The following is a 56768-nucleotide window of genomic DNA, read 5'->3' as shown; positions in this document are numbered from 1 at the left end:
GGTCTTCGGCGGCGGCGTCTGTTTCAGCCGCGAGATCGAGGAGACCGCGGTCCAGGTGTAGTCGAGATCGCCGGCCTCGTAGCCGAGTTCGCCTGTCTTCTCGTCCTCGATCGGATGGATGTGGATCTCGGCAAAGCCGCCCGGCTCGTACTTCCAGTCAGGGTTGCGCACCAGCACCGTGCGCTGCTTGGGCAGCCATTCCTTCAGTATGTAGGGGCCCGACTGCGCAACCGGCTTGACGCCCAACTTGCCGCCGAGTTCGGTGATGGCTTTCTTGGACAGGATGGTCCCGGACGGCGTCGGCAAGGTGGATGTCCACAGCGGCGCGAATGCCTGCTTGAGATGGATGATGCCAGAGAGCTTGTCCTTGACCTCGACTTCCTTGAGCGTCGCCCAGTCGCCTGAATAGGGGCTCTTGTTGGCCGGGTCGGCGATGCGCTCGATCGAGAATTTGACGTCTTCCGCGGTCATCTGGCCATAGCCGTCGGTGAAGCCGATATTGTCGCGCAGTTTGAAGGCGACCGTCAGCGGGTCGAGCTGCGTGATCGTCTCGGCCGCCATCGGCCGCCAGCCCCAGCTCTCGCCAGGCGTGGTGACGACGAGCCCGGCGAAAATGACGCTGGTGATATCGCCTTCGGGCGCGGCCAGCCGGAAGCAGGGGTCGAGCGTCTGGATGTCGGAGTATGAGCGCACCTTCAGGATCGGGCCATCGGCCGACCAGGAGATTTTCGGATTGACCATCGAGGCAAGACCAAAGGCTCCGGCTCCAGCCAGCAGGCTGCGTCGCGAAACCCTGGTGTCGGTAAAAATGGACATGCTCTACCCCTCTGCTGTTTTAATTGTCGTGCTTGATCTGCTGGCTTTTTTGAACCGCGCCGAATTTATCGGTCGGCTAAAACTGCTAGGGATAGACATGTATGTCTAGCGAAAATTTTGCTGGCATGTTCGAATCTTGGATATGGCCGGTCTTGCGCAAAATCCCGATATCCGATCCGCCCCTGCCGGCACTCCGGCGGGGGTCGAAATGCGATCGACCCGCCCTCCGGGCGAGCTGGCCCGCCGGTCGGCGGAAGCTGGATCAAAAGCTGAAGCGCGGCCCGCGTTCTCGACTACTTCCAGATCTCGGTCGCCAGCCGCATGAAATTGCCGCCCATGACGTCGCGCACTGCCTGCTCCGATTGGCCACGACGCAGCAGGACTTCGGCCAGTTCGCGCATCTGGCCAGGGGCCGAGTAGGTCGTAGCGCCTTCCGGATATTCGCTCTTGGGCCAGAATTGCGGGTTGTCGGAGATGATGCGGTCGATGCCCTTGACGTCGACCGGGAAAGCGTAGTCCAGCCCGATGCCGACATGGCGCGGGCCGATCAGATCGACGAGATATTCGATGTGGTCGGCCAGCCTCTCCGAATCCGTCCGGCCTTCGCCGAGGAAACGATTGAGCCCGACAATCGCGACAATGCCGCCGGTGCGCGCGCAGGCCTTGATCTGATCGTCGGTGATGTTGCGGCCGTGGCCGCAAAGCGCCTTGGGGTTGGAGTGCGAGAAGATGACCGGCCGGTTGGAATACTCCATGACCTCCATTGAAGTGCGGTAGCCGGTATGCGTGACGTCGACAAACATGCCGAGACGGTTCATCTCGTCGATGACCTCGCGGCCGAACGCTGTCAGGCTGGTCTCGACATCGTGGCAACCGCCGCCGGCCAGATTGTTCCTGTTGTACGCAAACAGGATCTGGCGCACGCCGAGCTGGTGATAGAACTCCACCATCTCGATGCGGCCGTCGAGCGCGTTCATGCCCTCTATGTCGAAGGTGATCGCGAGTTTGCCCTCGGCCTTGGCCTTGCGGATTTCCGTGACCGAGGAGACCAGAGTGTAGTGCTTGGAATTGGAAAGGATCCAGTGGCGGAAATTCGCCAGCGTCCTGACAGTCTGCTCCCAGGGCAACAGATCGAAGCCGACGTCGATCGACAGATAGTCGATGCCGGCATCGCGCCAGATCTGCAGATTGTTCAGGTCCGCCGCCGGATCCGGCATGAAGCCGGAATGCGCGTCCCAAATGATTTCACTGTCAAAAATTGCCCGGGCGGCATTCGAAACGGTCACTTTTTCCTCGCTCTCTCGGCAGTACCAAAATCTCGGAATGCCGGATCAATCAGCGTTCCGGTCGCATGATCCAGATGCAGTGCCCATCAACTATCAGGCCACAGACACATGTGTCTAGACAGCTCCGATTGAGCCTGTATGGTCGCCGTCGTTGCCATCAGGACAGGGCGGCGCGGCTCCGCGCGGTGGTGTCCGCAACGCATGATTATGAGGGTATCCGATGCAACGGGATTTTCGCTCCTCGGTGGAATTCGAAGCCGTCCACGGCTTCTACAGCGATCTTCTGGGCGCCCCCGGCCACGTCTTCGGCGGCCGCTCGCTGTGCGGCCATCATGGCGCGGGACAACTCCATTTCATCGGCCACAGTTTCGAGGGAACGATCGAGGATGGACCCGCGAGCAGGCTCTACCAGGTCGCACGCGGTGGCGGTCCGCTCAAACGGCTGAGCGAAAAGGAAGCGCGGCAGATCCGTTTGTCGCCTGACGGGTCGCGGCTCGCATTCGCCTGCCAGGGTGACGGTCCCGCGACGGACCTGATCGAGATATGGTCCGACAGTGCCGTTGTCGTGAGTGCCGCCCTGCAAGGGCGCATCGAACAGCTTGACTGGTCGCCGGATGGCAAGAAACTTCTTCTGGTGGTTGCCGGAACCGCGGCCGACCTTGCCGGTATCCACGGCGGCTATGCCCAGAAACAACAGGCGGAAGCCGTCGCCTGGCTGCCCGAGGTTCGGCTGGGCGAGGGCGAGGACCTTTGGCGCCGCATATGGATCTGGGATCTCGAAGGTGCCGCCCGCCCGCTCACCGCCTCGCCGCTGAATGTCTGGGAAGCGAGCTGGTTCGGCAATAACAGCATTGCCGCCCTGGTCAGCGACGATCACAGCGAGGGCAGCTGGTATAGGGCGCACCTGGCGCTGGTCGACGCCGGCTCGGGCTCCGCGCGGACGATCCATACGCCAAAGGACCAGATCGGCTGCGTCAGGGGCGGTCCGGGCGGAGACAAGGTCGCCTTCGTCCAGGCATTCTGCAGCGATCGCGGGCTGGTCGCGGGCCTGCTTTCCATCCTTGATCTGAAAACCGGCGCGGTTGTAATTGCCGACACGCCGGGCATCGATGTGACATCGGTCGAATGGCGTTCGGCAACGGTCATCCATTTTGCTGGTGCTGGCGGCCCAGAAACCGTGAGCGGCGATTTCTCGCTCGACCGTGCGATCGCGACGCATCATTGGGCGTCGCGCGAACTCACCCATGGCGAGTGGGTGCCCGCGTCTTACCCGATCGGGGACAGGGGCTCGCTGTTCATCGCCGAATCCTGGTCGCGCGCGCCGTTCCTGGCCGAAGAGATGGATGGCTCCATTGTTGAACTGGCCTCGCTGGCCGCGCCCGGTGCTGCCAAGACGATGGCCGCCTGCGGCGCGGTCGAACCTTTCGAGTGGAGTGCGCCGGACGGGCTGACGATCCAGGGCTGGTTGGTGCGGCCGTCTGGCGCGACGACCCCGACGCCGCTCCTGGTGGACGTTCATGGCGGGCCGGTTTCGGCGCACCGCAACCGCTGGCTTGGCCGTTCCCGCGCCGGCGCCATTCTTGTCAGCCGTGGCTGGACGATCCTGTTCCCGAACCCGCGTGGCAGCACCGGGCGCGGCGACGACTTTGCCCGTGCCGTCAAGGGCGACATGGGCGGCGCCGACGCGCGGGACATCATCAGCGGGGTCGACGCGCTGGTAGCGCGCGGGCTGGTCGATGCCACGCGCGTCGCCGTAACCGGCACCAGCTATGGCGGCTTCATGTCAGCCTGGCTGCCCTCGCAGAGCGACCGCTTCGCCGCGGCGGTGCCGATCTCTCCGGTTGGCGACTGGTATAGCCAGCACCGCACGTCGCAAATCCCTGAATTTGACGAGATCATGCTGACGACGTCGCCGTGGCAATCCGGCGGCGAGTATTTTTCGCGCAGCCCCGCCTTCCACAAGCAGAAGAAAATCGTGCCGTCGCTGATCATGGCCGGCGCCATCGACAAGAGCACGCCGCCGGGACAGGCCGAGGAATGCCATTTCGCGGCCCTGAGATCCGGAGCGCCGAGCGCTCTCGTCATCTATCCGAAGGCTGGGCACAGCCTGCGCGGTTACCCCGAATATATCGACAGCGCCGCGCGCATCCTGTGGTGGCTGGAAAGACATATCGGCCCTGCCTGCGGGACCGCGCCATCAGTGAAGGGAGAACAGAAGAGATGAGCACAAACGGCAACCACACCGGAGGCAGCAACCGACATATCGCCGTGATCGGCGGTGGCATCATCGGCTGCAGCGCGGCCGTGCATCTGCTGCGGTCCGGCGTGCGCCAGGTGACCATCATCGATGCGGGTCAGCCGGGCGCGGCGACTACCGGCGCCGGTGCGGGTTTCGTCTCCCACTGGTCCGCGGGCATGATCCCGCTCGGCGAGGAGGGTTTTCAGCTTCAGCAGTACGGGCTCGATTTCTATCGCCGGCTGCACGAGGTCGGCGTCGAGATCGGCTACCGGCCGAACGGCACCTTGATCATGGCGCTGACCGAGGATGGACGCGAGCGCTTCGTGCGTCCGGTGCTGGACTCTCCCTACGCGCCGCCGGAAATGCAGGATCTGAACGCCGTGCAGATCGGCCAGAAGATGCAGGGCCTGGTCGATCCGGCGCGCGTCCATTCGGCGGCTTACAACCCGCACGGCATCCAGATGGATACTACCCTGGCGATGAAGGTGCTCACCGGCCAGATCGGCGAGCTTGGCGGCGTCTTCCGCAACGGGACGCGCGTCACCGCCATCCAGGATGCGGGCGACCGGGTAACGATCGAAACCGATCAGGGCAGCATTGAGGCCGATGGCGCGATCGTTGCCGCCGGCGCCTGGAACAACCAGGTGATCGCGGGACTTGGCTGGCAGCTGCCGCTGCTGCGGGTCGTCGCGACGCGCATCGTCACAGACAACAGGGGGTTGCCGTCGACCATCCCGACAGTCCAGTGTCGCGAGTTGCGGCTGTGGCTGCGCGAAACATTCGGCGCCGTCATGTGGGGCACCGGCCGGCACTATCAACCTCTCTACAAAACGGCCGACAGCGACATCGAACCCGGTCAGCCGCACAATCTGGAACTGATGCAGGCGACGTCCGAACAAGAGCTTGCGGAATTGCAGACGATCTTCCCGCCGCTGCGCGGTTCGAAGATCGCGAGTTGGGCGCAAGGCGTGCCGTGCTACACACCCGACAACAGCCTCGTGGTCGGCAAGGTCCCCGGCAGCGACAATGTCGTGATCGCCGGCGGCGACAATGAGAGCGGCGTCACCCATGGCCCGGGCCTTGGCCGGCTCGCCTGCGAACTCGCCCTCGGCCAGACCCCGTTCGTGTCGCCCGGACGCTTCCGTGTCGACCGTTACGCCTCCGATGCCTTCAAGTCGGAAGCCGAGGTCGAGGCCGCCATGCCGGCCTGGGGCGCGCGCCACGACGCCTCAAGGTTTGGCCGCGAAGCCTGATCCCTCAGGTGGTGCCGACGCTGCCAAGCAGCGCCTGCGCCACCGACCTGACCAGCGGACCGGCATTCTTCCGCATCACGATGTGGAAGGAGCCGGCGTGGCGACGCGAGGCCTTGGTCAAACGGATGAGTTGGCCGCGGCGAAGCTGCTCGTCGGCGAAGCCGGCCCAGGCCAGTGCCGCGCCGCGCCCGGCGATGGTCTCGTGTATCATCGACATATAGCTCGTGAACCTGGGCCCTTCGAGCTTGCGGTCGGTTCCGATCCACGATTGCCAGCTGTCGATCGCCCTGGGCGGCGTCGCCTGATGCAGCAGCGGCACGTCAAGGAAAGTCTCCGGCTCTTCCGTCGCAAGCGCCGGATGCCGGGCCAGGAAAGCGGGCGCGCAGACAGGATACCATTCTCCGTCGAACAGCTTTTCCGCAACAAGATCAGGCCATTGTTCGGGTTCGCCGAAGCGGATCGACAGTGCCACTTCAGGCTGGTCGAAATCCCTGTAGTCGTTGGATGTCTGCAGCAGCACGCGGCCATCGGCGACAAGCGAAGTGATCAGGCCGAAGCGGGGCATCAGCCACGCTTGCGCCAGATCATGGCTGCAGCCGACCACGAATGTGTCGCTGTCGTGCTCGGTCAACTCCTCCACCGCTTGCCTGATGGTCGTTAGCCCTTCGCGGATCGCTTCGGCCAGCGCCATGCCGGCTCCGGTAATGGCGACGCGGTTGCCCTGACGCGTGAACAGTTCGACCGAAAGTTGCCTCTCGAGATTGGCGACGTGGCGGCTGACCGCGGATTGCGCGATGTTGAGTTCCTGCGCGGCGGGTGTCAGGCCGCCATGCCGCGCGGCCGCCTCGAAGGCGACCATGGCGTTCAGAAGCGGAAGTGACGTCTTGAGGGTTTTCACGATTCGGCCCGGTCCTGTCTTCATGCCTTTTCGATATGAAGGTCTACCATTTCTGTATTTGCGGCAAGCTTTTCGGCATCGCAAACTCTATCGAAACATCATCCTAACGCCAGCGTGCAGAAAGGTGTTCGCCGTGCAGGCCAACACACCGAACAGCCAGCCCATAGATCAAAACGAGATTGTCCGCCTGATTGACCGGCAGCGTCAGGACTGGTCCCTGGAACAGGCTTTCTATACAGATCCGGATATCTTCGCGCTGGAGCGGGATCTGTGGTTCCCGCGCCAATGGGTGCTTGTCGCCCACGCCAGCGAAGTGCCCGAGAAAGGGCGCTACATCGTGCGTCAGCTCTTCGACGAGGAGATCATCGTCGTGCGCTTCGGTGACGGCGAGGAGGACATCGCGGCCTATTACAACGTCTGCACCCATCGTGGCTCGCGGCTCTGCACCAAGGATGGCCGCGGCAAGCTTCTGGTCTGTCCCTATCACGCCTGGTCGTTCAGGCTGACCGGCGAACTGCAGTCGCGGCAGGATCTTCCGCCAAGCGTGGACCCGGAGGCGCTCGGGCTGCATCGCGTGCCCTCGAAAAGTTTCGGCGGCCTGGTGTTCTGTGGCCTGGACGCCAATTCCTTGCCCGACATCGAGCCTGTCGCGGCGGGGCTGACGGATGGGTTGCGCGAAAACGGCCTCGACCGGGCGCGCATTGTCGCCCGCAAGAACTACCTGACCAAGGCGAACTGGAAGCTGGTGCTCGAGAACTTCCTCGAATGCTACCATTGCCGGCCGGCGCATCCCGAATATTACCGCGTCAACGGCCATGTCAAAGTCACCGCGACCCGCGACGCCGACAAGGCGGTCGAGTGGCAGAATGAAATCGAGGCTTGGCACAGCGCCATCGGCGATGCCGAATTCCACAAGGGCGCATGGCAGCCGGGCGACCTCGACACCATGCCGTTCGCCATGCACCGCAAGCCGATCGGCTCGGGCCGCAACACCTTGTCCAATACGGGCGAGGGGGTCTCGTGCCTGATGGGCGGCCGCAGTGCCTATGATGGCGGCGAAAGCGGCTTCCGCCTCGGACGGCTGTCCTTCGCCAGTGCTGCCAACGACTATGTCACCCTGTTCCAGATGATACCGCGCAGCGCCATGGAGACGGACGTCATCCTGACCTGGCTCGTCGACAAGGACGCCGATCGGGACGTCGATGCCGACGCCATCAGCTGGATGTGGGACGTGACCACGGTGCAGGACAAGAAGATCACCGAGGACAATGCCGACGGCATCCTGTCGCGCGCCTACCGGCCGGGCCCCTATACGCCGCTGGAAAGCCAGACCTCCTTCTTCGTGCAGACCTATCTGTCGGAACTGCGCTCGCTGATCACCGGCACGCGCGGCGCACCGGCCAGCCAATGGTCCGCGCCGGCGCAGCTCTTTGCATCGCCCAAGGCGGCCTGCTCAACGCGCCTTTGACCCGCAAGACGCGGATTCGGTCTCTTCTGCAAAATGAGTGAACGCTTCAGGTCTTTGAGGCGTCGCGTTCCGGTGCCATATGAAGGTGGCTAACGGAATGTGCGCATTGCAGGAGAGACGGTTCATGACAAAGGGTTCGGATCTGTTCGTGGCGGCCCTCGAAAACGAAGGGGTCGAGCGGATTTTCGGCATTCCGGGCGAGGAGAACCTGGATATCGTCGAATCCATCCGCCGCTCGTCGATCCAGTTGATCCTGACCCGCCACGAGCAGGCGGCGGCCTTCATGGCCGCTACCTACGGCAGACTCACGGGCAAGCCGGGCGTGTGCATCACCACGCTTGGCCCGGGCGCGCTCAATCTGACGACCGGCGCGGCCTATGCGCTGCTCGGCGCGATGCCGATGATCATGATTACCGGCCAGAAGGGCATCCTGTCATCGCGGCAGGCGCGCTTCCAGATCGTCGATATCGTCGCTGCGATGAAGCCGCTGACCAAGCTGTCGCGCCAGATCGTCTCGCCCAAGATGATCCCCTCGCTGGTGCGTGAGGCCTTCCGAGTCGCGCAGGAGGAGCGTCCAGGTCCGGTGCATCTGGAATTGCCGGAAGACATAGCGGCGGCCCAGTGCGATCCGGTCGCGCTGGTGCCGACGCATCCGGTCGACCTGCCCATTGCCGGCGCGGACGCGCTGCATCGGGCTGCCCGGATGATCATGGAGGCGAAGCGTCCGCTGTTGATGTTCGGCGCGGCGGCGTCGCGCCCGCGCGTGACCCCGGATATCGCTCAGTTCGTGCTGCGCACACAGATACCCTATTTCACCACACAGATGGGCAAGGGGACCGTGCCTGGCGGCACCGAACTCTATATGGGGACGGCGGCGCTCTCGGAGCGCGACTACGTGCACGAGGCCATAGAACAGGCCGATCTGATCATCACCATCGGCCACGATACGGTCGAGAAACCGCCCTTCATCATGGGCACCAACGGCCCGAAGGTGATCCATGTCGGCTATCACTCAGCCGATGTCGAGCAGGTCTATTTCCCGCAGGCCGAGATCGTCGGCGACCTTGGCCCCTCTCTGGCGCTGCTGGCCGACCGCGTCGAAGGCAAGATCCCCAATGCACAGGCCTTGCTGCCGCTGCGTGAAGGCATTTTGAGCCGCATCGCCGCGCGCGCCACCGAGGACCGCTTCACGCCGCAACGCATCGTGCATGACGTGCGCGCCGTGATGCCGGCGGACGGGATCCTCGCTCTCGACAACGGCATGTACAAGATCTGGTTCGCGCGCAATTACCGCACGCGCATGGCAAACACGCTGCTGCTCGACAATGCGCTGGCCACCATGGGCGCCGGCTTGCCGTCGGCGATGATGGCGGCACTGCTCTATCCCCAACGCCGCGTCATGGCCATTTGCGGCGACGGTGGCTTCATGATGAACAGCCAGGAACTGGAGACCGCCGTCCGGCTCAAGCTAAACCTTGTCGTCCTGCTGCTCGAAGACCATGCCTATGGCATGATCCGCTGGAAGCAGGCGGTCGACGAGTTCCCGGATTTCGGCATGACCTTCGGCAACCCTGATTTCGTCAAATACGCCGAGGCCTATGGCGCCAGGGGAACCAGGGTCGGCGAGATCGCCCAATTGCGGCCGGCGCTGGAGCAGGCCTTTGCCGGCGGTGGCGTGCATCTCGTCGTCGTGCCCATCGACTATTCCGAAAATACCAGGGTGCTTGTCGACGAACTGCGCGAGCGGCTGCCGGCGCCACAGAAGCCCTGACGGCGGCGGCAACGCCGCCGTCAGGATTGGTTGGGTGCGAGGGCCTACACCTTGCAGTAGGGCGTGACCGGCGCGATGGTGCCGAAATCCTTGACGATCTCGTAGCTGATGCCGTCGGCCGCCGCCTTGCCGACATAGGAATGGCAGAGCGTGTGGTTGTTGGAGGCATCGACGCGGATCTTGCCTTGCGGCGCGTCGAACTCGATCGTCGGCAGCGCCTTGAGCACATCGTCGTCCTTCAGCGATCCGGCCTTCTCGGCGGCCAGCGCATAGAGATGCAGGCCGTTATAGCCGGCCTCGCCGATGCCGTTGACCATCTTTTCCTGGCCGAATTTTTCGCGGAAGCTCGATATGAACTTCTTGTTGACCGGATTGTCGAGCGCCATCCAGTACGGCTGCGGCGCGTAGGTGCCGGCGGCGACGCCGGGCGGCAGCGCGTCCTTGTTGAAGACCTCATCGAGCGGCGCGATCAGCGGCTGCTTGATGTCGAAGCTGCGATACTGCTTGAGCTGGGTGACAGCGTCGTTGCCGACCACCATCGACCAGACGACATCGGGCTTCAGCGACTTGATCTTCTGGAAGGCCGGGCCGAAATCCGTGGTGCCGAACGGATAGTAGTCGGCGCCGATGATCTTGCCGCCGGCCTTCTCGTAGGCAGCCGTGATCGCCTCGGTCATCTTCTGCGGCCAGGCATAGTCCGAGGCCATGATGTAGATGGTCTTGCCGAGGTTCTCGGCTACCCACGGCATCATCGGGTCGACCTGCTGCATCGGGATCGGGCCGGTCGCGACGAAGTAGCGGTTGCACTCGCCGCCCTCGAAATTGGTCGGGTAGAAGAACAGCTTCTTGGCCTTCGACGTCACCGACAGCGTCGCACTGCGCTCGGGCGAGATGATCGTGCCCATGATGACGTCGACCTTGTCCTCATTGAGGAGCTTGCGTGCCTTGTCGATGGCGCCCTTGGTGGTGGTCTGGTTGTCCTCGATGAACAGTTCGACCTGGCGGCCGCCGATGCCGTTGGCGGCGTTGAGTTCGGCGGCGGCGAGCTTGTAGCAATTGAGCAGCGTCTCGCCGAGGATTGCCTGCAGGCCGGTGATCGGGATCGACAGCCCGACCTTGACGGTGTCGGCGGCGCGCAGGATCGATGGCGCGCCGACCATGGCGAAGGCGGCGGCAGCGCCGCCGGATTTCAGGATCGTTCTTCTGCTTATCATTCTTGTGTTCCCTTCCAGTCCAGGCGCGCCCCATGCACGCCTTGCAAAGCCAACAGGTCCCAGGCGCGCTTCAGCCGCGCCTCATAGGGCCAACAAATCCTTCAGCAGGCTCTCGTCGGCGAACGCCTCCGGCGTGCCTTCATGCACGATCCTGCCCTTCTCCATCACCAGGCAGCGGTCCGCCGCCTTGAGAACGAGATCGAGATTCTGCTCGACCAGAACGATCGCGATGCCGCGCTCGCGGGCGATCCGCGGCACCAGTTCGGCGATCGACTGCACGATGTTCGGCTGGATGCCTTCCGAGGGTTCGTCGAGCAGCAGCACCGACGGCAGGCCGCAGAGCGCGCGGCCGATCGCCAGCATCTGCTGCTGGCCGCCCGAGAGCGTGCCCGCGATCTGTGCCTCGCGCTCGCGCAAGATCGGAAAATAGCCGAAGATGTCGGCCGGGATGCCGCCGTCGCCGCGATCACGGGCGGCACGCGTGCCGACTTCCAGGTTCTGCCGCACGGTGAGTTGGTTGAAGATGCCTCGGCCTTGCGGCACATGCGCGATGCCCGCCCGCGCACGGCGAAAGGCCGCTGCATTGGTGAGATCCTGGTCGCCGAGAACCACGGCGCCGCCGCTGGCCCTCAAAGCGCCGGCGATGACGCGCAGCAGCGTCGTCTTGCCGGCCCCGTTGCGGCCGAGCAGGCCGACGACCTCGCCCGGCGCCACGCCGAGGTCGATGCCGTTCAGCACCGGGAGCAGGCCGTAGCCGGCCGAAACGGCAAATGTCCGCAACATGGTCAGCGCCTCCCCAGATAGACGTCGCGGACCATTTCGTCGGCCTCGATGTCGTGGAAGGGACCGCTGCGCAGCCGGCGCCCCTGGTGCAGCACCAGCGTTTCGCAGTTCAGCGCCCGCACGAATCGGATGTCGTGCTCGACGGCGACAATCGAGAACTCGCCCTTGAGCCGCAGCAGCATCTGCGCGGTCGCCATCGTTTCCTGTGGTGTCATTCCAGCCGTCGGCTCGTCGAGCAGCAGCAGCCGTGGTTCGATCGCCAGCGCCATGCCGATCTCCAGCCATTGCTTCTGGCCATGCGCCAGTTCGCCGGCCAGGGTGGCGGCTCGGTTGGTGAGTGCCACCAGTTCCAGCAATTCGCCGACCGGTCGGACCGGCGAGGGCGCACCCCAACGTGCCACCTTCAGATTGTCTTCGACCGAGAGGCTCGGAAAAACCGACGGGATCTGGAATTTTCGCGCGATCCCGAGCCGGGCGATGCGATGCAGCGGCAGGCCGGCAATGTCGTGGCCGAGGAAGCGCACGCTGCCGCTGGTCGGCCGAAGCGTGCCGGTCAGCACGTTGAGGAAAGTGCTCTTGCCGGCGCCGTTCGGCCCAATGATGCAGCAGAGTTCCTTGTCGCGCACCGTCAGGTTCAAGTCTTCCAGCGCTTGCAGTCCGCCGAAGCGGATGCCGACATTCTCGGCCTGGAGCAGCACGTCGCTCATTGCGCCTGCCTCCTGCCTTTGAACAGGCTCTTCAGCCGCGCGTAGATCGACAGGATGCCGTCCGGCAGCACGAAGACGATGATGACGAAGACGCAGCCGAGCAGCAACGGCCACAGGCTCGGATTGAAGCTGCTGATTGTCTGCTGCGCACGCTGGATGGCGATGGCGCCCAGCACCGGGCCGAGCAGCGTGCCGCGCCCGCCCACCGCCACCCAGACGATGACCTCGGTCGACAGCAGCAGTCCCGAAAGATCGGGCGCCACCAGCCCGGCCATGCAGACATAAAGCGCGCCGGCAAGCCCGGCGATTGCCGCGGACAAGACGAAGGTGACCAGCAGCCGCAAGGGTGCGTTGTGTCCGAGCGCCGCCGCCCGGACTTCATTGTCCTGGATGGCGGTCAGCACCGTGCCCCAGCGGCCCCTGCTGATCGACCACAGCGCCAGCACGACCACCGCGACGATGGACGCAACGAAGATGTAGGAAGGCAGGTCCTGGCTGAGATCGACATGTAGTTCGCCAATGTCGAATTCGATCGGCGGGATGCCGATCAGGCCGCTGTCGCCGCCGGTGACAGAACTCCAGGAGACCGCGGCCTGCTGGCAGATCACGCCCATGGCCAGCGTGACGATGGTGAAGTAGCTGCCGCGGATACCGCCGAAGAACAGGAAGTAGCCGATGATGGCGGCGACGAAGGCAGCCCCGGCCACCGCGCCCAGGATGCCGAGCAGGCTGCCGAAGGGGATCGCGTCGTTGAGCGTGATCAGCGCCATGATGTAGCCGCCGATGCCGAAAAAGGCGGCGTGACCGAAACACAATATGCCGGTACGGCCCCAGAAGAAATCGAGGCTCGCGGCAAACAGGCCGAAGATCAGCGCGTCGCGGATGACGGTCAGCTGGTAGCCATCGGCAAACATCGGATAGATGACGGCGAGTGCTGCGCAGACAGCGAAGACCAGCAGCCAGTTGCGGTCGCGGGCGATCATCGCGACGCTCCGTTGAACAGGCCGTTGGGTCGCAGCCGTACGGCGACAATGGCTGCGAGCAGCACGATCGCTTGCGCCAGCGACGGCGAGATCTGGTAGTTGAGCACGCTGGTCAGCCCGCCGACGAAGACGCTACCGGCGACGAGGCCGCCGATCGAACCGACACCGCCGACAATGACGACGAAGAAGGCATTGGCGAGATAGTTGACGCCCATCTGCGGCAGCACGATCGCCAGCGGCGCGACCAGCCCGCCGGCGAGCCCGGCAATGGCCGCGCCGAAGGTGAAGGCGATGGCGTAGGTGCGCCGCGTGTTGATGCCGACGCCCTCGGCCATTTCGCGGTTCTGGATGACGGTGCGGATGTCGAGGCCGAAGGATGTCCGGCTGATCAGCAGCACGACGCCGAGCAAGGTCAGCATGGCGATGGCGATCAGGATCAGCCGGTAGGCGGGATAGACGGTGAAGAAGAGGTCGAACGTGCCCTCGATTGGCGGCGTCACGGGCTTGGCGCCGAGACCGAAGGTCAGTTCCAGCCCTTGCTGCAGGATCAGGCTGACGCCCCAGGTGGCAAGCACGGTCGAGACCGGCCGCGAGTAGAGGTGGCGGATGATGGCGAATTCCAGGATGCAGCCGACCACCGCGCCGGCGATGGGGGCAGCGGCCAGCCCCAGCCAGAAGGAGCCGCCGATGCTCTGGACGAAATAGACCGCGAAGGCGCCGACCGTGACGAACTCGCCATGCGCCAGATTGGTCACGTTCATCAGGCCGAAGCTGATCGCCAGCCCGAGCCCGACCAGCATCAGTATACTGATCAGCGTCAGCGCGTTGAGGAGCGTGGTGATCAGAAAATCCATCGTGTCAGGCAGCACTTGCGAGGCGTTGGCGCAGGCCGGCGAGCAGGCCTTCGGCGGCATCGATCACTTGAGCCTGATGCGGCTGCAAGTCCTGCCCCGCCCATTCGTCGATATGATCCGACAGGGGATCCACCACTTCGGTGCGATGATTTGCCAGCGTCTCGATGACGGCATGGCCGCAGAACGGTACATAGCCTTCGGAATAGCCGCCTTCATGGGTCATGATCAGGCGTCCTTGCGACGTCTCGGCGGCCAGCGCCACCATGCGCGCGGCAAGGCGCCGGAAACATTCGCTGTTGAGCATCATGCGGCCGAGCGGATCGAAACCCGACGCATCGAAACCGGAAGCCACGATGACGAGGTCCGGCTTGAAGGCGCGCAGCGCCGGGGCGACGATGCGGTCGAAGGTCGCTTCATAGGCGCCGGTGCCACTGCCGGCCGGCAGCGGGATGTTGATGTTGTAGCCTTCGCCTTCGCCTTTGCCATTGTCGGCCAGCGCGCCGCGCCCGGTCGGGTAGAGATTGTCCTGGTGGAGCGAAATCGTCAGCACCGATGGATCGGAATAAAACACCGTCTCGGTGCCGTTGCCGTGATGCACGTCCCAATCGACTATCGCGGCGCGACCGAGCAGGCCTTCATGCTGCAGCCGGCGCACGGAGACGCCGATGTTGGAGAACAGGCAGTTGCCCATCGCCTGGTCGGGCTCGGCATGGTGACCCGGCGGGCGCGCCAGCGCATAGGCGTTGTCGACACGGCCGGTGAGCACGGCGCGCATTGCCGCATAGGTGGTGCCGGCGGACAAGAGGGCGATGTCGAAACTGTTGAAGCCGATCGGCGCCTGCGGGCCAGCGAAGCCCGAGCCGCGCTCGCTCAGTGTCCTGATATCGTCGACGTGGCGCTGCGTGTGCACGCGCAGCAGGTCCTCGACCGTCACCGGCTCGGGAATGATCGGCACCAGATGGCGCCCCAGGCCGCTGACCTGGATCAGGTTGTTGAGCCGGCGCTTCGACCCTGGCGATTCCAGATGCCGTCCGGGTTCCACGAAACGGCCGGGAGGCATCATGTCGGCGCTGGGGCCGGTGTCATGCCACATCAGCTGTTCGTGAAAAACGTAACCTGTCGCCATGCGCAGCGTCCTCTGCAATCCGGGATGACGCTAGCAGGCTAACTATACCATGGCCCGACCCGAAAGAGGGGGTTGCGCCAGATGTCTATGCCCCTCCTTTCGAAGGGGGGCGAAGATCGGCGGCCGCCTGCGCGGCGCGCACGGCCTGGACGCGGTTCGATACGGAGAGCTTGCCGAAAATGTTCTTCAAATGCCATTTCACCGTCGTTTCGCTCACCGACAGCGCGACCGCGATATCGCGGTTGGACATGCCTTCCGACAGGCAGCGCAGCAGTTCGGACTCGCGCTGGGTCAGCTGTTCCTTTTCGGGCACGGGCGCGGCCGGCTTGCGCGTTGGCACAGGCATGGTCTGCGCGGCATGGATGATGCGCGTTGCATAGGCCGACAGGGACGGCTCGGTCTTTGCTTGCGCGGCGCGCAGCCGCATCAACCCTTCCACGACAGGCCTGCCCTCGTCGACGAAGGAGCGGATGAAACCGGAAGGCTGGGCAAGGCGCAACGCTTCGAGGAGATGGCGATCAGCTTCGCGCTGGTCGTGGCCGGCGCTCCTGGCGCGCAGGATCAGCGCCAGTATGTGGCGACGCATGCGTCCGCTGCTTTTCGTTCGCTCCAGCAACGTGTCAAAAATCGCCGCCGCCGCAGCATAGGATTTCTCCGCCGTCAGCAGCCTGCCTTCGGCGAAGAACTCGAATTCGTTGGCGACAGTGGGGGCGGTTTCAGCGCTTTCGCGGCGATGCTCGCTCAGCAAAGCGCGTGCCTCGGCGACGCGGCTCTGGTCGATGAGCAGCCTGATGCGGTCATGTACCAGCACCGAAGCGAGCCGGCGATAAACTGAGCCACGTACACGCTGGTAGACGCGCTCCAGCATGTCGAGTGCCGCGTCGCCACGACCGGTAAGCTGCAGCACGCGGGCATAGGTCGGCACGCTGGCCAGCGGATAGACGATGACGGCGGCGCCCTCGATCAGCGGCCCGAGATTTTCGACCAATGTCAGCGCCTCGCCGGATGCGTTGGTCTCATAGGCGAGTTCGGCAAGCAGCGTTCCGGCGAGCGCCTCGGCATATGAGTTCGCGCCGATGCGCGTCCTGGCCTCGATGATCGTGTTGCGCAGCAGCCTTTCGGCGGCGGGCAGGCGGCCGGCCGAGCGCTCGATGACGGCCATGTAGCAGTTGGCGATGGTGACGCCGAGCAGGCTGCCGCTTCGCTCATGCGCCTTGCGCGCGGCGTCCGCCGCCGCCCGAGCCCCTTCGAGATCGCCCAGCGCATAAAGGTTGTAGCCGATGACGTTGGCCGTCGCGCCCTCCATGAACCAGGCGTCCGGCGCGATGATGCGCAGGGCGGACAGCGCGGTATCGCGCGCGGCCTCGAACTGCTCCAGCGTGCTGTGCACGGCGGCATCGAGGACCGCGATCTCGGCCTCGATGGTGGTGCCGGTCAGTGTACCGGGATCCTTGCCGTCGGCCGGCCCGGTTTCGACGAGCTTGCGCGCATTGGCGAGTGTCTGCTGGGCGATCTCGGGCTGGCTTGAGTGCACCGCCAGCCACAGCACGATGAGTTGCAGCCGGATGCGGTGGTCGACCAGTTTCCTCGGCAGCAGTGCCAGCAACTGCCGCACATACAGCAGCTGGCACTGGGCGATAAGTTCGAGCGCATTATTTTCGACGAACACCGCCGCGCGCGCCTGGTCGCCGGCAGCGAGCGCGTGTCCGATGGCCTCGGTGAGCATCTTGCGTTCGCCGAACCATTCGGCGGCGGCCAGGTGCAGCGGCGCGATCATCTCCGGTTCGCGCCGTTCCATTTCGCGGCTGAGGAAGTCGTGAAACAGGTGATGATAGCGGAACCAGCGCCGCTCCTCGTCGAGCGGCACCAGGAACAGGTTGCGGGTCTCGATTTCGGTGATGTCGGCCTCGGCGTCCACCGCCCGCAAGACGGCCCGGCAGGCCTCGGCGCTGAAACGTTCGAAGATTGAACTGTGGAGCAGGAATTTCGCCAGGGCCGGCGGCAGCTCCAGGAACACTTCCCCCATCAGGAAGTCGGCTACGTTGCGGTTGGCGCCGGTGAAATTGCCGATGACGGTTTCTGGCGCATGCGCCGCACTCAGTGAAAGCGAGGCGAGTTGCAGGCCGGCGGCCCAGCCTTCGGTCCGTGAACACAAGGTTTCCACCGTGCCGCTGCTGACGCTCAGGCCCAGCTTGTCGTTGAAGAAGGCCTCGGCCTCGGAAGAGGCGAAGCGCAGATCGTCCGGGCCGATTTCGAAAACGTCGCCAAGCACCCTGAGCTTGCCAAGTTGCAGGTCTGGCAGGTTGCGCGAACCGATGACGAAGGCGACGTTGGCCGGTGCCTGCCTCGTCAGGCGCTCCATGAACCGCTTCACCACCGGCGCCTCGATGGCGTGGTAGTCGTCGAAGAACAGGGTGATGTCGGCGTCGCGCGCGGCAAGACCCGCTACAAGAGCCGATAGCACCACGTCGAGCTGCGGGATCGGGCTCGACTGGAAGGCGAGGTCGAGTTCGGCCGGGTTCTGGACGAGATGGCGCAACGCGCCCACCAGATGCGACAGGAAGGCGCCTTCGTCATTGTCCGTGGCCTCGCAGGAGAACCATGCGGTTAGTCGGCCCAGACGCGCGACTTCCGCGGCCCACTGTGCCATCGTCGTCGACTTGCCGAAACCGGCGGGCGCGGCGAACAGAACGATGCGCGTGTCGATGTGCCGCTCCAGCCTCGACAGGATGCTTTCGCGCCGTACCCACCGGCGATGGTGTGACGACGAAAGGCTGGCAGGTTGCGAAGACGGTCTCATCTGGCGCCGGGCACCCATTCCGTTTCGATCAACGGGATTTGCGGGGCCGCATCGCGCGGCAGGGTTCCCTTGATCCGGGGATCGTCGGTGATTTCGAACCCCGCCGCATAGGGTTCGAACCCGCAAGCTCGGTAGAAGCCGATGACGCTGTGATGGTCGATGCTGCTGGTGTGCAGCCAGATGCGGCGGGGGCCGAGGCGCCATGCCTGGTCGAGCGCTCCCGCCATCAGCCGCTTGCCGAGACCCCGGCCGGTCAAGGAAGGAAACAGGCCAAAATAGGTGATCTCGATCTCGTTGCCGTCCGCCACGCGGAATTCGACCATGCCGACATGGCCGCCACTTTCATCATGGCCGTAGTAGAGATTCTGGCGCGGGTCGGCGAAATGCGCGGCGACTTCGGCATCCGACATTTCGGCGGCGCGATCCCACAGCCAGGGAGCGCCGATCTCAAGGAAGATCGTTCGGTAGGCGGCACTGTCGGGCTTGGTGATCCGGGTCATTGCCAGGGGTTGGGCGAGACCCGGCACCGGTGCGCACGCTTCCATCCATGTCACCGCATTGACGATCTTGCCGGCCGGCACGCGCCGGTAACCGGCCGAGAGATCGGTGATTTCATCCGGCAATGGGCCTTCGGTGACCAGCATCTATCCTCGATCTTCGCCATGCGGTTTCGCCGGCATGCAGGAAGCTGATGCCAACTCTGAGCCCGCCTGCCAAGAGGTTCCCGGGTTGGGCCATAGTTTTGGCCCGACCTGTCTCCTTGCCTTTCCACGAAATGGCATATGAGATATGATACACCATTCACGAGAAAGCGGAATATCCATGCCTGAGCGAATTGCCGACGAAGCCATTTTGCGCGCGGTCGATGACGGCTTCGCGCTGCAAGTCGCATTCCTGGCGGACCTCGTGCGCTTTCCCTCCCAACGCGGCGAGGAGCACGCGGCGCAATCCTTCATGGCAGCGGCCTATGAGGCCGATGGTTATGCAGTCGATATGTGGCGTGTCGATGTCGATGCGATCCGCGACCTGCCGGGGTTTTCTCCCGTGGCGGTGTCCTACGATGACGCCTTCAATGTCGTTGCCACCCACACGCCGAGAAACGCCACCGGCCGCTCGCTGATCCTCAACGGCCATATCGACGTGGTACCCACGGGGCCGCTCGACCGCTGGGTGCGCGATCCCTACGATCCGGCCATCGAGGATGGCTGGATGCACGGCCGCGGCGCCGGTGACATGAAGGCCGGCCTGTCGGCTTGTCTCTACGCGCTGGCCGCCTTGCGCAGGATCGGCTATCAGCCGGCCGCGAAGGTTTATCTCCAGTCGGTGGTCGAGGAAGAGTGCACCGGCAATGGCGCGCTTGCCTGCCTGCAGCGCGGCTACCGCGCCGATGCCGCCTTCATTCCCGAGCCGCTGGAACCGCGATTGATGCGCGCGCAGGTCGGACCGATCTGGTTCAGGGTCGAGGTCGACGGCGATCCGCAGCATGCCTCGGGCGCTTTCTCGGCCGGCGCCAATGCCATCGAGAAGGCCTTCGTCATCATCCAGGCACTGAAGCAGCTCGAAATCGTCTGGAATGCGCGCAAAGTCGATGATCCGCATTTCTGCGATCACCCGCATCCGATCCGCTTCAATCTCGGCAAGATCGAAGGTGGCGAATGGACATCGAGCGTTCCGGCGCGTTGTGTCTTCGAGATGCGGGTCGCGACCTATCCCGGGCAGAAGCTCGAAGATGCCAGGGCCGAGCTCGAAGCCTGCATCGCCGATGCGGCCCGTGCCGATCCATTCCTGGCCAATCGCCCGCCCAAGATGACCTACAATGGCTTCATGGCCGAGGGCTATGTACTGGAGGGCGCCGACGAGATGGAAGCCGTGCTGCGCCGCAGCCATGTCGCCGTGTGGGGCGAGCCGCTGACGGAACACGTCACCTCGGCGACGACGGATGCGCGCTTCTTCGGCCTCTATGCCGACACGCCGGCGATCGTATACGGCCCGATCTGCCGCATGCCGCATGGTTACGACGAGGCTGTCGATCTCGATTCGGTGCGCAAGGTCACCCAGACCATCGCGCTGTTCATCGCCGACTGGTGCGGCCTTGAGCCGCTCGATCCGGAGGTGAGCGCATGAATGCGGCCGTGCCCGACGGTTTCGGTGAAACGCTCGCCGAGGACGCGCCCGACGTTTCGATCGCCGACGCGCTTGCCATCTTGCGCCGGCACTATGGCCTCGTCGGTAGCGCGCGTCCGCTGCCGGGCGAACGCGACCACAATTTCCACATCCAGACCGAAGGCGACGGCGAGTTCGTCCTGAAGGTTTCCCACCCAGCCGAGGAGGTCGGCTTCACCGACTTCCAGAACAAGGCGCTCGACCATATCCTGGCGGTCGACCCAGCCTTGCCGGTTCCCTCGGTACGCAAAAGCCTGCAAGGCGAGGCCCAATTCACGGTCAGCGTCGGTGGGTCGGCGCCGCGTATCATCCGGCTGGTCACCTATTTGCCCGGCCAGTTGCTTTCGCGCTCGCCGGCATCAGCGGCGCAGGATCGCAATCTCGGCATCTTCCTCGGTCGCCTCGGTCGGGCGCTGCGCGGCTTCTTCCATCCGGCGGCCGGCAGCGACCTGCTCTGGGATATCCGTAAGGTCGCCAAGACACGGCCGATGCTGGCGCACATCACTGACGCTGGCCGGCGCGCCATGGTCGAACGTGCGATCGACGCCTTCGAGGCGCATGCGGCACCGGTCATCCCGAAATTGCGCGCCCAGATCGTCCACAACGACATGAATTCCTACAATGTCGTGATGGACGCTTCGCGGCCGGAAGTCGTGAGCGGCATCCTCGATTTCGGCGATATGATCCACTCGCCGCTGATCTGTGACCTCGCCATCGGCGCCGTCTATCGCTGGCCGGCGGAAGGCCATCCACTGGCGCCGGCGGCGCGCTTCGTCGCCGGCTATCAATCGGTGCAGCCGCTCGAGGTCGAAGAGATCGGCATTCTTTTCAATCTGATCCGCGCCCGCCTTGCGCTCATCGTGAACATCGCCACCTGGCAGGCGGAACGTTTCCCAGCCAAACGCGACTATGTCCTGCGCCACGGCGCGGAAGTCTGGGCCTCGCTCGAACGGCTGGACGGTCTGTCGTCCATCGATGCCCGCCGTTATTTCCTCGACCATTCCAATCCGGAGTAGATGCTCGTGTCCCAATCCTCGCCAAACCCTGCAAACGCCGACGCGACGGCATCCAACCGCGCGCTGCTCGAGCGTCGCGCCAGACTGCTTGGGCCGACCTACCGCGCCTTCTACCGCAACCCGATCCATCTGGTGCGCGGCAGCGGCGTCTGGCTCTACGATGCGCAGGGGCGCAAATTCCTCGACGCCTACAACAATGTCGCCTCGGTCGGGCACTGCCATCCGCGCGTCGTCGAGGCGCTGTCGGGCCAGGCCGCCACGCTCAACACGCACACGCGCTACTTGAGCGAGATCATCCTCGACTACGCGGAAAAACTGCTCGGCACCGTTCCGGCCCATCTCGGCCACGCCATGTTCACCTGCACCGGAAGCGAGGCCAATGATCTCGCGATCCGCATCGCCCAGCATTCCACTGGCAACAGCGGCGTCATCATCACCGACTTCGCCTATCACGGTGCAACGATCGCCACCGCGCAGCTGTCACCTGCAGCGGTCGGGGCGAAGGGCGTGCCCGCGCACCACCGGACCGTGGCAGCGCCGGACACGTTCCGAGACCATGGCCGCGCCGCACGCGATTTCGCCAGGAATGTCGCGGCCGCCATCGAGGATATGCGTGCGCAGAACATTCGTCCGGCGGCGCTGCTGCTCGACTCGGCCTTCTCCAGCGATGGCATTTTCTTCCCCGATGCGGCTGTCATGCGCGAGGCGGCGGATCACGTCAGGAAGGCTGGCGGCATCGTCATCGCCGACGAGGTCCAGTCCGGCTTCGGCCGGCTTGGCCAGGGCATATGGGGTTTTGCCAATTATGGCCTCGAGCCCGACGTCGTCACCATGGGCAAGCCGATCGGCGACGGCCATCCGATGGGCGCGGTGCTGGTGCGACCGTGGCTTGTTTCATCCTTCGGCTCCAACACCGGCTACTTCAACACCTTCGGCGGCAATCCGGTCGCGGCGGCCGTTGGCATTGCCGTGCTCGAGGTGATCGAAGGCGAGGGTCTGATCGAGAATGCGCGCATGGTCGGCGCCTATACAGCTGACCTGTTGAGCGCCCTGCAGAGCCGGCACGCTATGGTCGGTGATGTCAGACACAATGGCCTCTATTTCGGCGTCGAGTTGACGGCGGAAGGCGACGAAGCCTTGGCCGCCACCAAGACATCGGCGGTTGTCGAAGCCATGCGCGAGGATGGCGTGCTGATCTCCTCCTGCGGTCCGCGCGGCAATGTGCTGAAGATCAGGCCGCCTCTGCCGTTCGCCAGGGACAATGCCGAGCAACTGGCTGAGACGCTCGATCGCGCACTGTCGAACTGGTGACCGGAGCGGGCCGCGCATGCTGAAGCTTGAACATCAGACCCTGAACGACCGCGCCTATGGCGCGCTCAAGCAGGAGTTGATTTCAGGTGGCTTCAGCCCAGGCCAGACACTGGTCATCCGCAAGCTCGCCGAGACGTTCGGGATATCGACGACGCCGATCCGCGAGGCACTGCAGAGGCTTGTCGCCGAGCGCCTGCTCGAGATGCAGAACAACCGCTCGGTCATCGTGCCCTTGCTATCCTTGCCTGCCTTCGAGGAACTGACGCGCATCCGCATCGCCGTCGAGGGGCTGGCGGGCGAGATGGCCGCCTCGCGGATGACAGAAAGCGGGCTGGTTGAGCTGCAGGTCACGCTCGACGGCATGCAGCGCGCCGTCGAGGCTGATGACGCCAGGGCCTACCTCACGCTGAACGAGGCCTTCCATTTCGCCATCTACCAGCATGCCGGTGCGCCGATCCTGCTCAACATGATCCGCGACCTCTGGGGGCGGGTAGGGCCCTATATCAAGCTGTTGATGCAGGCCGATCGCTACATCCCGCAGTCGAACGATGCGCATCGCAGGATCGTTGCCGCGTTGCAGCAGCACAGCGGTTCGGCGGTTCGAGCATCCCTCGAAGAAGACATCGCCGTCGCGGCCGCAATTCTCTCCGAAAATCTTCGCACGACCGACTGATCACCCGCACGGCCAGGCACGCTATCCAGCCTCGTCCATTCGGTCGCGCAGCATGCTCCAGCCAAGCAGCATGTTGGGCGCGTGCCGTAGCAAAGCGTGAAAGGGGATCGGTGCCGGCAGCGCAAAGGGCAGCGGCAGATCACGCGCCTCGGTTCCGGCGGCCCAGTCCGCCAGCACCTTGCCCATCGCCGTCGTCATGGCAATGCCGCGTCCGTTGCAGGCACGACCGGCGATCAACCCTGGTCCAAGATCCAGAAGGTGCGGCAGGAAATCCGGTTCGACCGCTGCCATACCCGACCAGCTATAGGCAAGCGGCGGCAGGTCAGGCAAATCGAGATGCCGGGCGAGCCGCCGCCAGATCGCTCGCGGCACGCGCGTATCGGCGCCGGCGTTCAGAATATGCATGCCGCCGCTGATCAACCGGTTCTCGGCATCGAAGCGGAAGGTGAAGAGATTGCGCCTGGTGTCGCCGACGCCTTGCCCGCCGGGGAGTAGACGCGTGCGCACCTCGCGCGGCAGGGGCCCGGTTGCGATCTGGAAGACCTTCAGAGGAATATAGGTCCGTTGCAGCAACGGATTGAGCGACCCGCCATAGGCGTTGGTGGCGACCAGCACCTTGCCGGCACGCACCGAGCCCGATGGCGTTTTCAGCGACCAGCCATCGGCCACACGATCGATCGAGGCAACGCGCGTCCGTTCGAAGATCCTCGCGCCGGCCTTCTCCGCCGCATCGGCGAGCCCGTGCGCATAGGCGACCGGATTGAGCACGCCGCCCGAACGATCCATCCAGCCGCCGACATAGCCACGCGCGCCAGTCAGCGCCGCGACGGCCTGCTGATCCAGGGTAACGGCTGGTCGGCCGCGCCGTGCCCATTGCCCGGCGCGCGATTTGACCTTCTCGAAAGCTGCCGCTGAATGCGCCGGCTGGATCCAGCCGTTCTGCACGGCGCCGCAGTCGATGCCGTGCCGCCGGATCAGGTCGAAGACGAGGTCGGCGCTGCCGGCGGCAAGGTCGATCAGGCGTTCACCGCGCTCGAAGCCGAGATGTGCAAGGATGTTGTCCGGGTCCATCTTGGCGAAGTTCGGCACGATGAAGCCGGCATTCCGGCCGGTCGCCCCCCAGGCGATGATTTCGGCTTCCAGGACCGCGACGGAAAGCCCTTTCCCCGCGGCATGCAATGCGGTTGAGAGGCCGGAAAAACCGCCGCCGACAATGGCAAGGTCCACATTGATCTCGCCCTGTAGTGGCGACCTCTGGCGGCGGTCGCGGCTGACAGCGTGCCAGAGCGAAACGCCATGTGCCTCCCGCCGGGTCATGGCATTCATGAGCCGGAGCTGCCCTTGGTCGCGACCGCCTTCGCTCGCTTGTCCAGGCGTGGCCGCCGTGGCCTGTCGCCGAACAGCCCGTTCGGTCGGATCAGCAGGATGACGCAGAGCATGACTCCGATGGCGACGATCTGCAGCGAGGCCGCGCGTGCCTGCTGCTCGGGCGCAAACAACACGCTGGTCAGCGTGCCCGATCCGGCCCAGATCCCCCATACCAGGATGCTGCCGATGACGGCGCCGAGATTGCTGCCCGAGCCGCCGACGATCAGCATGACCCAGACCTGGAAGGTCAGGATCGGCAGATAGTTGTCCGGCGCGATGAAGCCGGTGAAATGCGCCTGCAACGCACCTGCCAGCGCCATGATGGCGCCGCCGACGGCAAAGGCCTGGACGCGGTAGAAACGCGCGCTCTTGCCGAGCGAGATCGCCGCTCGCTCGTCCTCGCGCAGCGCCTTCAGCACGCGTCCCCACGGGCTGCGCGCCAGATGCTCAAGTGCGAGATAGGCGATCAGCGTCACGACGCAGACGACGGCGAGGTTCGACAGGTTGAACAGCAGCGGCGTCTCGGCAAGGCCGCCTAAGGGACGCGGAATGAAGCCGATACCGAACGGCCCGCCGGTCAGCTTCTGCGCATTGAGCGCGACCAATTGCACGACGACGGCGACACCGAATGTGGTGATCGCCAGATAGTCGGACCTCAGCCGCAATGTCGCCATGCCGGTCAGGGCGGCGGCGATGCCGCCGACCACCATGGCGCCCAGCCAGCCGACCAGGATCGGCAGACCGAAGCCACCCAGCCGTGCCGCATCATCCGGTGTGGTCAGCAAGGCCGAGGTGTAGGCGCCGATGGCGACGAAGCCGGCGAGGCCGACATTGAACAGGCCGGTCAGCCCCCACTGCAGATTGAGCCCCAGCGTGACCAGCGAAAAGATCAGTGCGGTGGTCAGGAAGAAGGCGCCGTAACCAATGAGATCGATCATCTTTCCCGAACCCCGAAAAGGCCGATCGGCCGCACGAACAGCACCGCCATCAGGATGATGAAGGAGACGGCGGCGCGCCATTCGGCGCCGATCAATTGCACCGCCCCGGCTTCGGCGAGCCCGATGATCAGGCCGCCGAGCACGGCGCCCGGGATGCTGCCGATGCCGCCGAGGATGGCCGCTGCGAACATCGGCAGCAGCATGTCGAAGCCCATGAACGGGCGGATCTGCACCAGGATGCCGATCATCACGCCGGCGACGCAGGCCAGCGCCCCGCCAATGATCCAGGTGACGCGCACCACGCTGGCGACGTCGATGCCGACGATGCGGGCCAATGCTGCGTTCTGACTCAATGCCTGCATGGAGCGGCCGGTCTGCGTGCGCGTCATCAACAGATGCACGCCGAGCACGAGTATGGCGGTCAGCAGCAGCAGAGCGATCTGGTCAGGGGTGATGCGAATGCCGAAGCCGACCGGCATGGCGATCTGGATCGCCCGGCTGAAATAGGTCGGCCGCGAGGTGAAGGTGAATTCGAGCAGGCTTCTGAGCGCCATCGAGGCGCCGAAGCTCGCCATCACAACGATGATGGCTTGCCCTTGCGAGCGCAGCCGCGAAAACAACACCTTGTCGAGCAGCAGCGCCAGCAGCGCGGTGAAGGCCATGCCGACGACCAGCGCAACCAGAAGCGGCCAGCCGAAGGACAGCGGCGCGATGGGTGCTACCTTGCCGAAAGTCGCACCAATGGCGCTGACGACGGCCAGCGTTGCATAGGTGCCCCAGGCCATGAAGTCGCCATGGGCGAAATTCGAGAAGCGCAGGATCGAATAGGTCAGCGTCACGCCGATGGCGCCAAGGCCGATCATCGAACCGGTCAGCAGTCCATCGACGACAAATTGGAGGCTCATGCCGTGCCTCCCTTGCCGGCGTGAGAAGGGCGCTGGCCGAGGTAGAGTTCGGCGACCACAGGATCGTTCCACAGTTCGGAAGCAACACCCTCGTGTCGGTCCTTGCCTTCGACCAGCACATAGGCCCGGTCACCGATGGCCAGTGCCGCCTTGGCGTTCTGTTCGACCAAAAGGATGGTGACGCCGGACTTGCGGATGCCGGCCAGCATCTCGAACACCATCGACACGAATTTCGGCGACAGGCCGGCCGACGGCTCGTCCAGCACCAGCACTTTGGGATGGACGATCAGCGCCCGGGCGACTGCAAGCATCTGGCGTTGTCCGCCAGAGAGGTTGCCGGCGGCGGTGCGGCGCTGGCGGACGAGGTCAGGGAACGCGGCGTACATCTCCTCGATACGGCCGGGGATTTCGCGCCGCTCGAGGATGCCGCAGGCAACCCTGAGATTGTCCTCGACCGACATCAGCGGAAAGATGTTCTCGGTCTGCGGCACGAAGGCCAGGCCAAGCCGAACCATGGTGTGGGCGGGCGCGGCGGTGATGTCCTTGCCGTCCAGGAACACCCTGCCACCGGTGATCGGGACAAGGCCGGCGATCGCCTTGATGAAGCTCGACTTGCCGGCGCCGTTGGGGCCGAGGACGACGACGATCTCGCCTTTTCTGACGATGATCGAGGCGCCGCGCACGATCGGCACGCCAGGCTCGTAACCGGCTTCGAGGTCGCGCACGTCGAGGACGGTCTCGCTCATGCGGTGCCCCCGAGATAGGCCTCGATGACACGCGGGTCGCGGGCGACTTCTTCCGCCGTGCCTTCGCTGAGCAACTGGCCGCTCGCCATGACCAGCACGCGGTGACAAAGTCGCGTCACCATGTCGATGTTGTGTTCGATCAGCAGGAAGGTGATGCCACGCGCGTTGATGTCGCGGATGCGGTCGATGATGACTTCCAGCAGCGTCGCGTTGACGCCGGCCGCCGGTTCGTCGAGCAGGATGATCGCCGGGTCGGCCATCATGACGCGGGCGAGTTCCAGCAGCTTGCGCTGGCCGCCGGACAGCACACGCGCCGGCTCATGCGCGAGGTGGGTGAGGGTGACGAGTTCCAAAAGGTCCAGCGCCTTTGCCCTGGCCGCTTCTTCCTGCGCCGCCACCCGCCACGGCGTGACGAAGTTGGCGAGCAGCCTTTCGCCGGCCTGGCCCTGCGCGGCCAGCATGATGTTTTCGATCAGTGTCAGATTGGGCAGCGGGCGCGGGATCTGGAAGGTGCGGCCAAGCCCACGGCCGATGCGCAGATGCGCGGCTTCGCCGGAGACGCGCACGCCGTTGATAAGGATGTCGCCGCTGGAAGGCAGAATACTGCCGGCAAGCAGGTCGAACATCGTTGTCTTGCCGGCGCCGTTCGGCCCGATCAGGCCAAGGATCTCTCCCGCTTTGACGTCGAACGAAACATCGTTGACGGCGACAAGGCCGCCGAACCGTCTGACGACGTTGCTTGCTGTCAGAACCGACGCACGGGCCTCCTGCCCTTGGCGCTCCGCTGCCTCGCTCATCAACCCTCTGGCCGAAGACGGTCGTTGCCGTCTCCCTATTTTTGATTTGTGATCACACTTGCGTTGATCACGCTATTCGGCTTTAATTTCGTCCGCAAGCCGAAAACCGGCCAAGAACGGGATTCCATGCAAAAGGCTGCCATCGAAAAGAACAACGAGGCGATCGCTGCCCAGCTTGCTCCGGTCGGCCGCGAAACCGTGCAGGACCGTGTCTATTCGGAATTGCGCCGCGCCCTGATCGGCGGCCTGTTCGAACCGAGCCAGGTGCTGACCATCCGTGGGCTTGCCGATGCACTGGTCACGTCGACCATGCCGGTGCGCGAGGCGCTTGGCCGGCTGATCACGGAGAAGGCACTCGAAGCGCTGCCCAACCGCTCGGTGCGTGTGCCGCCGATCACGCTGGAACGGCTCGACGATCTCCTTCGGGCCCGCATCCTGATCGAGGGTGAGGCGATCGCGCTGGCGGCCGCCCGCATGGGTTCGCGCCAGATCGCCACTATCGAGACCATTCTCGGCGAATGGGACGAGATGCGGGCGCTGAAGCACAAGAAGGATGTTGATCGCGAAGTGACGCTTAACCAGAGCTTTCATTTCGAGATCTATCGCTGCTGCGGCTCGGCGGTGCTGATCCCGATGATCGAGAGCCTGTGGCTGCAATCGGGGCCATGCATCCGCGTCGCCATCTATGCATTCTCGGAGGCCGGCGAGGTCGACACCGCCCATTATCACCGTCGCATCGTCACGGCGCTGGCCACGCAGGATGCACAGGCAGCGCGCGAGTCGCTGGTCGCTGACATCAGCCGGCCTTTCACCTTCCTGCGCAGCAAGCTGCAATCGGCCGCCTCGAAAGATCAGACATGACCGCCATCAGAATCACCGAGCCACGCTCGAAGCTTGCGGTCATGGCGCTGTTGCTGCCCGAAAAGGCGCCGGAAAACGCTGCCTTTCTCAAGGCATATCTCGGCACGCCGCGTGTCGTTCCGGGCATCCACGCCATGTGGACGGGACCGGAAATTTCCTGCCCGGTTCCCGCTGCCGATATCGAGGGGCAAGCCTATGCCAGGCCATTGCCTGCGGAGAACGCGACGCTGACGCCTCAGCCCGGCGACATCGTGCTGTCCTATGTGCCGCCGCGCATGTGGGGCGGCAATCCCAATGCCATCTTCGACATTGGTCTGTTCTATGGGCAGGGCGCGCGGCTTCTGTTCCCGATCGGCTGGCTGGCCGGCAGCGTGGTGGCGCAAGTGCGCGCCGAAGAGCGCGATCAGTTCGCCGCCGCATGCGGGCTGATCCGCCGCAACGGCACCTGCGACATCACCTTCAGCCTGGTGGAGGCCTGACATGGCCGACGACGGTTTCGAACTCTTCGACCTTCGCGTCGAGGCGGTCATCCCCGAGGGCAAGCCGATCTATTGCGGCGCCAAGGCTGGAGACTATTTCGAACTCAAGGGCGAGATGCTGTCGATGCCGGCGGGGCAGGGTTTCTCGATCTACTCGCTTGCCGCCGTGCTTCCGCTGCTGGCCGCAAAGCAGCGGCCAACCCATCCAAATGACTGGATGACCTCGGACGCCGAGATCGCCTGTCCCGATCCCAATTGCGCTAGCCGGCTGCGGATCGTCAGGCTTGCCAAGCGGCGGTTCAGCCATGCCGAGACCACGGCCGTGCCGCTGCCGAAGGAGGATAAGCATACATGACCGCCAAGACCTTCGAACTCGGCCCAGGCTACACGATCTCCCGCGTCATTCGCGGCGGCTGGCAACTCGCCGGTGGGCACGGGGCCATCGACCGCAGCCAGGCGGTGACCGACCTGATCGCCACCTTCGACGCCGGCATCTGGACCTATGACTGTGCCGACATCTACACCGGCGTCGAGGAACTGATCGGCGCCGCCCGCTTGAGACTGGCCAGCGAACGGGGCCTCGATGTCGCGGCCAGGATGAAGGTACACACCAAGCTGGTGCCCGACCTCGAAAGGCTGACCAGCATCAGCCGGGATTACATCAGGGGCATCGTCGACCAGTCGCTGCGGCGGCTGAAGACCGAGCGTCTCGATCTCGTGCAGTTCCACTGGTGGGACTATGACCAGCCTCGTTATGTCGAAGCGATGGGCTGGCTCGACGAGCTTCGCCGGGAGGGCAAGGTGCGCAATCTCGGCACCACCAATTTCGACACGCCACGGCTCGCCGAGATTCTCGCCGCCGGCATTCCGCTGGTCAGCCAGCAGCTGCAATATTCCGTGCTTGACCAGCGGCCCGCTCACAGCCTCGCCGCGCTTGCGAAGACAAACGGCGTCAGCTTCCTTTGCTACGGTTCGGTGGCGGGTGGCTTTCTCAGCGACAAGTGGCTCGGCGTGGCCGAACCCGCCACGCCGCTCGAAAACCGCTCGCTGGTCAAATACAAGCTGATCATCGACGATTTCGGCGGCTGGGACCTGTTCCAGCAACTGCTCCAGGCGTTGAAGGCCGTCGGGGATCGCCACGGTGTCGACATCGCCACCATCGCCAGCGCCTGGGTGCTCGAGCAGCCGCAAGTCGCCGCGGTTATCGTCGGCGCCCGTAACCAGGCGCATGCCTTGGCTAACGCGGGCATCATGGATGTCGCGCTCGATGTCGATGACCGGGCCAAGATCGCGGCCGTGATCGCGCAAGGCCGAGGCCCCCTGGGCGACGTCTACACGCTGGAGCGTGACCGCCACGGCCGCCACGGCTCGATCATGCACTACAATCTCAATGCAGGCCGCACATGAGCGCCACCAACGCGACGCTGTTTTCGCAGGCCAGCGCCGAGGTCGTCGGCCTGCATCGCTTCTTCGTCGACTGGTTCGTCGCCACGCGCGCTGACACGGTGGATTTCACGCGCTTCGAGCGTGCCATGGGCGAGGGCTTCAGCATGGTCGCACCGGACGGCAAAGTGCTTGATCGCGCTGCTGTCGTCGATCATGTCCGCTCCAGCCGCGCCACGTGCGATGACGGCTTCGCCATTTCGATCGAGGACATCCGGCCCGGTTGGCGGGATGCGGACACGATTGTCGTCTTCTACGTCGAGGCGCAATTGCGTGGCGGCAAGCACACCCGCCGCCAGTCGAGCGCCGTCTTCACCTCCAGTTCATCGGCGCCCAACGGTGTCGAATGGCGGCATCTGCATGAAACCTGGCTGCAGATGCCGGAACGCTGAACACGCTCCAGAGATCAAATTATTGCCTGACAACTCAAGGGGAACAACAATGAGAAAGACAATACTCCAACTCACCACCGCGCTCGCTCTCGTCACAATGGCGGGCGCCGCGCAGGCCGCCGATTGCAAGATCACCGTCGGCCTCGTCATGGAACTGACCGGCCCGGCCGGCGAATACGGCCAGGCCGGTGCCAAGTCGGTCGAAATGGCCTTCCGCGACATCAACGAAGCCGGCGGGGTACGCGGCTGCGACCTTGCGACCGATACGCGCGACAGCCAGAGCCAGGGCAATATCGCGGTCGACGCCGCAACCCAGCTGGTTCAGGTCAAGAAAGTGCCGGTCATCATCGGCGGTATTATCTCCTCGGTGTCGATCCCGATCCTGACCTCGGTGACCGCACCGGCCAAGATCGTCCAGGTTTCGCCGGCATCCTCTTCGCCGACGCTGACCGCACTCGGCCGCGACGGCAAGACCAACGGCATCTTCTTCCGTACCATCACCTCGGATGCGCTGCAGGGTGTCGCCGCCGCCAAATACGCCATCGACAAGGGTTTCAAGAAGCTGTCGATCATTCACGTCAACAACGACTTCGGCGTCAACATGGTGGCCGAATTCTCGCGCGCCTACAAAGCGCTCGGCGGCACCATCGTCTCCGACACGCCCTACAACGAGAAGCAGTCCAGCTATGCCTCGGAAGTGACGGCGGCGATGGCCGGCGAGCCGGACGGGCTCTATCTCGTCAGCACGCCGGTCGACGGCGCAACCGTTGCCCGCACCTGGATTTCGCAGGGCGGCGTGCAGAAATTCCTGCTCAATGACGGCATGAACAGCCCTGATTTCATCGAGTCCGTCGGCGCCGACTATCTGAAGGACGCCTATGGCACGTCGTCGGGAACCAGCCCGACCGCCTCCACCGACTATTTCATGAAGAACTACAAGGAATTCTCCGGCATCGAGCCGTCCAATCCGGCGGCCGACCGCTCCTATGATGCCGGCGCTATCGTCGGCCTCGCCATCGCCATTGCCGGCTCCGAGGATCCGGCCAAGATCAAGGACGCGATGTACAAGGCGGTCGACCCGGCCGGCACGCCGATCTTTGCCGGCAAGGAGGAGTTCGCCAAGGCGCTCGGCCTGATCAAGGACGGCAAGCCGATCCGCTACGAAGGCGTCATCGGCCCGGTCGCCTTCGACAAATATGGCGACATCACTGGCCCGTTCCGGCTGTGGAAGATCGTCGACGGCAAGGTGACGACCGATGGCGAAATGACCACCGACGACGTCAACGCGCTGCAGGCCAAGCTTCAGTGAGCTGGAAACAGTGCTTCCGGCATCAATCGCATCTTGTCGCGACTGATGCCGGCATCGCTTGGGGCAGGCCGATATCGCTTGCACGGCAAGCGATCAAGAATAGGATCGGCCGGCTGCAATTGAAGGATGGCGAGCGTGTCGGATCGAATACTCATCGGCCCGTCCGATCAATGGATGCAGACGCTGTGCTTCGCCACGCAAGCGCCTGATCCCGATGTCGCCTGAAACGGAACGACTTCTCTCCGCGCTCGGTGATCGGCTGGGCGCGGGCGGCGTGCTTGCCGGCTCCGATGTCGAACAACGCTATCGCGACGATCCAGACGGCAAGCTGGGCGTGCTGCCCGAAGTGGTGCTGCGCCCGCGCGATACCGTCGGTGTCGCGGCGGCACTCGCCGGGTGCAACGCTCTCGGCCAGCCGGTCGTCGTCCAGGGCGGACGCACCGGGCTGGCCGGCGGCACACGCGTCCAGCCGGGCGAGATCGTGCTGTCGCTGGAACGCATGAGCGGCCTCGCCGCGCCGGACGCTCAAGCCGCCACCATCATCGCTGAAGCCGGTGCGACGCTGCAGGCTGTGCAGGAGGCGGCCGATGGTGCCGGGCTGATGTTCGGCGTCGATATCGGCGCGCGCGGTTCGGCCACGGTCGGTGGCAACATCGCCACCAATGCCGGGGGCATCCGTGTGCTGCGCTACGGCATGTACCGCGCGCAGGTGCTGGGACTGGAGGCCGTGCTTGCCGACGGCAGCGTGCTGTCCTCGCTGAAGGGTCTGCCCAAGGACAATTCCGGCTACGACCTCGGCCAGCTCTTCATCGGCGCTGAAGGGACGCTCGGCGTCGTCACCCGCGCCGCGCTCAGGCTACACCCGAAGCCGGCCTCCGAGGTGAACGCCTTCTGCGCGCTCGCTTCGCTCGATGCGGCGATCGCCCTGCTTGGGCTGTTGCGGCAAAAGCTCGGCCCGTTATTGTCCGCCTATGAGGTCAACTTCGCGCCGCTCTATGACCTCATGGTTGGCAGCATGGCGATGCCGGCGCCGTTGCCGGCCGGCTCACCGGTCTATGTGCTGGCCGAGATCCAGGGCAGCGAGCCCGAACGCGACAGCGAGCGCTTCGCGGAAGTCCTGATGCAGGCGGTCGAGGATGGCGTGGTCGACGATGTCGTGGTCTCTCAGTCGCCGCGCGAATTCCGGGCGCTGTGGGACGTGCGGGAAGACGCCAATCGCGTCCTGTTTTCGATCAGAGGCCTGATCGGCGTCGACATCAGCATCCCGCTGGCACGGATGGGGACGTTCCTGCAAGAAGCGGAGACCGCGATCCGCGCCTTTGACCCCAACGCCGAGATCTATGTCTTCGGCCATCTCGGCGATGGCAATCTGCACTATCAGGTGCGCACTGCCGATCCGGCGGCGGCCTACGGCATCATCTATTGCGGCGTGGCGGTGGCGGGCGGCGGCGTTTCAGCCGAGCACGGCATCGGCCTCGACAAGAAGCAGTGGCTGCATCTGGTTCGCAGCGACGCCGAGATCGCCACGATGCGGCGGCTGAAGATAGCTCTAGACCCGAAGAACATTCTTAACCGGGGGCGTGTCTTCGATCTCGATCCGACGACCTTCGCACGATGACGGGTCTCCGATAACTCAGGTGCGTTCCGTCGCCATCTGCCTGGGGATCAGAAAGCGGGCGGCGAGCACGCAGAGCAGCACGGTGAACATCAGGATCAGCGCCACCAGCGCATTGATGTCGGGTGAGAAGCCGAGCCGCATCATCGCCCACAGCCTGACCGGCAGCGTGCTTTGCGTGCCGGTGACCAGGATGGTGATCATTGTCTCGTCGAACGATAGCGCGAAGGCCAGGATAGCGCCGCCGACCATCGCGCTCGACAGGTTCGGCAGGATGATGCGCCAGAAGGTCTGCCAACCGGTGGCGCCCAGGTCGTAGGACGCTTCGACCAGCGTGCGGCTCATCGACTGCAGGCGCATCAGCACGGTTCGGTAGACGATCGCCAGCACGAAGACCGTATGGCCGATGACGACTGTCAGCAGCGTGCGCTCGAGACCGATCTCGCGGAAGAAGATCAGCAGCGCCAGGCCGCTGATGATCGGCGGCATCAGGAAGGGCAGGAAGATGATGAACTGCAGGACCGAGCGTCCGGAACGGCGGCCGTGATAGTAAAGCGCCAGCAGCGTTCCGCTGACCACCGAGAGGATGACGGTGCAAACGCCGACGATCAGCGTGGTGCGCAGGGCAGCCAGGATGTCGTCGTTCCCGGCCAGCGCCCGATAGGTCGAGAGGGTGGGCGACGACCAGTCGACATCGCCATGCGAGATGGTGAAGAACGACGACACGATCGGCACGAACAGCGGGCTGTAGAGCAACACCGCGACCAGCGTTGTGATCGCGGCCAGGAAGATGGTGGAGGGCCGGGGCAGGGCGCTCATATCGACGTCCCCCGGTTGCGTCCGAACCGTTCGCCGATGAGGATGGCACAGATCACCACGATCGCCAGCGCCACCGACAGTGCCGCGCCGAACGGCCAGTTATAGGCCGTGCCGAACTGGCTGTAGAGGATGCGCCCGAAGGTGAAGCCGCTGATCCCGCCGACCATTTGCGGCGTCAGGAAGTCGCCGATGGCCAGCACGAAGACGAAGCTCGCCGCCGAGGCGACGCCGGGCAGGCTGAGCGGCAAGGTGATGCGCAGGAACGTCTGCAAGCGGCTGGCGCCAAGATCATCCGAGGCGCGCAGCAGGGTCTGGGGAATGCGCTCCAGCGACAGGAAGATCGGCAGGATGGCGAAGGGGATCAAAAGCAGGCTCAGCGTCAACAGGATGGCGTTCATGTTGAAAACGAAAAGTGTCGACGGCTGCTGCAATATGCCGAGCGCCACCAGCGCCTTGTTGAGGAAGCCGTTGAGGCCGAGGATGCTGCGGATCGCGTAGATCTTGATCACGTAGCTCATCAGCAGCGGCACCAGCAGCAGCATCAGCAAGGCATAGCGCCACCGCCCTCTAAGGGTCGTCAGGAAATAGGCCGCGGGATAGGCGAGCAGGATGCAGATGACGGCCACCGACAAACACAGCACGATGGTGTTCCAGAACACCGGCTGAAAGATCGGGTCGGTGAAGAACCTGACATAATTGCCGAGCGTCGGCGCGTAGACGATCGTGCCCTGGTCGACGCTGAAGAAGCTGTAGACCAGGAAGATCGCCAGCGGCACGAGCACGAAGATCACAGGCAAGGCGAAGGCCAGCACCGTCACCAGCAGCGACAAGCGCCTTTGTGGGGGCTGTGTCGTGGTGGCCGCGCTCATGCCAGCACCAGGTGGCCTTCATGCGGCGCAAAGCAGAGCGAGACCGTTTCGCCGGATTTCAGCGCGCTGCCGCCGATCCGGCTCGGCATGCGCAGCCGCAGGCGTTGCGCGGCATTGTCGGCACCCGAGGCGATTGTGGCGACGGTCGACGACCCGGCAAAGGCCACGTCCGCGATGGTGCCGGAAAAGCGGTTGCCGCTGTCCTTGGCGTCGGCAAGATGCAAGGCTTCGGGACGGAACGCCGCGAAGGCGCCGGCACCATCTGGCGCGGCTTGTAAATGCGGCAGACCGCCGATCGAACAGACAAGGCGCCCAAGCGCGGTCTCGATCGATCGCAGGTCGCCCTGGACGGGACCGAGTTTCCCGGCCACCAGATTGTTCTCGCCGAAGAAGCGCGCCACGAACTCGCAATTCGGCTTGTAGTAGAGGTCGTGCGGCGTGCCGATCTGGCGGATATGCCCCGCCTGCATGACGCAGATCCGGTCGGCCATGCCGATCGCCTCCTCCTGGTCATGGGTGACGAACAGGAAGGTGGTCTTGATCTCGCGCTGGATGGATTTCAGGAACTCCTGCATCTGCCGGCGCAATTCAAGGTCCAGGGCCGCGAGCGGCTCGTCGAGCAGGATCAGGCGTGGCTGGCAGATCAGCGCGCGGGCGAGGGCGACGCGCTGGCGCTGGCCCCCGGAAAGCTGTGCCGGGAAGCGGTCGGCGAAACGCCCGAGCTGCACCAGTTCCAGCGCCTCCGCGACACGGCGCGCGATCTCCTTGCGCTGGATATGGCGCACCGAAAGCCCGTAGCCGACATTGCCGGAAACGGTCATGTGCGGGAACAGCGCATAGTCCTGGAACACGGTGTTGAACGGCCGCTTGTTGATCGGCATGCGGCTGATGTCCCGGCCGTCGAGGCGGATCTCGCCCGATGTCAGAGGCTCCAGCCCGCCGATCAGCCGCAGGACGGTCGTCTTGCCAGAACCCGAAGGCCCGAGCACGGTCAGGAACTCACCGTCCTTGATCGACAGGTCGATATCGTGCAGCACGGGAACCGTGCCGTAGGATTTCGAGACGGACCGCAGCGTCAGCAGGTCGGTGTTCTGGTTCATGATATGGTCTCGCATACGCTGCGGCGGTCCGGAACGTCCGGACCGCCGGGTCCTTCGAAATCAGGTGCGGAAAGGATCAGGGCGTCGCCTTGACCTCGTTCCACAGATCCGAGCGCTTGAGCGGGTCTTCGACATTGTTGAGCCAGACCAGCTTGTCGTTGCTGCCGGCGCTGCTCGACTCGACCACGGTGTTGCCGAAGCCGGTGCGCTCGGAAAGCTCGCCGCTGACCTTCTTCGTCAGCATGAAGTCGATCCACTTCTCGGCCGCCGCATTGTCACGGACGCCCTTGGAGATCACCCAGTTGTCCAGCCAGGCCAGCGCGCCCTCGCTTGGATTGATGTAGGCGACGTGGGCGCCGATCTTCTGCAGTGCCTTGACCTGCTGCTGGCCGTAATTGGCCCAGATCAGGGCAACGTCATTGTTCTGGTAGATCTGCTGCGCCTCGTCGGCGGTGGTGTAGAAGCTCAGCACATTGCGCTTGAGTTCGACCAGCTTGGCCTTGACCGCCGCCATCTGCTCCTCATTGAGGTTGAACGGATCCTTGTAGCCGAGCGTCAGTGCGGTGAACGAGAAATTGTGTTCGCCATTGTCATAGGCCAGGATCTTGCCCTTGTAGGCCGGATCCCAGAGCACCGACATCGAAGTCGGCGCCGGCTTGACCTTGTCGGTGTCGTAGATCAGCCCGATGGAATCGAAGCAGAAGGGAATGCCGTAGACCTTGCCGTCCTTGGTGTCGCCGCTGACCTGCGACAGATCACGGAAGCGCGGCAGCACTTCCTTCTGGTTGGGCAGCTTGGTGATGTCGATCGGCGACACCAGATCGGCCTTGATGTAGCGCTGCAACTGGGCGGTGTTGACGGCGAAGACGTCGAAATCCTGCCCTTCGCTGCCCTTGATCTTGGCCCAGATCTCGTCGTCGCTGCCGATAAAGACGACATCGACGCCGATGCCGGTGGCGGCCGTGAAGTCCTTCACCCAGTCCGGGTCGGCGTAGCCGTCCCAGGCCAGAACCCGCAGGTTCGCGGCCAGTGCGGCCGATGTCATCAGGCCGATGCCGAGCCCGATTGTCGCCAGTCTTAGAAACGCTTTCTTCAGTCCCATTTTTAATCTCCCATTGTCGTTCTGGTGGACCGTAATTATCGGACTTTTGCCGTCACAGCTGGGTGACGGTGACCAGCCCCTCGTCCGGCACCGACACCATTCGGTTGCGGAGCGGCTTGCCGAATGCCTGTGCCTGGATTTCATACTCGTCGCCGGAAGCCGTCTTGACGCCGGAGGCGTAGCTCATCACCGCCGCCCCGAAGAAATAGGCATGCAGGTCGCCAGGCCTGCGGTGCATCGGGTAGCGGAAATGGAAATGTTCGAGGTTAGCGGTCGAGTGCGACATGTGCGCCTCGCCCGACAGGAATTCCTGCTCCCAGATGACGGTGCCGTCGCGCAGGATGCGGGAATAGCCGCGCACTTCGTTCGGCAGCTCGCCGATCAGCAGTTCAGGGCCGATCGAGCAGGAGCGCAGCTTGGAATGCGCGAGGTAGAGATAGTTCTCGCCCTCCGTCACGTGGTCGGAATATTCGTTTCCGAGCGCATAGCCGATGCGGTGGGGATGGCCGTCCGGACCATTCAGGTAAAGCCCGACGATCTCGGCTTCCTCTGCCCCGGCCTTCGCGAATGCCGGCATCGGCAGCGGCGCGCCAGGCGGCACAATGCAGGTGCCGACGCCCTTGAAGAACCACTCGGGCTGGATGCCGATCTTGCCGGCGCCGGGCTTGCCGCCCTCCAACCCCATGCGGAAGATTTTCAAGGAATCGGATTCCTCGGCACCTTCGCCATGGGTCAGAACATGCATCTGGTTGCGCGCGGCGGCACTTCCGGTATGGGTCAGGCCGGTGCCGGTGACCAGGAACCGCGCCGGCTCTGGGTGGTCTAGCGGGGCGAGCACGCGGCCATCGCGCAACAGCTCGTCATAGTCGACTGTCGCGGCGCCCGTCCGCTTTTCGACCAGCGAGGCGATGGACGCACCCTCGGCGATCGCCGCTTCGGCGAGGTCCAGCACGCTGGCGGTCTTTTCGAGCGGATGCAGGCGATTGCCGTCATCGGAGACACGACCGACGCGCCTGCTGCCATCCGGCATTCTGAACTGAACAAGACGCATGAAAAACCCTTCTTCCCTTGAAGCCGTGCGGGTTACACCCAACCCGCATCGACGATGAACTGCTGGCTCGTGCACATGCGGCTGTCGTCGGCGGCGAGGAACAGCGCCATGCGCGCGATATCGGAGGGCTGCAGCCGGTCCGGCAGACACTGCCTTTCCGCGATCTGGCGTTCGCCGGCCGGGTTCAGCCACAGCTTTATCTGTCGCTCGGTCATCACCCAGCCAGGCACCATGCAGTTGACGCGGATGCGCTCGGGGCCGAGTTCACGGGCCAGCGCCCGCGTCATGCCGTAAACAGCGGCTTTGGCGGTGACATAGGCCGGGCAATCGGGATCGCCGACCATCCAGGTGATGGAGCCGAAATTGATGATCGAGCCGCCGCCCTGCGCACTCATCTGCGGGCGCACCGCCTGCGCCGCGAAGAACTGGTGGCGCAGATTGACCGCCATGCGGTCGTCCCAATAGACGACCGTGACGTTCTTGGTCTGGTGACGGTCGTCATTGCCGGCATTGTTGCAAAGCGCCTGGATCGGGCCATTGTGCCGCGCTGCCTGCACGGTGGCCGCCTGCAGCTCTTCGACATTGCGCAGGTCGCAGGGAATGAACAGCGGCGCGCCATGTCCCTCGGCCGCGATCGCATCGACGAGCCGCCGGGACGGTTCCTCGGCCAGATCCACGAAAGCCACGCGGCTGCCTTGCGCGCAGAAATGGCGCACCAGGCTTTCACCGATGCCGCTACCGCCGCCGGTGATGAAGACGCTACGGCCCTTGAGGCTTGGATAGGTCGCGTAGCTGCCGATTGGATCCGTCATCGCGAGCCTCTAGTGGGAATGCCGGGGAATGCCGGCATCGCGCCGGCCGACGAGAAAGTCGAAATCGCAGCCTTGGTCCGCCTGCAGAACGCGCTCGACATAGAGGCTCTGGTAGCCGCCTTCGGGCGGTGCCGGAGGCTTCCAGTCGCGGCGGCGGATCGCCAGTTCCTCGTCCGATACCAGCAATTCCAGACGGCGGCCGGCGACGTCGAGCTCGATGAGATCGCCGTCGCGCACCAGCGCCAGCGCGCCACCTGCCGCCGCTTCAGGCGCCACATGCAGCACGACGGTGCCGTAGGCCGTGCCGCTCATGCGTGCGTCCGAAATGCGCACCATGTCGGAGACGCCCTGCTTGAGCAGCTTGGCCGGCAGCGGCATGTTGCCGACCTCGGCCATGCCGGGATAGCCGCGCGGTCCGCAGTTCTTCAGCACCATCACCGAAGAGGCGTCGATATCCAGTTCCGGATCGTCGATGCGGGCGTAGTAGTGCTCGATGTTCTCGAAGACGACAGCCTTGCCGCGATGCTGCATCAGCCCGGGTGTCGCCGCGGACGGCTTGATGACGGCCCCGTTGGGCGCCAAATTGCCGCGCAGGATCGAGATGCCGCCTTGCTCTGTCAGCGGCTCGCTCAGCGGACGGATGACCTCGCGGTTGTAGTTGGGCGCGCCGTCGATCAACTCACCGATCGTCTTGTCACTGACGGTCATGGCGTCGCGATGAAGAAGCCCCACTTCATCAAGCGACGCCATGACCGCGGCTAGCCCCCCGGCATAGTAGAAGTCTTCCATCAGGAATCGGCCCGATGGCATCAGATCGACGATCGTCGGCACGTCGCGCCCAAGACGGTCCCAGTCCTCGAGGCTGAGATCGACGCCAACCCGGTTGGCGATGGCGATCAGGTGCAGCACCGCATTGGTCGAACCGCCGATCGCGCCATTGACGCGGATGGCATTCTCGAACGCTTGCCTGGTGAGGATCTGCGCTATCGTCACGTCGCGGCGTACGAGCTCGACGATCTGGCGTCCGGCCAGTTGGGCAAGCACGCCGCGGCGCGAATCCACCGCCGGAATCGCGGCATTGTCCGGCATGCCGATGCCGAGTGCTTCCACCATGCTGGCCATGGTCGAGGCGGTGCCCATCGTCATGCAGCTGCCCGCCGACCGGCTCTGGCCTTGCTCGGCGGCGAGGAAGTCGGCGACCGGCATGCGCCCTGCCTTCACCTCCTCGGCGAATTTCCACACATGCGTGCCCGAGCCTATGTCTTGTCCGCGAAACTTGCCGTTGAGCATCGGCCCGCCGGAGACAGTGATGGTCGGCAGGTTGCACGAGGCAGCCCCCATCAGCAGCGCCGGCGTGGTCTTGTCGCAACCGACCAGCAGGATGACGCCGTCGATGGGATTGCCGCGGATGGATTCCTCGACATCCATGCTCACCAGATTGCGAAACAGCATGGCTGTCGGGCGCATGTTGCTCTCGCCCAGCGACATCACCGGAAACTCCAGCGGCAGGCCGCCGGCCTCGTAGACGCCGCGCTTGACGTGGTCGGCCAAGGCGCGGAGATGTGCGTTGCACGGGGTCAATTCGGACCAGGTGTTGCAGATGCCGATCACTGGGCGGCCGTCGAAGGCGTCTGCCGGGATGCCCTGGTTCTTCATCCAGCTGCGGTGCATGAAGGCGTTCTTGCCTTCACCGCCGAACCAGGCTTCGGACCGCAGTTTGCGTTTGGTCTCGGTCACGATTGCTGGCCCCGATCGTTGCGGCGTTTGTTGCGGTTCTCGACGCTGCGGCGCACATCGTCCTCGGCATTGTCGATGAGCACCAGCAGCGCTTTCTGCGCACCGAGCGCGTCGCCAGCGGCGATCTTCTCGGCGACCTCGCGATGCAGTGGCAAGGAGTGGCGCTGTCCGTCCGGATTGTCGTTGGAGAGGCGAAAGCTCATCACCAACGCGGTTTCGACCAGTGCGGCCAGCGAGCCGATCAGCTCATTGCCGGTCATGCGCAGGATGGTCTGATGGAACACCAGATCGGGCTTGGCGAAGCGGTCGCCGTCGTCGCTCGCCGCTTCCATTTCGGCGAGTGCCGCCTGGATCTCGGCGATCTGCGCCGGGTTGGCGCGCTGGGCGGCGAGGGCGGCCGACATCGGCTCGATGGCACGGCGCAATTCGAACAGCGCACGCACATCGTCGGCACTGATGCCGCCGGCGTAGCGCCATGACAGCACGTCGGGGTCGAGGAAATTCCAGTCGGAGCGGGGACGAACGCGCGTGCCGGTCTTCGGCCGTGATTCGACCAGCCCCTTGCCGGCCAGCACCTTGATCGCCTCGCGCAGCACCGTGCGGCTGACGCCCAGCATCTCGCTGGAATCGTCCGCATTGGGCAGGGCCTCGCCGGGCAGGAAGTCGCCCTGGACGATGCGCAAGCCGATCTGCTCGACGACGGTCGCGTGCAGCGCGGTGGAACCACTGGAAACCGCAACGGCAACCCGTGACGTGCGCGCCGTGCTGAAAGATTTCTTATTCTTCATACTATTCATATGATATGTCTTATAGCCATGGCGATCGGAGTCAAGGGATGGGGAGTGCCGATGACAAAGAATTCCGCTGCCGTTGCCGCGCGGCACACCGAACTGGTCTCAATCAGCGACGGCATCGCGACGGTCGACATTGCTCCTGCTGCCGGCGGCGCCGTGGCATCGTATCGGTGGTGGCAGGCTGGCTCTGTCGTGGATTGGCTACGCCCGGCGGATCCGCCGGCGATCAGCCGTCGCGATGCCGGCGCCATGGCCTGCTTCCCGCTCGTCCCCTATTCCAATCGCATAAGGGCCGGACGCTTCGAATTCGCGGGTCGCACGGTCCAACTGCCTAGTCGGCCGGAGGACCCGCACCATGAGCACGGCCATGGCTGGCGCCACCCTTGGACGGTCATAAGGCACGAAGCCAGCACGATTGTCCTGTGCTATCGCCACGCCGCCGATTCCTGGCCATGGAGCTATGAAGCCGAGCAGGAGATCACGCTGGCTGACGGTACGCTTTCCATAACCATTGCCGTGCGCAACCTGTCGGACGCGCCGATGCCGGCTGGCTTCGGCCTCCATCCCTATTTCCCGTCGACGCCGTGGACGCATGTCCAGGCGTCGGTGTCCGGCATGTGGGAAACCGATACGGAGATCCTGCCCGTCCGTCACGTCCTGCCGCCGGCTGGGGCCGATCCATCCATCGGCTTTGACGTATCGGAGGTGGAGTTCGACACAGTCTTCACCGGATGGACGCACCGTGCCCGGATCTCCTGGCCGGGGCATGGACGGCAACTGGACATGGAGGCCGAGGCACCGCTCGACTTCCTCGTCCTCTACACGCCGCCGGGCGAGCCGTTCTTTTGCGCCGAGCCGGTCAGCAACATCACCGATGCCTTCAACCGCGTGAACGACGACGACGTCAGCACCGGCTGCATGATGCTGGCGCCCGGGCAGACGCGATCCGCCAGCGTTCGCTTCACGCCATCACTGGCTGTCTGACCTTGCCGTCGGCGGCAAGCTTGGCGCCCTTGCGAGCCCGGCACGACATGGCCGCGCGGATGCCGCTCGGTCGGCACGCGGATCTGGCCTGATGCATGATCGTGCCGAAGGTCAGGCGCCCGGCCTGGCGGCTTCGCGGATGGTCTGCAGCAGGATCGTAAAGGCGGGCGAGGGCGCGGTGTCGGTGCGCATCGTCAGGCCGACTGGCCCCTTGGTTTCCGCGGTGTCGACCGGCAAGGCGACGAAGGCACGGCTCGCGAGCTCGTTGGCGACCACGCCGGCCGAAATGATCCACACAGCATTGCTCTGCCGCATGAAGGAACGCCCGAAGGAATCCGAGACCGTCTCGATCTCGGTTGCCGGCGCGGTCATGCCATTGGTGATGAAGAGGCGATCGACAAAGGGACGGATGACGGATTCCCGGGTCGGCATCAGCACCGGGAATTCGTCGAGCCTTGCGAAGATGTCCGCTCCCGGTTCCAGCAGCGGATGCCCGGCCCGCACGACGAACAGCACCTGCTCCGAGTAGAGGTGCTCGAAGAAGAAACCGGTCATGTTTTCGGGCGCCGCCAGCCGACCGACGACGAGATCGAGCACGCCCGTGCGCAACTGCTCGAGCAGCACGGCGTTCTCGCCGGTGACGATCTTGATCGCAGCTCCGGTGTTCTCCTTGAGGAACAGGCTCATGGCTTGCGGCATGACCTTCGCTGACACCGTCGGCAGCGCGCCGATGCGGATCGGGTGGCGATTGATGGTGCCGTCTTGGCGAACGGAATCGATGCCCCGCTTCAACGCCGATATTGCCGAGCCGGCGTGGCCCAGGAAGATTTCGCCAAGCCTGGTGACCCGGATGCCGCGCCCGTCGCGCTCGACCACGGCGATGCCGAGTGCGTCTTCCAGTTCACGCAATGTCTTGGTCACCGCCGGCGCGCTGACATGCAGGAAGTCGGCGGCGCGGGCCACGCTGCCCTGCCGGGCGACTTCCAGGAAGGCTTGCAGGTGACGGAACCGGATGCGGCTGCCGGGCATGAATTTGATAACCCCTGAGTTAATGAAACGGCGCAAAATATCATTTTACCGAACCAAATGCGGCGTGCAATGTGGAGATGGAGGATCGAAATCGTGCCATTCGTCACCATTGGCGGCATCACGCTGCACCATCGATATGTCGAGGCGGACGGCAAGACGCCCCCGGTCGTGTTCATCAATTCGCTCGGCACCGATCTGCGGATCTGGGATGAGGTCGTTGCGCTTTTGGCCGGCGAGATGCCGCTGCTCGTCTATGACAAGCGCGGCCATGGCCTCTCCGACATTGGCGGCGGCGTCCACTCGATAAACGACCATGTCGACGATCTGAACGCCCTCATCGACCACTTCGGTTTCGACCAGGTCGTGCTGGTTGGCCTGTCGGTCGGCGGCATGGTGGCGCAAGGCCTCCATATGCGCCGTCCTGAAAGCATCGAGGGCCTGATCCTTAGCGACACCGCCCACAAGATCGGTACCGCCGAAAGCTGGAACAGCCGCATCGCGGTCGTGGAGCGCTACGGCATCGAGGCGATCGCCGATGGCGTGATGAAAGTGTGGTTCACGCCGGATTTCCATGCCGGGCGCCCCGCCGACCTTGCCGGTTGCCGCAACATGCTGACCAGGCAGGCGCTGCCGGGCTATATCGGGACATGCAAGGCTGTCCGCGACGCCGATTTCACCGAGAGCGCGCGCCGCATCGCTGTACCGACGCTCTGCGTCGTCGGCGATCAGGACGGCTCGACGCCCCCCGATCTCGTCCGCTCGCTGGCGGAACTGATCCCCGGCGCACGTTTCGAAGTCATCCACAACGCCGGACATATTCCGTGCATCGAGCAGCCGGAGGCGCTGGCCGCGCTGATCCGCGGTTTTGTCGCATCGCTTGCCCCTGGAGAAACCCATGGATGAAGTCCCCGGCAACACGGCAAGATATCGGACAGGTCTTGCCGTGCGACGGTCGGTGCTCGGCGACCGCCACGTCGATCGGGCCGAGGTCGCGGCCACCGATTTCGACCAGCCGTTTCAGGAGCTGATCACCGAGGCAGCCTGGGGGACGGTGTGGGCGCGGCCGGGCTTCACCAGGCGCGAGCGTTCCATCGTCACGCTGGCGCTGCTGGCCGCGCTCGGCCATGATGAGGAAGTGGCCCTGCATGTGCGCGCCACCGCCAACACCGGCGCCACGCGCAACGACATCTGCGAGGCGTTCCTGCATGTCGCCATCTATGCCGGTGTGCCGGCCGCCAACCGTGCCTTCAAGATCGCCAAGGATGTGTTTTCGGAGATGGACGGAGCCAACAATGCCCGCTGAGTCCGGCTCGAACCGGAGGCCCGAGACCGGCGCCTTCTTCCAGCGCGACCGGACATGGCACCCGCCGGCGCTGACGCCGGGTTACAAGAGTTCGGTGCTGCGCTCGCCGCGGAAGGCGCTTTTGTCCTTCGACAACACGCTGTCGGAAACAGCGGGACCTGTCTTCGGCCACGCCATGCTTGGCGAGTTCGACAACGACCTGATCCATAATTTCGCCAGGCCGGGCGAGAGCGCCATCGGCGAGCGCATCATCGTCCATGGGCGCGTGCTTGACGAACGTGGCATTGGCGTGCCCGGCGTGCTGCTCGAATTCTGGCAGGCCAATGCCGGCGGCCGCTACCGCCACAAGAGGGATGGCTATCTGGCGCCGCTCGATCCGAATTTCGGCGGCTGCGGCCGCACCATTTCCGGCGAGGATGGTGGCTATGCCTTCCGCACCGTCAAGCCCGGGCCCTATCCCTGGCCGAACGGCCCCAATGACTGGCGCCCGGCGCATATCCATTTTTCGGTTTTTGGCCATGGCTTTGCCCAGCGGCTGATCACGCAGATGTATTTCGAGGGCGACCCGCTGATCTGGAAGTGCCCGATCGTGCGTGGCATCGCCGACAAGGCGGCCATCGAGGCGCTGACGGCTACGCTCGATACGCAGGCGACGATCCCGATGGATGCGCTCGCCTACAAGTTCGATATCGTGCTGCGCGGGCGCCGTTCGTCGCTGTTCGAAAACCGGCTGGAGGGCAATTGATGGCCCAGTCGCTCGACAGGCTGAAGGAGAGCCCCTCGCAGACCGCGGGACCCTACGTCCATATCGGGCTGACGCCGAATTTCTGCGGCATTGGCGGCGTCTATGCGACCGATCTTGGCGCTACCATGGTCAACGACAAGACCAAAGGCGAGCGCATCGGCCTGCGCATCCGGGTGCTTGACGGCACCGGGACGCCGCTCAAGGACGCTCTGATCGAGATCTGGCAGGCGGACGCGGACGGGCTCCACAATTCGCCGGCCGAATTGCGCGGTGCCGCCGATCCGAACTTTTTCGGCTGGGGCCGTTGCCCGACCGACATGGACACCGGCGTCTGCGCATTCGAGACGATCAAGCCCGGCCGCGTGCCGTTCCGCGATGGCCGCCTGATGGCACCGCACATCACGCTGTGGATCGTCGCGCGCGGCATCAATCTCGGTCTGCACACAAGGCTGTATTTCTCCGATGAGGAAGAAGCCAATGCCGGGGATCCGATCCTGGCGCGTATCGAGCACCGCGTCCGCGTGCCGACGCTGATCGCCGAGCGCCAGGGCGACACCTACGTCTTCGATGTCCATCTCCAGGGGGAGAAGGAAACGGTCTTCTTCGACAGCTAGGAGATCCGCGATATGACCATATCGCCCTTCGACCATCCATTGCTTTCCGCCTTTCTCGGCGACGAGGAGGCGGCGAGGCATTTTTCCGTCGAGGCGGAGATAGAGGCGATGCTGGCGTTCGAGAACGCGCTGGCGGAAGCGGAAATCGAAAACGGGATCATAACCGACGACGCGGCGGCAGCCATCCTGTCGGTGCTGGCCTCGTTCCGGCCGGACACGGCCTTGCTGCGCGCCGCTGCCGCCAAGGACGGCGTCATCGTGCCGGAATTGGTGCGTCAGCTCAGAGTGGCGGTTGGCGAGCCGCATGGCGACGAAGTGCATTTCGGTGCCACAAGCCAGGATGTCATCGACACTGGCTTGGTGCTTCGACTGAAATCCGTCGTCGACCATCTCAGCCTGCTCCTGACCGAGACCGTTTTGCGCCTCACATCGCTCGAGGAGCGCTTTGGGGGCAGGGCGCTGACCGGCATGACCCGCATGCAGCCCGCGATCCTTATTCAAGTAGCTGATCGCGTGAACGCCTGGCGCGGGCCGCTGCAACGGCATCGGGAAAGATTGTCTGAACAGTCCGGGCGCCTGCTGCTCGTGCAGTTCGGCGGAGCAGCCGGCACGCTGGAAAAGCTTGGCGACAAGGGACCGGCGGTGCGCGCGGCGCTTGCCGCAAAACTCGGACTTGGCGATGCGCCGCAATGGCACAGCCAGCGCGACGCGCTCGCCGATTTCGCCGGCTGGCTGTCGCTGCTGACCGGCAGCCTCGGCAAGTTCGGCCAGGACATCGCCCTGATGGCGCAGGGTGGAAGCGATATCGAGCTTTCCGGCGGTGGCGGCTCGTCGGCCATGCCGCACAAGCAGAACCCGGTGAAGGCCGAAGCGCTGGTGGCGCTGGCCCGCTTCAACGCCACCCAGCTTTCCGGCATGCATCAGGCGCTGGTGCATGAGCAGGAACGTTCGGGCGCGGCATGGACGCTGGAATGGCTGCTGCTGCCGCAGATGGTGGTCGCAACCGCGGCATCGCTGCGCCTTGCCGCCGAACTCGCCTCACAGATCAAAAGTCTCGGCCACTGATGCGCACGCAGGTCGTCATCGTCGGCTCGGGACCCTCTGGCCTGCTGCTTGGGCAACTTCTGGCCGGCATCGGTGTCGAGACCGTCATTCTGGAACGCTCGAGCCGCGAGCACGTGCTTGGCCGCGTGCGGGCAGGGGTGCTCGAACAGGGCACAGTCAATCTGCTTGGGGAGGCCGGTGCTGCCGCAAGGCTGCATGCCGAAGGCATGCCGCATTCCGGCATCTCGCTCGCCTTCGACGGGCGCCTGCACCGCATCGATCTCGCCGAACTCACCGGTGGCGGGCATGTCACGGTCTACGGCCAGACCGAAGTCACGCATGATTTGATGGACAGGCGCGAGGCGGCCGGCCTGGTCACCGTCTACGAGGCGTCGGATGTGGCGCTGCATGGTTTCGACGGTGCCGCACCATTCGTCACCTACGACAAGGACGGCATCACGCATCGCATTGATTGCGACTTCATTGCCGGCTGCGATGGCTATCATGGCGTCAGCCGCGGATCGGTGCCGGAGCGCGCGCTGAAAACGTTCGAGCGGCAGTATCCGTTCGGCTGGCTCGGCGTGCTGGCCGAAGTGCCGCCGGCAGATCACGAACTGGTCTACGCCAATCACGAGCGGGGCTTTGCACTGTGCTCGATGCGGTCGACGCATCGCAGCCGCTACTATGTGCAGTGCCCCGAGGGTGACCGTGTCGAGGCCTGGTCGGACGATCGCTTCTGGGACGAACTGCGCCGCCGCTTGCCGGAACAGACGGCGGCTAGCGTCACCACCGGGTCTTCCTTCGAAAAGTCGATCGCGCCGCTGCGCTCCTTCGTTGCCGAGCCGCTGCGCTTCGGCCGGTTGTTCTTGGTCGGCGATGCTGCTCACATCGTGCCGCCGACCGGTGCCAAGGGCCTCAACCTCGCCGCCAGCGACGTGCGCTATCTCTTCAACGGGTTTCGGGACTTCTATCAGGGGAAGTCCGAGGCGGGTCTCGATGCCTATTCCGCCAAGGCGTTGGCGCGGGTCTGGAAGGCGGTGCGCTTTTCCTGGTGGATGACGACCATGCTGCACCGCTTTCCCGATACCGGCGACTTCGGCCAGCGCATCCAGGAGGCCGAACTCAACTACCTCGTGCACTCGCGCGCCGCGTCGACCGCGCTCGCCGAGAATTATGTCGGCCTGCCCTATTGAGGATGGCGGTACACGGATTACCGGCCCAGCAGGTTGCGCTCGACGGTTCTCAGATGCGCCAGCATGGCCTGGCTGGCGCTCTCCGGGTCGCGGCGCAGCAGCGCATCGAGAACGATCTGGTGCTCGCTGCAATAGATGCCGCGGCGTTCTTCGGAAAAGGAACGCTTTTTCATTTCGAACCATGGCGCCTGATTGCGCAGGATGCGCATCAGATTGTGGATCTCCTTGAGGAAGTCGTTGCGCGAGCAGGCGAAGATGCGGTGGTGAAACTCCGCATCCCAATGCTCGAAGGTCGGCATGTCTTGCGACTCCGAAGCGATCTTATGCGCCTCGCGCACCGCGTTGAGTTCCATGGCGCTGGCATTGGTGGCGGCGAAGGCTGCCGCCGCCGGCTCAAGTAACTGCCTGATCTCCATCATGTCGGCCGGGCTGGTGCCTTCCATGCGACCGACAACCGCTGCCATCGAACCAGGATTGGTGGCGGTCAGGAATGTGCCGCGCCCGACATGCCGCACCACGGTGCCATCGTCCTCGAGGAAGGAGACGGCACGGCGCACCGTGTTGCGCGCCACGCCGAATTCGCTCGCCAGGTCGCGTTCCGGCGGCATGCGGCCATTCTCGATCCATTCACCGGAAGAAATCCGCTTCTTCAGCGCGGTGGCGATATCGCTGGCAACGAGCTTGGGCATGTCCGGTCACTTTTATCTGATCCGATACTGAACCATTGATAACAGCTTCAGGTATCGCCGTCCATCGCATGGCTGCGGTCGATATCCTGTGAAGCGGCGGGGCTGGCAATCAAATCCTTTTTGGTGCGACCAACCCAGATTTCTCTTGCGGGCTAAACCAATCGGCGATAGCGTGTAACAAAAGAGCGAATAATTGGCTCAATATTGGTTCAGGGAGGATCTGAATGCGGGTCGCGACTTTTTCGATCGCCGGCGAACGTCGCGTGGGGCTTGTCGATCTCGACGCTCAGACAATCGCGCCTTTTGATTTTTCCGTCGACCAGGCCAAATCAGGCATTCTGGCTTTGATCGAGCGCAATGGCGCCGGCATGCCGCGCACCCTTTCGCCCATCCCGCTGGCGCAGGTGGAAATCGAAGCGCCGATCCCGCAACCGCGCCGCAACATCTTCTGCGTCGGCAAGAACTATCACGAGCACGCGCACGAATTCGCCCGCAGCGGCTTCGATTCCAGCGCCGGCGCCGGCGCGGTCCCGAAGCATCCGATCATCTTTTCCAAGGTTCCTGAATCGGTCGTCGCCAACCATGCCAGCGTGCTGATCGATCCCTCGGTCTCGACCGCCATCGACTATGAGGCGGAGCTGGCCGTCATCATTGGAAAGAGCGGGCGCGGCATATCGAAGGAGAACGCGCTCGACCATGTCTGGGGCTACACCATCGTCAACGACGTCACGGCCCGCGATCTGCAGGGCAGATACAGCCAGTGGCTGATCGGCAAGTCGCAAGACACGTTCTGCCCCATGGGACCATGGGCGGTGACCAGGGACGAACTCGACCTCGCAACCGCCGGCATTCGGTGTTTCGTAAACGAGGATCTGCGCCAGAATTCCCGCATATCGCTGCTCATCTTCGATATTCCGACCATCATCGCCACGCTGTCGCAAGGCATCACGCTGAAGCCCGGAGACATCATCGCCACCGGTACCCCGGTCGGGGTCGGTATCGGTTTCGACCCGCCGAAATACCTCAAGGCCGGCGACGTCGTGCGCATCGAGATCGATGGCATCGGCACGCTGGAAAATCGCTTCACGGAGCACGCGCAATGACCACGGTAACGGTTGGTCAGGTCGTTGCGGAAGCTGTCGGCGCGGGCGCTGCCGTCGTGATGATCCATGGCCTTGGCGGCACGTCGAACATGTTTCAGCCGCAGATGGCGGCGCTTTCCGCCTATCGCGTCATCCGGCTCGACCTGCCGGGCTCCGGCCGCTCGCCGCGCCCGATCGAGCCGCTGACCGTCGAAGGGATGAGCGAGGCGGTGATCCGCGCCATGGCCGGCATGGGGGTTGCTTCTGCGCACTTCGTCGGCCATTCGATGGGCACCATCGTTTGCCAGCAGATCGCCGCGACGCAGCCGTCGCTGGTTACATCGCTGGCGCTATTCGGCGCCCTGGCGGAACCGGCGGAAGCAACACGGCAAGGGCTCGCCGCCCGGGCGCGTCTGGCGCGCTCGGGCGGCATTGCCGATATCGCCGACCAGATCGTCGCCAACGCGATTTCCGCCCACACAAGGGAAACCTCGCCGGCGGCAGTTGCCTTCGTGCGGGAATCGATCACGCGTCAGGATCCCGAATCCTACGCCCGTACCTGCGAGGCTCTGGCCAAGGCGACCGCCATCGATGCGCGCAGGATCTCGGCGCCGACATTGCTGGTCACCGGCGACGCCGACACGGTCAATCCGCCAGGGGTCGCCCAGGCGCTTGCCGACAAGATCAAGGGCGCCGTATTCTCGTCGCTGGATCGGTGCGGGCACTGGGCCACGGTGGAAAACCCGCGCGAAAGCAGCCAGAAGCTCGCCGATTTTTTGAGACGGGTTGATAGGTGAGGATTTCTGATCGGGCGTAAACTCATGCGCTCGGCAAGTTGGGAGGCTTGTGATGGCAGACGACAGCTGGAACGGCAACGGTTCGGGCAGCACGCTGTTCACCAATGTGCGTGTGCTCGACGCATCAGGTGAATATCCATACACCGGTGAGGTGCTGGTGCAGGGCAACCGCATCAAGCAGATCACCAAGGGCTCATCGCGCTTCAGCTCGTCCTCGTCGTCCTCCTACAGCGGTGGCGCGGCAGGAGGTGCAACCGTCATCGACGGTATGGGCGCGACACTGATGCCGGGCATGATCGACGCGCATCTGCATCTGTCCTGGAACAACGCGCCCGGCATCGACCCCATCCAGATGATGGAAATCGAGGAGCACATGCTGGTCACCATGGAGATGGCCAAGCTGGTGCTTGATGCCGGCTTCACCGCCGGCCGGGGGGCGGCCGCCGCGAAGCCGCGTCTCGATGTCGTCGCCAAGAAATTCATCAACCAGGGCCGCTTTCCGGGACCACGCTACCTCGCGGCGGGTCCGGAAATCACCACGGTCGGCGGCCTCGGCGATTCCGCGCCGTCGCACATCCCGCATGAGGGGCTGAACCTCGGCCTCGTCGTCTCGGGGCCGGAGGAAATCCGTCGCACCGTGCGCCAGCTGATCAAATACGGCGTCGATTCGATAAAACTCAACCTGTCCGGCGAGAGCATCACGGGCATGGGCGCCGAGGAGACGCCGATGTCGGAAGAGGAGGTCGCCATGGCCGCCTCCGAGGCGCGCTGCCGCAACAAGGTGCTGTCGGCGCATGCGCGTTCGTCGGGCTCGGTCAAACAGTGCATCCGCCACGGCATCCAGAACATCTACCATGCCTCCTTCGCCGACGAGGAAGCGCTCGACATGCTCGAAGCGGCCAAGGACAAGCACTTCGTCGCGCCGGGCATCGCCTGGCTGATCAACACGGCACGTCACGCCGAGCAGTGGGGCATCAAGCCGGGCTCGCCGCTGTCGCTCGAATACGAGCGCGAACTCGAAATGTGCATCGAGACGATGAAGAAGATGCACCGGCGCGGCATCCGAGTCTGCATCGGCGGCGACTACGGCTTTGCCTGGACGCCGCAAGGGACCAACGCCAAGGACATCCAGACCTTCGTCGAGATGCTGGGCTTCTCGCCGATGGAGGCGATCCAGGCCGGCACCAAATATGGCGGTCAGATCATGAACATGGGCGACGAACTCGGCATGATAAGGGAAGGCTATCTTGCCGACCTTCTCTTGATCGACGGCGATCCGATCTCTGACGTGCGCATCCTGCAGGACAAGAACCGCATTCTCGCCATCATGAAGGACGGCAAGTTCCACAAGGCGCCGCGCATGAACGAGCAGCGCCGGCGGCTGACGGCATGAGCTTGCTCGACCAGCCATCTCAGACGCTCTCCGAGAGCGGCGGCATTACCGGCCGGCAGGCATGGGGCCTCGTTGGCCTGCTCGCCGCCGCTGTCGTCGCATGGCTGGTCTTCGCGGTCTGGCCGGATTGGCTGAACGCGATCCTTATCTCGAAGAAGGCCTTCGTCAGCGCCATCCTCAACGGCATCACCCTGGCCGGCCTCTATTTCCTCGTTGCCAGCGGCTTCACCCTGATCTTCGGCCTGATGCGCAACGTCAATCTGGCGCATGGCTCGCTCTATCTGCTTGGCGCCTATATCGGCTACGAAGTCACCAACCGCACCGGCTACTGGCTGCTCGGCGTCGCCGCCGGCTTCGCGGTGCTGGCCATCGTCGGTGTCGTCATGCAGGTCTTCGTTTTCCGTCCGCTGGAGGGCGACGATCTTCGCCAGACCCTGGTCTCGATCGGCATCTCGATCGTGGCCGCCGACCTGATGCTGGCGGTGTGGGCCGGCGGCACTTACCAGATCACCACGCCCGAATGGCTCGATGGCGCATTGACCTTGCCCGTTATCACGGCGGTGCGCTCCAACGGCGCCTCGGTCTTCCTCACCTATCCGCTCTACCGCGTCGTGGTGCTGGCCGCGGCGATCGTCATCGGCGTTGGTCTTTGGCTGATGCTGCACAAGACCCGCGTCGGCATGATGATCCGCGCCGGCGTTGACGACCGCGCCATGTTGCAGGCCTCGGGCGTCAATGTTCATGCGGTCTTCGCCATCGTCTTTGCCGTCGGCGCCGGCCTTGCCGGCTTTGCCGGCGTCGTCGGTGGCTCGGCGCTATCGGTCGCGCCAGGCGAGGATGTCCGCTATCTCCTGGCATCGCTGGTGGTCGTCATCGTCGGCGGCATGGGCTCGATCACGGGCGCCGCCATCGGCGCACTGCTGATCGGCCTGGCCGAGCAGATCGGCCTCGTCTACTTCCCGACCTATGGCATCGTGCTGACGTTCGTCATCATGGTGGTGACGCTGGCGGTGCGGCCGCAAGGCATCATGGGGAAGGCACGATGAGTCTGGCCATCCCCGCCACCAGCGCCACGCCGCAGCAGAACTGGCTGGAGAAGCTCGGCGCCGGCCACATCATCCTTGCCGTCGCACTGGTGCTTTATCCATTGGTGGCGTCCGATTTCTTCCTGACGCAGATCGGCGGCTATTCGCTGATCTTCGGCATGCTGGGCCTGTCGCTGATGCTGCTCGCCGGCTATGGCGGCATGGTCAGTCTGGCGCAGATCACCGTCGCCGGCATAGCGGCGTATGCCATCGCCATCCTTGGCAACAACAACTCCAGCATTCTCGGTCTCGGCTGGCCGTGGTGGCTCGCGGTTCCGTTCGCGGTTCTCGCGGCGGCCTTGGCGTCGGCGCTGATCGGCTGGATCTCGGTGCGCACCGAAGGCATCTACACGATTATGATCACGCTGGCGATCGCCACCGCGACCTTCTATTTCGCGCAGCAGAACTACGCCATCTTCAACGGCCATTCCGGCTATGCCGGCATCCGTGCGCCGGTCTTCTGGAGCGTCAACTGGCGCGATCCCAGGCCATTCTACTATCTCTGTCTGGGCCTGGCGGCGCTGTCCTATGCGGCGGTGCTTTACGGCTCGCGTTCGACCTTCGGCATGACCTTGCAGGCGATCCGTGACAATCCGCGCCGCATGCGCGCGCTGGGGTACCACGTCACCGCGCACAAGGTCTTCGCCTGGCTGCTCGCCGGTGTCATCGCCGGACTGGCGGGCGTACTGCTGGTCTGGTTCAACGGCCGCGTCTCGCCCGGTACCATCGGCGTCGATGCCGCGATCGACGTGCTGATCATTGCCGTCATCGGCGGCCTGCGCCACCCGATCGGGCCGTTCCTCGGCGCGGTCGTCGTCGTCCTGATGCAGACCTTCGCCATCGACATCGTCGGCGCCGAGCGCTTCAACACGCTGATCGGCATGGTGTTCCTGGTGATCGTCTTCGTCTCACCGGATGGAATTCTTGGGTTGTGGGGGAGGATCAAGCCACATCTTGCCCAGGAGTCCTTGCGTCCCGGACCGTAGCAACCGGGATGGAATGAACCACTGCAAAAATGAAATCAACGGGAGGAAATCATGAGGATGCATAGACGTACTTTACTGGCGCTGGCGGTATTCACCGGGCTGACCGCGCCTTCGATGGCACTGGCTGCCGACGACACCATCAAGATCGGCTTGCTCGCCACCTTCGAAGGCCCGTTCACGGTGCTCGGCGAGGACGGCGAGCGCGGCGCCATGACCGCCGTTGCCGAGATGAACGGCACCGTCGCCGGCAAGAAGATCGAGATCGTCAAGGGTTCGTCCGATGCTTCGCCCGACAGCGCCGTGCGCGCGGCGCGCAAGCTGGTTGAGCAGGACGGCGTCAAGGTGCTGGTCGGTCCGCTTTCGGGCGACGAAGGCATCGCCGTCAAGGACTACGCCAAGACGCAACCGAACGTGACCTTCATCAACGGCACATCGGCCGCGCAGGACACCACGTTGCGCGACCCGGCTGAGAACTTCTTCCGTTTCTCGACCGATGGCGCGCAGTGGATGGCAGGCTTGGGCACCTATGCCTTCAAGGACAAGGGCTACAAGAAGGTCGCCACAGTCGCCGAGGATTATTCCTTCCCCTACACGCAGGTGTTCGGCTTCATGGCCGAGTTCTGCAAGGCCGGCGGCCATGTGCCGTCGAAATCCTGGGTGCCGATCGGCAACAAGGACTTTTCCTCGGTCATCGCCGCCATCCCTGAGGACGTCGACGCAATCTACGTCGCGCTCGGCGGCGCCGATGCGGTCAACTTCCTGACCCAGTACCAGCAGGGTGGCGGCACCGCGCCGCTGATCGGCGGCTCGATCACTGTCGACCAGACCGTGCTGACGTCGAAAGGCAAGCTGAAGGAAGTGCTGAAGGGCACGCCATCCGCTGGCCCGACCGCCGACACCAACGACGCGCCGGCCTGGAAGGCCTTCGTCGAGGCCTACAAGAAGCAGCCGGGTGCGTTTCCGTCACCCTCGCTTTTCGCCCATGGCTACTATGTCGACATGAAGGCGACGCTGCTTGGTCTCGACCAGGTTGGCGGCGATGTCTCCGATGGCGGCAAGAAGTTGCGCGACGCGCTGTCGAAGCTGTCCTTCGACACGCCGACGGGCAAGGTGTCGCTCGACAAGAACCGCAACGCCATCGCCGACATTTTCCTGACCGAGGTCACCGAAGGCGCCGACGGCAATCTCCTCAACAAACTGGTCAAGGTCGTGCCGCAGGTCAACCAGACGCTCGGCATTCCCGAAGACGAGTTCATGAAGCTCGGCGCGGTCAACCGCGACAATCCGAGCTGCCCGTAACACCACACTTGGGTGCAGCCGCCAGTG

The 56768-nt window shown here is 64.4% G+C and carries 55 protein-coding genes (2 of these 55 only partly in view); 29 read left to right on the top strand and 26 right to left on the bottom strand.

Annotated features, from left to right (window positions below; genetic code table 11):
- Together EB231_RS27675 and EB231_RS27670 are read right to left on the bottom strand one after the other, a co-directional pair.
- A protein-coding gene (locus EB231_RS27675) for an ABC transporter substrate-binding protein (RefSeq protein WP_172351606.1) crosses the window boundary here: on the bottom strand, window positions 1-816 show its 5' portion. Its footprint begins 744 nt before the window's first position; 816 of the gene's 1560 nt are visible here — the first part of the coding sequence; the start codon lies at window positions 814-816; its stop codon lies beyond the left edge, outside the window.
- Between the two features lie 293 nt (window positions 817-1109).
- Window positions 1110-2102, bottom strand: a complete 993-nt coding sequence (locus tag EB231_RS27670) for a dipeptidase (protein WP_172351605.1) — start codon at window positions 2100-2102, stop codon at window positions 1110-1112.
- A gap of 220 nt (window positions 2103-2322) precedes the next feature.
- Between EB231_RS27670 and EB231_RS27665 the strand changes: the two genes are divergently transcribed.
- Window positions 2323-4326, top strand: coding sequence for an alpha/beta hydrolase family protein (locus EB231_RS27665; protein WP_172351604.1), 2004 nt, complete (start codon window positions 2323-2325; stop codon window positions 4324-4326).
- Complete coding sequence (locus EB231_RS27660; protein WP_172351603.1) at window positions 4323-5594, top strand: NAD(P)/FAD-dependent oxidoreductase; 1272 nt, start codon at window positions 4323-4325, stop codon at window positions 5592-5594. The genes EB231_RS27665 and EB231_RS27660 overlap by 4 nt, the downstream gene beginning before the upstream one ends.
- 4 nt (window positions 5595-5598) lie before the next feature.
- On the opposite strand, the gene EB231_RS27655 is transcribed toward EB231_RS27660, so the two are convergent.
- A complete protein-coding gene (locus EB231_RS27655; protein ID WP_172351602.1) occupies window positions 5599-6492 on the bottom strand; it encodes a LysR family transcriptional regulator in 894 nt (297 codons plus the stop codon).
- 133 nt (window positions 6493-6625) lie between these two features.
- Here EB231_RS27655 and EB231_RS27650 point away from each other — a divergent pair, with 133 nt between their 5' ends.
- Together EB231_RS27650 and EB231_RS27645 are read left to right on the top strand one after the other, a co-directional pair.
- Window positions 6626-7960, top strand: coding sequence for an aromatic ring-hydroxylating oxygenase subunit alpha (locus tag EB231_RS27650; RefSeq protein ID WP_172351601.1), 1335 nt, complete (start codon window positions 6626-6628; stop codon window positions 7958-7960).
- Between the two features lie 124 nt (window positions 7961-8084).
- Window positions 8085-9731, top strand: a complete 1647-nt coding sequence (locus EB231_RS27645) for an acetolactate synthase large subunit (protein WP_172351600.1) — start codon at window positions 8085-8087, stop codon at window positions 9729-9731.
- Window positions 9732-9775: 44 nt separating this feature from the next.
- On the opposite strand, the gene EB231_RS27640 is transcribed toward EB231_RS27645, so the two are convergent.
- The 8 genes from EB231_RS27640 to EB231_RS27605 all read right to left on the bottom strand — a co-directional run bounded on the left by EB231_RS27640 (window position 9776) and on the right by EB231_RS27605 (window position 18842).
- The gene (locus EB231_RS27640; protein ID WP_172351599.1) at window positions 9776-10945 is read right to left on the bottom strand and encodes a substrate-binding protein; all 1170 of its coding nucleotides are present in this window, start codon (window positions 10943-10945) and stop codon (window positions 9776-9778) included.
- 81 nt (window positions 10946-11026) lie between these two features.
- Window positions 11027-11728 (bottom strand): ABC transporter ATP-binding protein, encoded by a 702-nt coding sequence (locus EB231_RS27635; protein ID WP_172351598.1) that lies wholly within the window; start codon window positions 11726-11728, stop codon window positions 11027-11029.
- Between the two features lie 2 nt (window positions 11729-11730).
- On the bottom strand, window positions 11731-12435 hold the full coding sequence (locus EB231_RS27630) for an ATP-binding cassette domain-containing protein (protein ID WP_172351597.1): 705 nt from the start codon (window positions 12433-12435) through the stop codon (window positions 11731-11733).
- Window positions 12432-13418, bottom strand: a complete 987-nt coding sequence (locus tag EB231_RS27625) for a branched-chain amino acid ABC transporter permease (RefSeq protein ID WP_172351596.1) — start codon at window positions 13416-13418, stop codon at window positions 12432-12434. The genes EB231_RS27630 and EB231_RS27625 overlap by 4 nt, the downstream gene beginning before the upstream one ends.
- The gene (urtB, locus tag EB231_RS27620) at window positions 13415-14332 is read right to left on the bottom strand and encodes an urea ABC transporter permease subunit UrtB (protein ID WP_246740730.1); all 918 of its coding nucleotides are present in this window, start codon (window positions 14330-14332) and stop codon (window positions 13415-13417) included. The genes EB231_RS27625 and urtB overlap by 4 nt, the downstream gene beginning before the upstream one ends.
- On the bottom strand, window positions 14277-15398 hold the full coding sequence (locus tag EB231_RS27615; RefSeq protein WP_172351595.1) for a class II histone deacetylase: 1122 nt from the start codon (window positions 15396-15398) through the stop codon (window positions 14277-14279). Before EB231_RS27615 ends, urtB begins: the two co-directional genes overlap by 56 nt.
- 85 nt (window positions 15399-15483) lie before the next feature.
- Window positions 15484-18198 (bottom strand): LuxR C-terminal-related transcriptional regulator, encoded by a 2715-nt coding sequence (locus EB231_RS27610; RefSeq protein WP_172351594.1) that lies wholly within the window; start codon window positions 18196-18198, stop codon window positions 15484-15486.
- Window positions 18195-18842 (bottom strand): GNAT family N-acetyltransferase, encoded by a 648-nt coding sequence (locus EB231_RS27605; protein ID WP_172351593.1) that lies wholly within the window; start codon window positions 18840-18842, stop codon window positions 18195-18197. The genes EB231_RS27610 and EB231_RS27605 overlap by 4 nt, the downstream gene beginning before the upstream one ends.
- Window positions 18843-19020: 178 nt before the next feature.
- Here EB231_RS27605 and EB231_RS27600 point away from each other — a divergent pair, with 178 nt between their 5' ends.
- The 4 genes from EB231_RS27600 to EB231_RS27585 are packed head-to-tail and all read left to right on the top strand — an operon-like array spanning window position 19021 to window position 23361.
- Entirely contained in the window at window positions 19021-20322 is a 1302-nt protein-coding gene (locus tag EB231_RS27600; RefSeq protein WP_172351592.1) for an ArgE/DapE family deacylase, read from the top strand.
- Window positions 20319-21377, top strand: a complete 1059-nt coding sequence (locus EB231_RS27595; RefSeq protein ID WP_172351591.1) for a phosphotransferase — start codon at window positions 20319-20321, stop codon at window positions 21375-21377. The genes EB231_RS27600 and EB231_RS27595 overlap by 4 nt, the downstream gene beginning before the upstream one ends.
- Entirely contained in the window at window positions 21378-22688 is a 1311-nt protein-coding gene (locus tag EB231_RS27590) for an aspartate aminotransferase family protein (RefSeq protein WP_172351590.1), read from the top strand.
- A gap of 16 nt (window positions 22689-22704) precedes the next feature.
- On the top strand, window positions 22705-23361 hold the full coding sequence (locus EB231_RS27585; protein WP_172351589.1) for a GntR family transcriptional regulator: 657 nt from the start codon (window positions 22705-22707) through the stop codon (window positions 23359-23361).
- 21 nt (window positions 23362-23382) lie between these two features.
- On the opposite strand, the gene EB231_RS27580 is transcribed toward EB231_RS27585, so the two are convergent.
- Genes EB231_RS27580 through EB231_RS27560 form a run of 5 tightly spaced genes read right to left on the bottom strand, consistent with a single transcriptional unit; the run spans window position 23383 to window position 28115 of the window.
- Complete coding sequence (locus tag EB231_RS27580; protein ID WP_172351588.1) at window positions 23383-24687, bottom strand: NAD(P)/FAD-dependent oxidoreductase; 1305 nt, start codon at window positions 24685-24687, stop codon at window positions 23383-23385.
- Window positions 24684-25667: a branched-chain amino acid ABC transporter permease gene (locus EB231_RS27575; protein WP_172351587.1), complete on the bottom strand. Its 984-nt coding sequence runs from the start codon at window positions 25665-25667 to the stop codon at window positions 24684-24686. The genes EB231_RS27580 and EB231_RS27575 overlap by 4 nt, the downstream gene beginning before the upstream one ends.
- A complete protein-coding gene (locus EB231_RS27570) occupies window positions 25664-26572 on the bottom strand; it encodes a branched-chain amino acid ABC transporter permease (protein WP_172351586.1) in 909 nt (302 codons plus the stop codon). Before EB231_RS27570 ends, EB231_RS27575 begins: the two co-directional genes overlap by 4 nt.
- Window positions 26569-27318 carry a branched-chain amino acid ABC transporter ATP-binding protein gene (locus EB231_RS27565; RefSeq protein ID WP_172351585.1) on the bottom strand — a complete coding sequence of 250 codons (750 nt, stop codon included), beginning with the start codon at window positions 27316-27318 and terminating at the stop codon, window positions 26569-26571. Before EB231_RS27565 ends, EB231_RS27570 begins: the two co-directional genes overlap by 4 nt.
- Window positions 27315-28115, bottom strand: a complete 801-nt coding sequence (locus EB231_RS27560; RefSeq protein ID WP_172351584.1) for an ABC transporter ATP-binding protein — start codon at window positions 28113-28115, stop codon at window positions 27315-27317. The genes EB231_RS27565 and EB231_RS27560 overlap by 4 nt, the downstream gene beginning before the upstream one ends.
- A 126-nt stretch (window positions 28116-28241) precedes the next feature.
- On the opposite strand from EB231_RS27560, the gene EB231_RS27555 reads away from it, so the two are divergent.
- The 7 genes from EB231_RS27555 (at window position 28242) to EB231_RS27525 (ending at window position 34217) form a co-directional block, all read left to right on the top strand.
- Complete coding sequence (locus EB231_RS27555) at window positions 28242-28976, top strand: GntR family transcriptional regulator (RefSeq protein WP_172351583.1); 735 nt, start codon at window positions 28242-28244, stop codon at window positions 28974-28976.
- Window positions 28973-29455: a DUF3830 family protein gene (locus EB231_RS27550; protein WP_172351582.1), complete on the top strand. Its 483-nt coding sequence runs from the start codon at window positions 28973-28975 to the stop codon at window positions 29453-29455. The genes EB231_RS27555 and EB231_RS27550 overlap by 4 nt, the downstream gene beginning before the upstream one ends.
- 1 nt (window position 29456) lies before the next feature.
- Window positions 29457-29810: a TIGR04076 family protein gene (locus EB231_RS27545; RefSeq protein WP_172351581.1), complete on the top strand. Its 354-nt coding sequence runs from the start codon at window positions 29457-29459 to the stop codon at window positions 29808-29810.
- Window positions 29807-30862, top strand: coding sequence for an aldo/keto reductase (locus EB231_RS27540; protein WP_172351580.1), 1056 nt, complete (start codon window positions 29807-29809; stop codon window positions 30860-30862). The genes EB231_RS27545 and EB231_RS27540 overlap by 4 nt, the downstream gene beginning before the upstream one ends.
- Window positions 30859-31290, top strand: coding sequence for a DUF4440 domain-containing protein (locus tag EB231_RS27535; protein ID WP_172351579.1), 432 nt, complete (start codon window positions 30859-30861; stop codon window positions 31288-31290). The genes EB231_RS27540 and EB231_RS27535 overlap by 4 nt, the downstream gene beginning before the upstream one ends.
- A 49-nt stretch (window positions 31291-31339) precedes the next feature.
- Complete coding sequence (locus tag EB231_RS27530) at window positions 31340-32599, top strand: ABC transporter substrate-binding protein (RefSeq protein ID WP_172351578.1); 1260 nt, start codon at window positions 31340-31342, stop codon at window positions 32597-32599.
- Window positions 32600-32813: 214 nt separating this feature from the next.
- Window positions 32814-34217, top strand: coding sequence for an FAD-binding oxidoreductase (locus EB231_RS27525; RefSeq protein WP_172351577.1), 1404 nt, complete (start codon window positions 32814-32816; stop codon window positions 34215-34217).
- Window positions 34218-34232: 15 nt separating this feature from the next.
- On the opposite strand, the gene EB231_RS27520 is transcribed toward EB231_RS27525, so the two are convergent.
- From EB231_RS27520 to EB231_RS27485, 8 genes are all read right to left on the bottom strand, one after another.
- Entirely contained in the window at window positions 34233-35033 is an 801-nt protein-coding gene (locus EB231_RS27520; RefSeq protein WP_172351576.1) for an ABC transporter permease, read from the bottom strand.
- Window positions 35030-35902, bottom strand: coding sequence for an ABC transporter permease (locus EB231_RS27515; protein ID WP_172351575.1), 873 nt, complete (start codon window positions 35900-35902; stop codon window positions 35030-35032). The genes EB231_RS27520 and EB231_RS27515 overlap by 4 nt, the downstream gene beginning before the upstream one ends.
- Window positions 35899-37002: an ABC transporter ATP-binding protein gene (locus EB231_RS27510; protein WP_172351574.1), complete on the bottom strand. Its 1104-nt coding sequence runs from the start codon at window positions 37000-37002 to the stop codon at window positions 35899-35901. The genes EB231_RS27515 and EB231_RS27510 overlap by 4 nt, the downstream gene beginning before the upstream one ends.
- Before the next feature lie 76 nt (window positions 37003-37078).
- The gene (locus EB231_RS27505) at window positions 37079-38104 is read right to left on the bottom strand and encodes an ABC transporter substrate-binding protein (RefSeq protein WP_140769321.1); all 1026 of its coding nucleotides are present in this window, start codon (window positions 38102-38104) and stop codon (window positions 37079-37081) included.
- 52 nt (window positions 38105-38156) lie between these two features.
- Entirely contained in the window at window positions 38157-39155 is a 999-nt protein-coding gene (gene araD1 / locus EB231_RS27500; protein WP_172351573.1) for an AraD1 family protein, read from the bottom strand.
- 32 nt (window positions 39156-39187) lie between these two features.
- On the bottom strand, window positions 39188-39967 hold the full coding sequence (locus EB231_RS27495; RefSeq protein ID WP_172351572.1) for an SDR family NAD(P)-dependent oxidoreductase: 780 nt from the start codon (window positions 39965-39967) through the stop codon (window positions 39188-39190).
- Between the two features lie 9 nt (window positions 39968-39976).
- Entirely contained in the window at window positions 39977-41704 is a 1728-nt protein-coding gene (locus EB231_RS27490) for an IlvD/Edd family dehydratase (protein WP_172351571.1), read from the bottom strand.
- Entirely contained in the window at window positions 41701-42492 is a 792-nt protein-coding gene (locus EB231_RS27485) for a FadR/GntR family transcriptional regulator (RefSeq protein ID WP_172351570.1), read from the bottom strand. The genes EB231_RS27490 and EB231_RS27485 overlap by 4 nt, the downstream gene beginning before the upstream one ends.
- A gap of 60 nt (window positions 42493-42552) precedes the next feature.
- Between EB231_RS27485 and EB231_RS27480 the strand changes: the two genes are divergently transcribed.
- Window positions 42553-43482, top strand: coding sequence for an aldose 1-epimerase (locus tag EB231_RS27480; protein ID WP_172351569.1), 930 nt, complete (start codon window positions 42553-42555; stop codon window positions 43480-43482).
- Window positions 43483-43593: 111 nt separating this feature from the next.
- Here EB231_RS27480 and pcaQ read toward each other — a convergent pair whose 3' ends face one another.
- Entirely contained in the window at window positions 43594-44511 is a 918-nt protein-coding gene (gene pcaQ / locus EB231_RS27475) for a pca operon transcription factor PcaQ (RefSeq protein WP_172351568.1), read from the bottom strand.
- A 93-nt stretch (window positions 44512-44604) separates the two neighbouring features.
- Here pcaQ and pcaD point away from each other — a divergent pair, with 93 nt between their 5' ends.
- The 6 genes from pcaD to pobA are packed head-to-tail and all read left to right on the top strand — an operon-like array spanning window position 44605 to window position 49410.
- A complete protein-coding gene (pcaD, locus tag EB231_RS27470) occupies window positions 44605-45414 on the top strand; it encodes a 3-oxoadipate enol-lactonase (RefSeq protein ID WP_172351567.1) in 810 nt (269 codons plus the stop codon).
- Window positions 45407-45814 carry a 4-carboxymuconolactone decarboxylase gene (pcaC, locus tag EB231_RS27465; protein WP_172351566.1) on the top strand — a complete coding sequence of 136 codons (408 nt, stop codon included), beginning with the start codon at window positions 45407-45409 and terminating at the stop codon, window positions 45812-45814. The genes pcaD and pcaC overlap by 8 nt, the downstream gene beginning before the upstream one ends.
- A complete protein-coding gene (gene pcaH / locus EB231_RS27460) occupies window positions 45804-46559 on the top strand; it encodes a protocatechuate 3,4-dioxygenase subunit beta (protein ID WP_172351565.1) in 756 nt (251 codons plus the stop codon). The genes pcaC and pcaH overlap by 11 nt, the downstream gene beginning before the upstream one ends.
- On the top strand, window positions 46559-47173 hold the full coding sequence (gene pcaG, locus EB231_RS27455) for a protocatechuate 3,4-dioxygenase subunit alpha (protein ID WP_172351564.1): 615 nt from the start codon (window positions 46559-46561) through the stop codon (window positions 47171-47173). The genes pcaH and pcaG overlap by 1 nt, the downstream gene beginning before the upstream one ends.
- Before the next feature lie 12 nt (window positions 47174-47185).
- Entirely contained in the window at window positions 47186-48238 is a 1053-nt protein-coding gene (locus tag EB231_RS27450) for a 3-carboxy-cis,cis-muconate cycloisomerase (protein WP_172351563.1), read from the top strand.
- Complete coding sequence (pobA, locus tag EB231_RS27445) at window positions 48238-49410, top strand: 4-hydroxybenzoate 3-monooxygenase (RefSeq protein ID WP_172351562.1); 1173 nt, start codon at window positions 48238-48240, stop codon at window positions 49408-49410. The genes EB231_RS27450 and pobA overlap by 1 nt, the downstream gene beginning before the upstream one ends.
- Window positions 49411-49427: 17 nt before the next feature.
- Here pobA and EB231_RS27440 read toward each other — a convergent pair whose 3' ends face one another.
- Complete coding sequence (locus EB231_RS27440) at window positions 49428-50099, bottom strand: FadR/GntR family transcriptional regulator (RefSeq protein WP_056564565.1); 672 nt, start codon at window positions 50097-50099, stop codon at window positions 49428-49430.
- Between the two features lie 224 nt (window positions 50100-50323).
- Between EB231_RS27440 and EB231_RS27435 the strand changes: the two genes are divergently transcribed.
- The 7 genes in view from EB231_RS27435 to EB231_RS27405 are tightly spaced (at most 52 nt apart) and all read left to right on the top strand, a layout consistent with a single transcriptional unit that may run on beyond the window.
- Window positions 50324-51202: a fumarylacetoacetate hydrolase family protein gene (locus EB231_RS27435; protein WP_172351561.1), complete on the top strand. Its 879-nt coding sequence runs from the start codon at window positions 50324-50326 to the stop codon at window positions 51200-51202.
- On the top strand, window positions 51199-51978 hold the full coding sequence (locus EB231_RS27430) for an alpha/beta fold hydrolase (RefSeq protein ID WP_172351560.1): 780 nt from the start codon (window positions 51199-51201) through the stop codon (window positions 51976-51978). The genes EB231_RS27435 and EB231_RS27430 overlap by 4 nt, the downstream gene beginning before the upstream one ends.
- Window positions 51979-52030: 52 nt before the next feature.
- Complete coding sequence (locus EB231_RS27425) at window positions 52031-53371, top strand: metal-dependent hydrolase family protein (RefSeq protein WP_172351559.1); 1341 nt, start codon at window positions 52031-52033, stop codon at window positions 53369-53371.
- Window positions 53368-54417 carry a branched-chain amino acid ABC transporter permease gene (locus EB231_RS27420; protein WP_246740729.1) on the top strand — a complete coding sequence of 350 codons (1050 nt, stop codon included), beginning with the start codon at window positions 53368-53370 and terminating at the stop codon, window positions 54415-54417. Before EB231_RS27425 ends, EB231_RS27420 begins: the two co-directional genes overlap by 4 nt.
- Window positions 54414-55442: a branched-chain amino acid ABC transporter permease gene (locus EB231_RS27415; RefSeq protein WP_172351558.1), complete on the top strand. Its 1029-nt coding sequence runs from the start codon at window positions 54414-54416 to the stop codon at window positions 55440-55442. The genes EB231_RS27420 and EB231_RS27415 overlap by 4 nt, the downstream gene beginning before the upstream one ends.
- 51 nt (window positions 55443-55493) lie before the next feature.
- A complete protein-coding gene (locus EB231_RS27410; RefSeq protein ID WP_056564548.1) occupies window positions 55494-56741 on the top strand; it encodes an ABC transporter substrate-binding protein in 1248 nt (415 codons plus the stop codon).
- Window positions 56742-56765: 24 nt separating this feature from the next.
- Window positions 56766-56768: the start of an ABC transporter ATP-binding protein gene (locus EB231_RS27405; RefSeq protein ID WP_172351557.1), read on the top strand. 783 nt of this gene lie beyond the right edge of the window; 3 of the gene's 786 nt are visible here — the first part of the coding sequence; its start codon is at window positions 56766-56768; its stop codon lies beyond the right edge, outside the window.

This window comes from Mesorhizobium sp. NZP2298 (genome assembly GCF_013170825.1).
GTDB lineage: Bacteria > Pseudomonadota > Alphaproteobacteria > Rhizobiales > Rhizobiaceae > Mesorhizobium.
Note: the sequence above shows the minus strand (reverse complement) of the source record. Positions and strands in the feature narration are given on the sequence as shown.

Coding starts and splice junctions, on each gene's coding strand:
- EB231_RS27665 (WP_172351604.1), top strand. CDS start 2,323: ATGCAACGGGATTTTCGCTCCTCGGTGGAATTCGAAGCCGTCCACGGC.
- EB231_RS27660 (WP_172351603.1), top strand. CDS start 4,323: ATGAGCACAAACGGCAACCACACCGGAGGCAGCAACCGACATATCGCC.
- EB231_RS27645 (WP_172351600.1), top strand. CDS start 8,085: ATGACAAAGGGTTCGGATCTGTTCGTGGCGGCCCTCGAAAACGAAGGG.
- EB231_RS27640 (WP_172351599.1), bottom strand. CDS start 10,945: ATGATAAGCAGAAGAACGATCCTGAAATCCGGCGGCGCTGCCGCCGCC.
- EB231_RS27635 (WP_172351598.1), bottom strand. CDS start 11,728: ATGTTGCGGACATTTGCCGTTTCGGCCGGCTACGGCCTGCTCCCGGTG.
- EB231_RS27630 (WP_172351597.1), bottom strand. CDS start 12,435: ATGAGCGACGTGCTGCTCCAGGCCGAGAATGTCGGCATCCGCTTCGGC.
- EB231_RS27625 (WP_172351596.1), bottom strand. CDS start 13,418: ATGATCGCCCGCGACCGCAACTGGCTGCTGGTCTTCGCTGTCTGCGCA.
- urtB (WP_246740730.1), bottom strand. CDS start 14,332: ATGCCGCCGAAGGCCTGCTCGCCGGCCTGCGCCAACGCCTCGCAAGTG.
- EB231_RS27615 (WP_172351595.1), bottom strand. CDS start 15,398: ATGGCGACAGGTTACGTTTTTCACGAACAGCTGATGTGGCATGACACC.
- EB231_RS27610 (WP_172351594.1), bottom strand. CDS start 18,198: ATGAGACCGTCTTCGCAACCTGCCAGCCTTTCGTCGTCACACCATCGC.
- EB231_RS27605 (WP_172351593.1), bottom strand. CDS start 18,842: ATGCTGGTCACCGAAGGCCCATTGCCGGATGAAATCACCGATCTCTCG.
- EB231_RS27600 (WP_172351592.1), top strand. CDS start 19,021: ATGCCTGAGCGAATTGCCGACGAAGCCATTTTGCGCGCGGTCGATGAC.
- EB231_RS27595 (WP_172351591.1), top strand. CDS start 20,319: ATGAATGCGGCCGTGCCCGACGGTTTCGGTGAAACGCTCGCCGAGGAC.
- EB231_RS27590 (WP_172351590.1), top strand. CDS start 21,378: ATGCTCGTGTCCCAATCCTCGCCAAACCCTGCAAACGCCGACGCGACG.
- EB231_RS27585 (WP_172351589.1), top strand. CDS start 22,705: ATGCTGAAGCTTGAACATCAGACCCTGAACGACCGCGCCTATGGCGCG.
- EB231_RS27580 (WP_172351588.1), bottom strand. CDS start 24,687: ATGAATGCCATGACCCGGCGGGAGGCACATGGCGTTTCGCTCTGGCAC.
- EB231_RS27575 (WP_172351587.1), bottom strand. CDS start 25,667: ATGATCGATCTCATTGGTTACGGCGCCTTCTTCCTGACCACCGCACTG.
- EB231_RS27570 (WP_172351586.1), bottom strand. CDS start 26,572: ATGAGCCTCCAATTTGTCGTCGATGGACTGCTGACCGGTTCGATGATC.
- EB231_RS27565 (WP_172351585.1), bottom strand. CDS start 27,318: ATGAGCGAGACCGTCCTCGACGTGCGCGACCTCGAAGCCGGTTACGAG.
- EB231_RS27560 (WP_172351584.1), bottom strand. CDS start 28,115: ATGAGCGAGGCAGCGGAGCGCCAAGGGCAGGAGGCCCGTGCGTCGGTT.
- EB231_RS27555 (WP_172351583.1), top strand. CDS start 28,242: ATGCAAAAGGCTGCCATCGAAAAGAACAACGAGGCGATCGCTGCCCAG.
- EB231_RS27550 (WP_172351582.1), top strand. CDS start 28,973: ATGACCGCCATCAGAATCACCGAGCCACGCTCGAAGCTTGCGGTCATG.
- EB231_RS27545 (WP_172351581.1), top strand. CDS start 29,457: ATGGCCGACGACGGTTTCGAACTCTTCGACCTTCGCGTCGAGGCGGTC.
- EB231_RS27540 (WP_172351580.1), top strand. CDS start 29,807: ATGACCGCCAAGACCTTCGAACTCGGCCCAGGCTACACGATCTCCCGC.
- EB231_RS27535 (WP_172351579.1), top strand. CDS start 30,859: ATGAGCGCCACCAACGCGACGCTGTTTTCGCAGGCCAGCGCCGAGGTC.
- EB231_RS27530 (WP_172351578.1), top strand. CDS start 31,340: ATGAGAAAGACAATACTCCAACTCACCACCGCGCTCGCTCTCGTCACA.
- EB231_RS27525 (WP_172351577.1), top strand. CDS start 32,814: ATGTCGCCTGAAACGGAACGACTTCTCTCCGCGCTCGGTGATCGGCTG.
- EB231_RS27520 (WP_172351576.1), bottom strand. CDS start 35,033: ATGAGCGCCCTGCCCCGGCCCTCCACCATCTTCCTGGCCGCGATCACA.
- EB231_RS27515 (WP_172351575.1), bottom strand. CDS start 35,902: ATGAGCGCGGCCACCACGACACAGCCCCCACAAAGGCGCTTGTCGCTG.
- EB231_RS27510 (WP_172351574.1), bottom strand. CDS start 37,002: ATGAACCAGAACACCGACCTGCTGACGCTGCGGTCCGTCTCGAAATCC.
- EB231_RS27505 (WP_140769321.1), bottom strand. CDS start 38,104: ATGGGACTGAAGAAAGCGTTTCTAAGACTGGCGACAATCGGGCTCGGC.
- araD1 (WP_172351573.1), bottom strand. CDS start 39,155: ATGCGTCTTGTTCAGTTCAGAATGCCGGATGGCAGCAGGCGCGTCGGT.
- EB231_RS27495 (WP_172351572.1), bottom strand. CDS start 39,967: ATGACGGATCCAATCGGCAGCTACGCGACCTATCCAAGCCTCAAGGGC.
- EB231_RS27485 (WP_172351570.1), bottom strand. CDS start 42,492: ATGAAGAATAAGAAATCTTTCAGCACGGCGCGCACGTCACGGGTTGCC.
- EB231_RS27480 (WP_172351569.1), top strand. CDS start 42,553: ATGACAAAGAATTCCGCTGCCGTTGCCGCGCGGCACACCGAACTGGTC.
- pcaQ (WP_172351568.1), bottom strand. CDS start 44,511: ATGCCCGGCAGCCGCATCCGGTTCCGTCACCTGCAAGCCTTCCTGGAA.
- pcaC (WP_172351566.1), top strand. CDS start 45,407: ATGGATGAAGTCCCCGGCAACACGGCAAGATATCGGACAGGTCTTGCC.
- pcaH (WP_172351565.1), top strand. CDS start 45,804: ATGCCCGCTGAGTCCGGCTCGAACCGGAGGCCCGAGACCGGCGCCTTC.
- pcaG (WP_172351564.1), top strand. CDS start 46,559: ATGGCCCAGTCGCTCGACAGGCTGAAGGAGAGCCCCTCGCAGACCGCG.
- EB231_RS27450 (WP_172351563.1), top strand. CDS start 47,186: ATGACCATATCGCCCTTCGACCATCCATTGCTTTCCGCCTTTCTCGGC.
- pobA (WP_172351562.1), top strand. CDS start 48,238: ATGCGCACGCAGGTCGTCATCGTCGGCTCGGGACCCTCTGGCCTGCTG.
- EB231_RS27440 (WP_056564565.1), bottom strand. CDS start 50,099: ATGCCCAAGCTCGTTGCCAGCGATATCGCCACCGCGCTGAAGAAGCGG.
- EB231_RS27435 (WP_172351561.1), top strand. CDS start 50,324: ATGCGGGTCGCGACTTTTTCGATCGCCGGCGAACGTCGCGTGGGGCTT.
- EB231_RS27430 (WP_172351560.1), top strand. CDS start 51,199: ATGACCACGGTAACGGTTGGTCAGGTCGTTGCGGAAGCTGTCGGCGCG.
- EB231_RS27425 (WP_172351559.1), top strand. CDS start 52,031: ATGGCAGACGACAGCTGGAACGGCAACGGTTCGGGCAGCACGCTGTTC.
- EB231_RS27420 (WP_246740729.1), top strand. CDS start 53,368: ATGAGCTTGCTCGACCAGCCATCTCAGACGCTCTCCGAGAGCGGCGGC.
- EB231_RS27415 (WP_172351558.1), top strand. CDS start 54,414: ATGAGTCTGGCCATCCCCGCCACCAGCGCCACGCCGCAGCAGAACTGG.
- EB231_RS27410 (WP_056564548.1), top strand. CDS start 55,494: ATGAGGATGCATAGACGTACTTTACTGGCGCTGGCGGTATTCACCGGG.